Consider the following 57,671-nt stretch of genomic DNA (forward strand, 5'->3'; position numbering starts at 1 on the left):
TCTGACCCGCGCCTGACCTTCGCGATGCCCGTTTTAGGCCCGGCTTCTGGGATCCTGAGGGGAAGTTCGCCATTACCCCAGGAAGGTCCCGCGTTTTGTCCAGGCCCGAATCGGATGCAGCCCGCCAAAGACCGGCGGGGAGACACCGCAATAGCGGCTACCGGATCGAGCTCATCGTCGGTCTGGCCGTCGTCGCGGCGGGCGTCAGCCTCATCGTGATCGACGGCCGCACCTCCGACTGGGGGAACGGCGCCCAGACCACGGCGTCGACGCCGGCGTCCCCCTCCCCGTCGGCGGACACCGACGGCTCCCCCGGTGAGCGCCGGGCGGCCGTGGCCGACGACGCTGAGGACGAGGGGAAGGGCGAGGACACCCCGGTGCTGCTCCGCTCGGTGGAGGACGAGGTCAAGGACGGCAGCGGTGACCTCACGGTGGTTCCCGGCACGAGCGAGGTCGCGGGCAAAGGGCCGCTCAAGCGCTACATGGTCGAGGTCGAGACAGGCCTTCCCGGGGACCCCGAGGACTTCGCCGCCGCTGTCGACCAGGTCCTCAGCGACGACCGCAGCTGGATCGCGGACGGCGCCATGTCGATGCAGCGGGTGGACTCCGGTCCGGTCGACTTCCGTGTCACCCTCGCCGCTCCCGACACCGTCGACTCCCTGTGCGCCCCGCTGCGGACCATGGGCTACGTCTCGTGCCACCAGGGCGGACGCTCGATCATCAACCAGAACCGCTGGGTCAGCGGTGTCGAGCACTTCGACGGCGACCTGGAGACCTACCGCACCTACGTGATCAACCACGAGGTCGGGCACGCTCTCGGCAAGGGCCATGTCCCCTGCCCCGGCCGCGGAGAGACGGCCCCGGTCATGCAGCAGCAGACCTTCGGCCTGGACGGGTGCACGGCCAACGGATGGCCGAACCCCTGAGGCGGCCGATTGCCGCGGGCCGCCTGGCGAGTGCGCCGTACCCGGACATGCAATTCGTCGCGGGTGGATGAATTCGGGAATGTTGAATGTTATCCGAGTTCGATCGGCGCGGCGACGCGACGTGAATACAAATCCACGCCCCGCCGAGGGCCCAGAGCTGGTATTTTCCATTCTTTTGCGGAATCCTGAGCACCGGTCGCAGATATCACCAAAATGCGATGATCGCAAATATCAGGCGAAGGATTCGGTGGCCGCATTCGGCCACCGCAGCGCATTTTCTGATCTTGTTACTACTGCTTTACTCTACGAAGTCGAGTCGTCACCCTCCCCTCCGGAAGGGCCCGCTAGGACGGCGCCGGGAGCGGCCGGCCGCCGCCCGGGCCCCGCGCCGGCCGTGCCGTCGGGACCCGGCACGGCCGGCGCCACATTTCGTTTCGTGCGGTGCCGGGCCGGGCGCGCGGCGTCCCTCCCGATGTCACGGGGGACGCACGGTCCCGTTCCGCCGACCGGGTGCGGCCCCCGCGCTATGGCTGGGTGTAGCCCTGCCGGAGGAGGCCGTAGGTGACGGCGCTCTCCAGAGCGATCCAGGAGGCGTCGATGACGTTCTCGCCGACCCCGACCGTGGTCCACTCGCCCTTGCCGTCGCTGGAGTCGATCAGCACGCGGGTAACGGCGTGGGTTCCAGTGGCGCCTTCCAGGATGCGGACCTTGTAGTCGACGAGTTCGAGTGACGCCAAGGCGGCGTACACCCCCTCAAGGGCCGAGCGCAGAGCGCGGTCCAGGGCGTTGACCGGGCCGTTGCCCTCCCCGGTGGCGATCACCCGCTCGCCCTTGACGTGGAGTTTGACGGTGGCCTCGCTGACGCTTCCGCCGTCGGGACGCCGCTCGCTGATGGTCCGCCAGGACTCCACCTCGAAGTAGCGGACCGGGCGGCCCAGCTCCTCGCACAGGAGCAGCTCCAGGGAGGCGTCGGCTGCCTCGAAGCTGTACCCCGACCTCTCCATCGCCTTCACCCGCTCGACCACGCGTCCGAGCACGTCGCGGTCGCCGCCGAGGTCCACACCCAGTTCCCTGGCCTTGAGCTCGATGGAGGCGCGCCCGGCCATGTCGGAGACCAGCATCCGCATGTCATTGCCCACGCGGGCCGGGTCGATGTGCTGGTAGAGGTCGGGATCGACCTTGATCGCCGAGGCGTGCAGCCCAGCCTTGTGCGCGAACGCGGAGACGCCGACGTAGGGCTGGTGGGTGGCCGGGGCGATGTTGACGATCTCGGCGATGGCCTGGGAGACGCGCGTCATCTCGGACAGGCACCCCTCCGGCAGCACCGCGCGCCCGTACTTCAGCTCCAGCGCCGGGACCACGGAGAACAGGTTAGCGTTGCCCACCCGCTCTCCGTAGCCGTTGGCGGTGCACTGCACGTGCGTGGCGCCGGCGTCCACGGCTGCCAGGGTGTTGGCCACGGCGCAGCCGCTGTCGTCCTGGGCGTGGATGCCGAGCCGGGCGCCGGTGCGCTCGGCCACCTCCGTGACGATCCGGGTGATGTCGGCGGGCAGCATCCCGCCGTTGGTGTCGCAGAGCACGACCACGTCGGCCCCGGCCTCGGTGGCGGTGCGCACGACGCTGGCGGCGTAATCCGGGTCGTGGTTGTAACCGTCGAAGAAGTGTTCGCAGTCCAGGAACACCCGCTGCCCGTGCTCGCGCAGGTGCGCGACGGTGTCGGCGATCATCTCCAGGTTCTCGGCCCGTGTGGTGCGCAGGGCGCGTTCCACGTGCCGGCCGTCACTCTTGGCGACAAGGGTGACGACCGGCGCACCGGATTCGCGCAAAGCGGCGACCTGGGGGTCATCGGCCGCCCGCACACCCGGACGGCGGGTCGCGCCGAACGCGGTGAGTTGCGCGTGCTTCAGCGCCAGCTCTTGTGAAGCGCGCTGGAAGAACTCGGTGTCCTTGGGGTTCGCCCCAGGCCAGCCGCCCTCGATGAATCCCACGCCGAACTCGTCGAGCAGCTTCGCGGCGGCCAGCTTGTCGGCGACGGTGAGGTTGACGCCTTCACGCTGGGCGCCGTCGCGCAGCGTCGTGTCGAAGACGTGGAAACTGTCGTCAGGCATGGGTCGAACTCCCGCGGGTGGATGTACGTCCTGGTTGTGGTGGCCCGCCCCCGCCAACAAAAAAGACCCCTCGTGGACACGAGAGGTCAGCGCGCTGGCGGGTCCGGGTCTAGCCAGCGCGCCTCGAAATAATGATCACCTGAGACGGCACGGAACCGAGTCTGCCATATGCCCCGCGAGGAACACGAGCTCATCCAGCGTTTGTCTCATAAACTGAGACACAATTTTCTCAGTTCGGACGCTTTCCCCACGTCGAGCACCCGGTGCGCCCCGGTCGGCCCCGAGCACACACGGGCCGGTCGGGGCGCACCGACCGGCCCGGGGCTTCAGCCCGACCGCGTCAGGCCACGGTGCGGATCCACCCGTGGGTGTCCTCGCGCGTGCCGTACTGCAGCGCCACCAGTTCCTCGCGCAGGCGCATGGTGACGGGGCCGGGTGCACCGTCGCCGATCGTGAAGTCGCCCTGGTTGCTCTTGACCGCACCGACGGGGGTGATGACGGCGGCGGTACCGCAGGCGAAGACCTCGGTCAGCTCACCGCTGGCCGCGGCCTCCCGCCACTGGTCGGTGGAGATGCTGCCCTCCTCGGCGGGGATGCCCAGCTCGGGGGCGAGCTTGAGCAGCGAGTCGCGGGTGATCCCGGGCAGCAGCGTTCCGGTGAGGGCGGGCGTCATGATCCGGGCGTCGTCACCGGAGCCGAAGACGAAGAACAGGTTCATACCGCCCATCTCCTCGACCCAGCGGTGCTCGACCGCGTCGAGCCAGACGCACTGGTCGCACCCCTTCTCCACGGCCTGCGCCTGGGCCAGGAAGCTGGCGGCGTAGTTCCCGGCGAACTTGGCGAAGCCGGTGCCGCCGGGGGCGGCGCGGGTGTAGTCCTCACAGAACCAGACCGTGACCGGCTTGATGCCGCCCGAGAAGTACGGGCCCGAGGGCGAGGCGATGAGCACGAACATGTAGCTGCGCGAGGGGTTGTTCACCCCGAGCCCGACGTCGGTCGCGAACATGAACGGACGCAGGTACAGGCTGCTGTCCTCTTGGGTGGGGATCCACTCGGCGTCCTGTCCGAGGAGGGCCTCGATCGCGCCGACGAACAGGTCCTCGGGCAGCTCCGGCATGGCCATCCGGGCCGCGCTGCGGTTGAACCGCGCGGCGTTGGCCTCGGGCCGGAAACACACGGCCCTGCCGTCGGGGTGGCGGTAAGCCTTCAGCCCCTCGAAAATCTCCTGCGCGTAGTGCAACGCGGCCGTCGCCGGATCGAGGGGCAGCGGACCGTACGGCTCCAGCCGGGCGTCGTACCAGCCCTTGTCCTCGGTGTAGCGGATGGTGACCATGTGGTCGGTGAACACGTTGCCGAACCCGGGACTTTCTAGAAGTGCCGCTCGCTCCTGCGGGGTCTTCCGCTGGGTCGAGGGCTGAATCTCGAACGTCAACCCGCTTGTGGTGGTGCTGCTGTTCATGGGTGGTGTGGTCCTCTCGGGTACGTCGAACCGGCAGCGCTGCCGGTCCAAGATCTAGTGTGACGGAAACGACGCGCCTGGGGCCATAACCTCGCGTACCCGGGTCAGTCGCTCACGCGGGGTCGACCCGGGCACCCCTCGCGAAGCAGCGGGCGCGCCGACTGGCGCGCCCGCTGCTCAACACCGGTAGAGGGTTCGAGGTCCCGGCCGCGCCGATCAGGTATCAGCAGGGCCGAGACCGCTGGGCTCAGCCCTGCTCGGCTACTCGCCGGGCGAGGTCGTCGCCGATCCGGGCGGTCGACCGCTCCCCGCCGTCCTTGGCCCGCGCCTGGAGGTCGCCGGCGACAGCGTTCTCGACCTGGCGCGCCGCGGCGCCGAGCCCGAGGTGGTCGAGCATGATCGCGGCCGAGAGCACGGTGGCGGTGGGGTCGGCTTTGGACTGGCCCGCGATGTCCGGGGCGGAACCGTGCACCGGCTCGAACATGCTCGGGAAGGCGTTCTCCGGGTTGATGTTGCCGCTGGCCGCCAAACCGATGCCGCCGGCGACGGCCGCGCCGAGGTCGGTGATGATGTCGCCGAAGAGATTGTCGGTGACGACGACGTCGAAGCGCCGCGGCTGGGTCACGAAGAACATGGTGGCGGCGTCCACGTGGCAGTAGTCCACGGAGACCTGCGGGTAATCCGCGCCGACCTCGCGCACGACGCGCTGCCACAGCTCACCGGCGAAGGTGAGGACGTTATCCTTGTGCACGAGGGTCAGCTTCCTGCGGGGGCGCACGGCGGCCTTCTCGAAGGCGTAGCGCACCACGCGCTCCACCCCGAAGCGGGTGTTGACACTGTCCTGTGTGGCGATCTCGCCGGGCGTGCCCTGACGCAGCACCCCGCCCATTCCGGCATAGGGGCCCTCGGTGCCCTCGCGGACGACGAGCATGTCGACGTCCTCGGGCGCGGCATCGGCCAGCGGGCAGGTGACCCCCGGGTAGAGCCGCACCGGGCGCAGGTTGACGTAGTGGGAGAAGTCGAACCGCAGCCGCAGCAGCAGGCCGCGTTCCAGGACACCGCTGGGCACCGACGGGTCGCCGACCGCTCCGAGGAAGATCGCGTCGTGGCCGCGGAGCTCCTCCTCCACCGTGTCGGGCAGGGTCTCGCCCGTGGCGTGCCATCGCTTGGCGCCGAGCTCGTAGGTGGTGGTGTCGAAGGCGAGATCGTGCTGGGGGGCGACAGCGGAGAGGACCTTCAGCCCTTCGGCGACGACCTCGGGACCGATCCCGTCACCGGGAATGACGGCGAGCTTGACGGTGCGAGCAGCCATGGGAGAGCCAGCTTCTTCTTCGGCGGTGGTTGTTGTCTCACGGGGGTGGCGGATGCCGGCGGGCACCCGCCACCCACTCCACTCGTCTCACATCATGGGACGAATGCAATCAGGTTTTGAGACAAGGGTAGCGAGCACGGAGAGCGCGTGCGCCCACTCCCCCCACTCCGCGACCAGCCCGTGGGCCTCCCGACCGGATCAATGCCCCGCGGGGCCGCCGTTGTCGCGGCGGTCCAGAGCGGTCTGGACGGCCTCGGTCGCCTCGTCCTGGGCCGGAACTTCGGTGGTGTCGTACATGGCGGCGATCCTCTCGCTGGGAACGACAGGGAAACTGCTCGACAACGTCGGAGACAGGAATGCAGGAGTGCCGCGCGCGGCTCGGCAGAGGTAAACGCCGACGGATGCGGCACCCGGCTCGGCCGCGATGGTTCACCCCCGGGTAGGCCGGGGCGGCCGTGAGCTCGGGAAAAGTTCGCGCGCTCCGGTGGGATCGCCATACCGGATCGGCCGCCGCCCGAAGTGGTGACTGCGTGTGCGGAAGCCTGGTGCGCCGGGCCGCTGCGGCGTCGTCGCCGTGCGGCCGGTAACTCCTAGGACGACAGACTATCGGATGTCCAATTAATCGGCCAGAGGATCCGCACACTCAGGGGTCCCGTCCGTCACTCTCCGCATCCCCACACCCCGCCGCGTCGACCCGCCTCACCGCCAAGGCCACCACCCGAACCCGGGATTTCGGCTAACCCCATCCGGGCGGTTCCGTCTTTCTTTCCGCTGGTCGGCGGCCCGGTACGGCCGTTTTCTCCCCACTTGGCGTCAGGGCGTTCCGGCGAATCCGCACGGCGTGCGTACACGCGTTTTCCGCGCTCAGCGCCCCGGGAATCCCGAGGGGCGGAACCGGGCCCGGGTTCTTCCCCCAGCGACGCACACGAGGAGTGACAGTGACCCCGACCCCGCACCGCGGATTGGCGAGAAGACCAGGGTGGAGGGCCGCCGCGATCACGGCGGCCGCCGCGGTCCTCGCCGCCGGACTCGCCGCCGCCCCCGCCCACGCGCGGGACATCAGCCACCTCGACGCGGACGCCCCGCCCGAGGCCGCCCTCGGCCCGCGGGACCCCCGGGCCCGCGCCGCCTTCAGCCCCGCCGGCTGCGTCGGCAGGACCCACAACCCGCACAGGGCCTCCCATGCCCGGGGGACCATCAGCGTTGTCGCCAACACCCGCTGCCGACGGACCGTCCCCACTCTCGGGGTCGCGACCGTGCTCTACCGCTCGCGCTGGTACGGCTGGGAGAAACGCGGGTCGAGCGGCATGAAAGAGCGACGCTCCCGCCAGTCCGTCAGGGCCAGCGCGGGCTCCCCGACCTGCGTCGGCGACACCCGCGACTGGCTGGGCTCCTCCTACCACGAGAGCGTCGAGGACGGGACGAGCTATGTGGGCCGGACCTCCCGGCGCCGCAACGACATCACCTGTTGAGCCCGCACCCACCGGTACAGATTGATCCGCCGCCGTCGATCGGGAAAGAAGACGCCATGAGCCTGCTCCGCCCGATCGCGGCGGTGGCCACCGCGGTCGCCCTCCTCGCCGCCTGCGACCCGCGGCCGACGGCATCACCCGCTTCGTCACCGTCGCGGGGACCCGATGCCGCGGACACCGGCGCGCGCGTCGAGGCCGTCCCACCGCCGGAGGACGTTCCCCGCGCCTGGTGGGAGAGCGGCTCCGGAGCAGAGCGTGTGCCCGGCGAGCGCGTCTACTCCTCCTGGTTCGTCGACGGCGAACTGAAGGAGGCCACCGCCGAGGGCGTGGCAGACGACGTCCGGGCTCCCGCCACCGACAGGGTCACGATCGAACTGGCCACCGGCGTGTCACCGGTCCGGGTCGACCTCCTCCTGTACGACACGCTCAGCGCGTCCGGCACCCCCACGGGGATGATCGACGAGTACGAATGCGCGCTGACCGACGCGGACCCCCGCGCTGCCGACGCTGCCGATCCCGACTCCGGTGACGCCGCGCGGGCCGACGCTGGCCCCGGCACCGAGTGCGTCTACCGCACCGGAGACCCCGTCGAGGTCTCCGCCCAGCTCCCGCCCGAGGTCCGCGTGGTCATCGTCAACGCCGGGTGGTACGTCCCCAGCGAGGAGCGGGAGGCGAACGAGGAAGCGCCGCCCGAGGTGTCAGCGTCATGGGCGTTCGTCGTGGAGGAGGCCTCCTGACCCCCGCCCGCCGAAGAACGGGGCATCGCCGCCGCCCTCGACTTTCGGCGTCGAGCACGGCCTCGGGGTCTTCTTTCTCTCCCCGCGGGGCCGGCCATTGGCGCCTCGGGGGCACACCACACGCGGGGCCGCCCGCGTCCAGGGACGGCCCCCGCAGCGCTCTCCGCCCCGTTGCCGCAGCGCCGCAGCGCCTCACGAGCGGCCGGGGCACGGCCGCTAGTCGAGCTCCACCTGGCGGGTGGTCTCGGCCTGGATCTCGGTGGAGATCGCGTCCAGGGTGGCGTCGGGGATCGCGGAGTCGACGGTGAGCGTAATGAGCGCCGTGCCGCCCTGCTCGTCCCGACTGACCTGCATGCCCGCGATGTTCACCTGGGCGTCGCCCAGCAGCGCGCCGACCGTGCCGACGATGCCGGGGCGGTCGTCGTACAGGAAGAACGCCATGTGCGCGCTGAGCGGGATCTCCATGCTGTAGTTGTTGATCTCGACCAGCTTCTCGGTCTGCCGGGGACCGGTCAGCGTGCCCGACACCGAGACCCGCTGGCCGTCGGGCATGATCCCGCACACGCGGATCAGGTTCCGCCAGTCGGAGTGGTCGCTGCTGGTCACGAGGTTGACCTCGACCCCGCGCTCCTTGGCCAAGAGCGGGGCGTTGACGAAGGTGACCGCGTCCTCCACGACGTCGCCGAAGGCGCCCTTGAGGGCGGCGAGTTCGACGACCTTGACGTCGTGCGCCGCGATCTCGCCGTGCACCTCCACGTCGATGCGCTCGGGGATGCCGCCGGCCACGGCGGTGAAGATGCGGCCGAGCTTCTCGGTCAGCGGCAGGCCCGGCTTGACCTCCTCGGCCACGGTCCCACCCTGCACGTTGACGGCATCGGGCACGAAGTCACCGGAGAGCGCGAGCTTGACCGAGCGCGCCACCTGGGTTCCGGCCTTCTCCTGGGCCTCCTCTGTGCTGGCGCCCAGGTGCGGCGCGACGACCACGCTCTCGAACTCGAACAGCGGGCTGTCGGTGCACGGCTCGCTGGTCCACACGTCGATACCGGCCCCGGCGACCCGCCCCTCCTGCAGAGCGCGGTACAGGGCGGCCTCGTCGAGGATGCCGCCGCGTGCGGCGTTGATGATCCGCACGCTCGGCTTGACCTTGTGCAGCGCCTCGTCACCGATCAGCCCGATGGTGTCCTTGTTCTTCGGCAGGTGGATGGTGATGAAGTCGCTCCGCTCCAGCACCTCGTCCAAGCTCAGCATCTCCACGCCGATCTGGGCGGCGCGGGCCGGCTGCACGAAGGGGTCGTAGGCGACCAGCTTCATCCCGAACGCCGAGAGCCGCTGGGCCACCAGGGTGCCGATACGCCCGAGGCCGATAATGCCCAGCGTCTTGTCGTAGAGCTCGACACCCTTGTACTTGGATCGCTTCCACTCGCCCTTGACCAGCGCGGTGTGCGCCGGGGCGGTGTTCCGTGAGCAGGCGAGCAGCAGGTTAACGGCCTGCTCGGCCGCGCTCACGATGTTGGAAGTAGGCGCGTTGACGACGAGCACACCAGCCTTGGTGGCGGCGTCGACGTCGACGTTGTCCAGACCGACACCGGCGCGTGCCACCACCTTGAGGTTGGGGGCGGCTGCCAGTGCCTCGGCGTCGACCTGGGTCGCGCTACGCACGATCAGGGCGTCGACGTCGGCGAGGGCGGGCAGGAGCTCGGATCGGTCGGCGCCATTGGTGTGGCGGACCTCGAAGTCCCCCTCCAACAGAGCGATTCCAGCGGGCGAGAGTTCTTCCGCGACGAGAACGGAGGGTTTGGGCACAGCTTGATCCTTTTGTGGGTTGCGACGGGGCCGCACGGGTGCGGCCTTGGGCAAACTCCGCGCCTTGGCAAGGCGGGCCGCATGGCCGTCAAAAGTCTAGTCCGCAGGTCGGGAAACCGATATGCATGGGTGGCGGTACGGCCCGGACCGGCCCCGGCGAACGCGTCCGACACTGCTCCAGCCTGCCAAAAGCCCCGGGAGCGACGGATCGCTCCCGGGGCCCGCCGCTCGGGGAACTAGCCCTTGAGCCAGCTCATCAGCGGGCGCAGCTCGGCGCCCACCTGCTCGATCTGCTCGTTCTGCTCGACCTCGCGGCGCTTCTTGAAGGTCGGCTGCCCAGCGTCGAACTCGGCCATGAGCTCCTTGGCGTAGCTGCCGTCCTGGACCTCGCGGAGGATCTTGCGCATCTCCTCGCGGGTCTGCTCGGTGATGACGCGCGGGCCGCGGGTGTAGCCGCCGTACTCGGCGTTGTCCGACACCGACCAGTTCATCTTGGAGATGCCGCCCTCGTACATGAGGTCCACGATGAGCTTCAGCTCGTGGAGGCACTCGAAGTAGGCGATCTCCGGCTGGTAACCGGCCTCGACGAGCGTGGCGAAACCGGCCTTGATCAGCTCCTCGGTGCCGCCGCACAGCACGGCCTGCTCACCGAAGAGGTCGGTCTCAGTCTCCTCCTTGAAAGTGGTCTTCAGCGCGCCCGCGCGGGTGCCGCCGATGCCCTTGGCCCACGACAGGGCGAGGTCCCAGGCCTGGCCGCTGGCGTCCTTCTCCACCGCGACGAGGCACGGCACACCGCGCCCCGCCTCGAACTGGCGGCGGACCAGGTGGCCGGGGCCCTTGGGGGCGACCATGGCGACGTCCACGCCCTCGGGCGGCTGGATCAGACCGTAGCGGATGCTGAAGCCGTGCCCGAAGAAGAGCGCGTCGCCCTGCTGCAGGTTGGGGGCGATCTCGTTGGCGTAGAGGTCGCGGTGGATGTGGTCCGGGACCAGGATCATGATCACGTTGGCCTCGCGCGCGGCCTCGGCCGGAGTGACGACGCGCAGGCCCTGCTCCTCGGCCTTGGCCCGGCTTTTGGACCCCTCGGGAAGGCCGATGCGGACGTCCGCGCCGGAGTCCCGCAGCGACAGGGCGTGCGCGTGCCCCTGGCTGCCGTAACCGATCACGGCGACCTTGCGCCCCTGGATGACGCTCAGATCGGCGCTGTCGTCGTAGTACATCTCTGCTGCCACTTCGGCGTGCTCCTTGTTTCAGTGCTTCGTCGTCGGCCCGTGGCGGCCGGCGTGAACGGTGATGTGCGGCTCGCGGGGTGGTCCAGCCCGTCAGGCGCTGCGCTCCACCGGCCGCAGGGACCGGTCGGTGATCGACCGCGGCCCGCGGCCGAGCGCGACCAGCCCGGATTTCACCAGTTCCTTGATGCCGAACGGCTCTAGATTGCGGATCAGCGCTTCGAGCTTTTCCGGCTTTCCGGTGGCCTCGATGACGACCACGTCCGGGCTCACATCGACGATGTCGGCGCGGAACAGTTCGGCCGTCTGGATGACCTGCGCACGGCTGGCGGCGTCGGCCTTGACCTTCGCCATCAGGAGTTCCCTGCGCACCGAGGCGTCGTTGTCCATCTCGACGATCTTGATGACGTTGACCAGCTTGTTGAGCTGCTTGGTCACCTGCTCCAAGGGGTGGCGGTCGCAGTTGACCACGATCGTCATCCGGGACAGTCCCTCGTATTCAGTGGTACTGACGCTGAGGGAGTGGATGTTGAACCCGCGGCGGGAGAACAGCGCCGAGGCGCGAGTGAGAATGCCCGGCGTGTCTTCCACGAGGACGGAGAGCGTGTGCTGGCTCATGGGAGGTGTCCTTGTAGCCCTTTCCTATTCCTCGTCGTCATCCCAGTTCGGCGCGAGGTCGCGCGCGTACTGGATCTGGTCGTTGCTGACACCCGGGCCGACCATCGGCCAGACCATCGCGTCGTGGTTGACGATGAAGTCGACGACGACCGGTGCGTCGTCGACGGCCATGGCCTTCTCGATGGTGGCGTCGATATCCTCGGCGCGCTCGCAGCGGAGTCCGACACAACCGTACGCCTCGGCGAGCTTGACGAAGTCCGGGACCCGGACCTTTTCCCGCTCCTTGGGCGCGGTATGCAGGTTGGTGTTGGAGTACCGGCCGTCGTAGAACAGGGTCTGCCACTGGCGGACCATGCCGAGGTTGCCGTTGTTGATGACCGCGACCTTGATCGGGATGCCCTCGATGGCGCAGGTCGCCAGCTCCTGGTTGGTCATCTGGAAGCAGCCGTCGCCGTCGATCGCCCACACGGTCTGGTCCGGGTTTCCGGCCTTGGCGCCCAGTGCGGCCGGGACGCAGAAGCCCATGGTGCCCAGGCCGCCGGAGTTCACGAACGAGCCCGACTGCTCGTAGTTGATGAACTGCGCGGCCCACATCTGGTGCTGGCCGACGCCGGCGATGTAGGCGGCTTCCGGGCCGGCGATCTCGCCGAGGCGCTTGATGACGCGCTGGGGCGCGAGGCAGCCGTCGTCGGGCTCGTCGAAGCCCAGGGGGTAGTTATCGCGCAGCCGCCCGAGCTGGTCCCACCAGGCCGAGTAGTCGCCGTGGCGGCCGTTGGCCTGGTTGTTGCGGACGGAGACGACCAGATCGGCGAGGACCTCGCGGCAGTCGCCGACGATCGGGACGTCGGCGTGCCGGTTCTTGGAGATCTCCGCCGGGTCGATGTCGGCGTGCACGATCTTGGCGTCCGGAGCGAAGGTGTCCAATTTGCCGGTGACGCGGTCGTCGAACCGAGCGCCCAGCGCGATGATCAGGTCGGCCTTCTGCAGCGCGCCGACGGCGGCGACCGTGCCGTGCATGCCGGGCATGCCCACGTGCTGCGGGTGGGAGTCGGGGAAGACTCCGCGCGCCATAAGCGTGGTGACGACCGGCAGGCCGGTCAGTTCGGCCAGCACCCGCAGCTCCTGGGAGGCTCCGGCGCGGACCACGCCGCCGCCGACGTAGAGGACGGGGCGGCGGGCCTCGGCGATCATTCGCGCGGCCTCGCGGACCTGTTTGCCGTGCGGCTTGGTGACGGGACGGTAGCCCGGCAGGTCGAGGCGCTGCGGCCAGTTGAAGGCGGTCGAGGACTGCAGGGCGTCCTTGGCGATGTCCACCAGGACCGGTCCGGGGCGGCCGGTACCGGCGATGTGGAACGCCTCGGCGATCGTCCGGGGGATGTCGGCGGCGTCGCGGACGAGGAAGTTGTGCTTGGTGATCGGCATGGTGATGCCGCAGATGTCCGCTTCCTGGAACGCGTCGGTGCCGATCGCCTGGCTCGCGACCTGGCCGGTGATGGCGACCATCGGAACCGAGTCCATGTGGGCGTCGGTGAGGGGGGTGACGAGGTTGGTCGCACCGGGGCCGCTGGTCGCCATGCAGACGCCGGGGCGCCCGGTGGCGTAGGCGTATCCCTCGGCCGCGTGACCGGCGCCCTGCTCATGCCGCATGAGGACGTGCCGGACCTTGGTGGAGTCGTAGAGGGGGTCGTAGGCGGGAAGGATCGCTCCACCGGGAATCCCGAAAACCACGTCCACGCCGGCGTGCTCCAGCGACCTGATGAGCGATTGGGCTCCGGTCATCTGCTCGGTCATCACAAGATCCTTTGGAGAGGGCGGGTGGTCGGTCGATTGTGCCTGGCAACAAAAAACCCCTCACCGCCGACGTGCGGTTGAGGGGAGCGCGCAGCGAATGACCTGGTCAGCTGGCTGCGCGCCGACCAAGTACGAGAATGAGGAAGTTGCTCTGCACGGTGTTAACAATGGCCGAGCGCACACCAGCCCGTCAACCGAAACACGTTTTTGTCTCACGATGTGACATGTGATGCTCACCATACGGTTGCACGGTGGAGCGGGCGGAACGGCGGTGCCCCGACGGATTCCCGCCGGGGCACCGGAGTGGGGTGAGGGAGGTCAGGCGCCGAGCTTCGCCACAAGGCGTGCTGACAGGTCGCGCAGCTCGACGAGGTTGGCATCCATCGCATCCAACCGCTTGTTAGTCTTCCGCTGCTCCTTCTCCACAGAGCTCAAGCGGCTGTCCATGGAGTCCATTCGTCCCTCCATAGAATCCAGACGCTTGTTGGTGCGCTTCTGCCCCTTATCCAAGGTGTCCAGACGCTCACCAACCTTTTCGAATTGCTCCTGCGCCTTCTGGTCCCGACGCTCAGCCGCCTCCTCACGGTTGGAGGCAACCTGCTCGATCAGCCTCAGACGATCATCAACGATGCCCTGCCAGAGACGAGTCTGGTCAGCGACAACCTTCCGAGCGGTCTCCATCTCTTCGAGTCGGCCGACCCGCTGTTCAATGCTGTTGGACATGCTGTATCTTTCGCAGTGGTAGGGGCGCCCCCGCAGGCAATGCCTGCGGGGGCGTTCTGTTGCGTGGATCAGCTTAGCCAGCGCGCCCCGGCCGCGCCGGGGTTATTCACAACGCGACTTCGGCCCCGCCACCTACCAGGGCCTCCACTCCCTCCGCCACCATCGGCCGGGCCACCAGGAAGCCCTGGCCGTGCCCGCAGCCCATGGAGCGCAGCTGTTCCAACTGGTCGGAGCGCTCGATACCCTCGGCGACGACGTCCATGCCCAGGTCCTGACCCAGGCGGATGATCGTGTGGGTGAGCAGCGTGACCGTGCCGTCCTGTCCCAGGTCGCGGATGAACGAGGGGTCGATCTTGATGGCGTCGACCCGCAGCTCGCGCAGGTGCGCGAGGGACGCGTAGCCCATGCCGAAGTCGTCGATGGCCAGCCGGACCCCGAGGCGGCGCAGTTCCGCCAGGCGTTCCACCGCCTCGCCCGGGTTCTCCAGCAGGACCTCCTCGTCGACCTCCATCGTCAGCACACGCCCCGGGAGACCGGTCTCCTCCAGCGCACCGGCCACCGTCTCCACGAATCGCGGCGAGAGGATCTGCTTCACCGACAGGTTCACCGACAGCCCGATATCCCAGTCGGAGGCGCGCCACATCGCGACCCGCTCGCACGCCTCGCGCAGGATCCACTCCCCCAGCGGGGTGATCAGCCCGGACTCCTCGGCCGGGCCGATGAACTCCTCCGGCTGCACCAGCTCGTCTCCGCGCCGCCAGCGCACCAGCGCCTCTACAGCGGTGACCTGGGACGTCTCCAGATCCACAACCGGCTGGTACTCCAGGGTGAACGCGTTGTCGGCCAGCGCCTGGCGCAGCTCGGTCTGCAGCTCCAGGCGGTTGACCACCTTGGCGTGCATGTGCGCGGCGTAGATCTCCAGGCGTCCCCCGCCGCCCTGCTCCTTGGCGCGGGCCATGGCCATGTCGGCGTTGCGCAGCAGCTCCCCGCTGTCCATCCCGCGCTCGGCGAAGGCCACACCGGCGCTCGCGGTCAGCACGACCTCCTGGTCGGCGACCTGGAACGGCTCGGCACTGATAGCCCGTACCAGGCGCTCGGCCAGGTCGACCACCTGCTGGGCGTGGGCGCCCTCCTCGATCAGGACGGAAAACTCGTCACCGCCCCAGCGCGCCAGGGTCACCCCGGCGCGGGTCGTGGTGCGCAGCCGCCGCGCCGCCTGGGCGAGCAGGTAGTCGCCGAAGGTGTGGCCGGCCGAGTCGTTCACGGCTGTGAACCCGTCGAGGTCGAGGAAGATCGCCGCGACCTCCTCCGTCGGCCCGAAGGCGAGCTCGCGCCGGGTCAGCACCTCGCGGGCGCGCTCCTCCAGGTAGGCGCGGTTGGGCAGGCCGGTGATGCCGTCGTGGAAGGTCAGGTGGTTGACCTGGTCCTCCAGCGCGACCTGCGCGCTGATGTCGCGCGTGGTCACCAGCAGCCGGTCGGGCTCGCCGGGCTGCTCGTACAGGGAGGCTGTCGATTCGGTGTGCCGCCAGGTGCCGTCGCCCGCCAGCACCCGCGCCCGCAGGTGGATGCCCTCGCTGGCGCCGCGCTTGAACGCCGACATCGCCGCACCGATCCGGGGCAGGTCCTCGGGGTGGATGAGTGTCGTCACGGGTTCGGCGAGGATGTCGTCGAGCCGGTAGCCGAACGCTTCGGCGGCTCCCGGGCTCACGTAGAAGACCCGTGCGTCGAACTCAAGGATCAGGATGACGTCGCCGCTGTTGCGGGCCAGTTCGTGGAAGTGCCGCTCCCGCGTGTGGACGATGCGGGTGAGCGTGACGTTCTCCTCCAGGAGGCCGCTCGCCCGCACCAGCAGCACCAGGACGGCCGAACCGGCCGCCAGGGGCAGCACGGGAGCCACGCCCTCCAGCCGCAGCGCGCCCCACGTGAGCACGATGGTGGACACGAACACCGCGACCGCAGCCGCGATCTCCGGCGCGAACCGGTAGAGGCCGCGGCCGGTGATCTTCCGCGGGGTGGTGCCCGCCCGCTCCCTGATCAGCCACGGAAGGCTGCCGAGCAGGGCGAAGCCCAGCAGCCGTACCGGGTGCTCGATGCCCCCGGCCAGCGGCTCACCCGTGAGCCGGGTGATGGCGCCGATGAGGTCGGCGCCGCAGATGATGACGAACGCGCCGATGGCGATGAGCACGGCGCGGCGCGTGCTGTGCGGCGAGGTGAACACCAGCGGCGCCAGCAGGCACAGCACCGCGATATCGGCGATCGGATAGACCAGCGCGAACGCGAGGAAGCCGGTGCCTTGGCCTAGCTCGTGGTAGAGCGGAGCGAACAGCAGCAGCCACACCGCGGAGAACAGCGCGGCCGCGCACACGTAGCTGTCGGTGAAGTGCCGCATCGACGGACGGACACCGCGTGGGAGCGGGGCGAAGCGCGTGAACCCGATGACGAACAGCGGCAGCGCGAACAGCGCGAAGAGGTCGCCGAAGGTCAGCGAGAAGGCGACGCTGGGGGTGATCAGCCCGGTCACGGCGTAGGTGACGGCCCCGGCACACCACGCCAGCGCGGAGAACCCCAGGAAGCGCAGGGCCCCCACCGCGTCGGCGCCGTCGACGTTGGCCTCGACGTCGTCCGTCCCCCGCGCACGACGGCGCGCCTCGTACAGCAGGGAGGCGGCCGCCAGGCCCGCGGTGACCGCGGTTGGCCAGCTGCCGAGCAACGTGGTCAGCGACAGGCCGTCGCCGACCTCGACGAGCGCGCCGAGAGCGTAGAGAACCGACAGCGCCAGGATGCCCCCGAGCAAGAGGCGCGTGGTGCCGTTCATCGCGGCGCCCACGCGAACGCGAACACCATGCGGTCGGAGAGGGCGGCGCGTCCCACCGCGACGGCCGTGTTCATGGGCACCTTCCGATCATGGGAGTCGAAGAGGGCAGACCCTCTGGGAATCTTCCGCGTCGAAGAGGGCACGCCCTCTTCGACTCCCAAGGTCCGTGCGGCGAAGAGCGCCGGGCTCACGGCTGTCCGGCGGACCCCGAGGCGCTGCTCAGGGGAGGACTGTCCCCTTCGGCGTTTGCTTTTCCGAGAGCGCTCGTCCCCGTGAACGCATCGGCCGAGGACCCGCTCCGCTGGATCATCCGTTCAATCCGTCTGTGCTGCTGCCGTGACCAGGCTAATCAGCCAATGTCACGCGGAGATAGAGGATGAGCCACAGACGCGGCGACAAGACGCTCACACTGTGTGACATGAGCGACGTCCGCCGCGTCGGAGGATCACGCGGCCCCGAGCTTCTCCAGGATCAGCTCGCGGGCACGGCCGGCGTCGGCTTGCCCGCGCGTCGCCTTCATGACGGCACCGACCAGCGCACCGGCCGCCGCCACCTTGCCGCCGCGGATCTTCTCGGCGGCGTCGGGGTTGTCGGCGATCGCCTGGTCGACGGCGGCGCCCAGCGCGGAGTCGTCACTGACGACCTTGAGTCCGCGCGCCTCGACCACGGCGTCGGGCTCACCCTCACCGTTGAGGACACCCTCGATGACCTGGCGCGCCAGCTTGTTGGTGAGTGTGCCCTCCGCGACCAGCTCGACGACCCGGGCGACCTGTGCCGGAGTGATCGGCAGCGCGGACAGCTCGGTCTCGTTCTCGGTGGCGCGGCGGGAGAGCTCGTTCAGCCACCACTTGCGGGCGTCCGCGGACGGCGCTCCGGCGTCGACGGTGGCCGAGACGAGGTCGATGGCGTCGGCGTTGATGAGGTCGCGCAGCTCCTCGTCGGACAGATTCCACTCGGCCTTGATGCGGGCGCGCTTGGCCGCGGGCAGCTCGGGCAGGGTGGCGCGCAGCTCCTCGATCCACTCGGCGCTCGGGGCGACCGGCACCAGGTCGGGGTCGGGGAAGTAGCGGTAGTCCTGGGCCTCTTCCTTGCTGCGGCCGGGGACGGTGGTGCCGCTGTTCTCCTGGAAGTGGCGCGTCTCCTGCACCACGCGCATCCCGGCGTCGAGGACACCGGCCTGCCGCTCGATCTCGTAGCGCACGGCGCGCTCGACGGAGCGGAGCGAGTTCACGTTCTTGGTTTCACTGCGGGTGCCCCACTCGGTGCCGCCGCGCGGCATCAGCGAGACGTTGACGTCGCAGCGCAGCGACCCCTCTTCCATGCGGACGTCGGAGATCCCCAGAGAGCGGGCGAGGTCGCGCAGCTCGCTGACATAGGCGCGGGCGACCAGCGGGGCCAGCTCGCCGGTGTGCTCGATCGGCTTGGTGACGATCTCCAGCAGCGGGATGCCGGCGCGGTTGTAGTCGACGATGGAGTAGTCAGCGCCGTGGATGCGGCCGGTGGCACCACCGACGTGGGACGTCTTGCCGGTGTCCTCCTCCATGTGCACGCGCTCGATCTCGACCCGGATCTCCTTGGGACCGTCGGGGGTGTCGACCGTGATGTCGAGGTGCCCGTCGACGCAGATCGGCTCGTCGTACTGGGAGATCTGGTAGTTCTTCGGCATGTCCGGATAGAAGTAGTTCTTCCGGGCGAAGCGGCCCCAGGGGGCGATCGAGCAGTTCAGCGCCAGGCCGAGGCGGATCGCGCTCTCCACGGCCTTGCCGTTGACCACCGGCAGGGAGCCGGGCAGGGCCAGGCAGACCGGGCAGACCTGGGTGTTGGGCTCGGCCCCGAAGGTGGTGGAGCACGAGCAGAACATCTTCGAGGCGGTGCCCAGCTCGATGTGCGTCTCCAGGCCGAGCACCGGCTCATAGGACCGCATGGCGTCGTCGTACGCCACCGGCGCAGGGCCGCCGTTGGTGCCAGGGCCGCTCGTTACCGCGCCAACCATCGCCGCACTATCCGTTTCCGTCTTCCCAAGCGCCCCGCTGCGCGCCGTCCCGCCGGTGGGGACTTTTCCGACATGTGCTGTGGGACCGGTGGCCCCGTCCCCGCTATACCGGCCGCCTACGGGGACACCAAGAAGCCTACCGATCCTCTGAGCCGCGCCACGCACGAACGCGGCCCGAACCGCGCCGTGAGCTGCGCCATGCCTGCATATGAGCGGTCTTGTCATCGGGTCACAGCCCGCGCACGATTCGGCGACTCCTCCGTGCTTTCCCCGAACCGGGAGGAGTCCGGCGGCTATCTTTGGGACCGCAACGATCTCCCTATCCTCCTGCCCGCCTCGTTCCTGCTGTCATCGGTTCCAGGAGCCCGCCTGTCAGGGAGCCACCCACGCATGCGACACATCTTGCGGCGCTGTGGCGCGGTGCTGACCACCGTGGCCGCTCTGTGCCTGGGCGCCGCGCCCACGGACGCCGCTGACGGCATCGCCCGGGTCGACCGCGACCCCGTATCGGGAGAGACGATCCGGTTGTCCGACGGCACCGACGTCGAGACCTCCCTCTACCACCTGCGCGTGGACGGCACCACGTCGCTGCCCGCCTACTGCGCCGACATCAGCACCAGCGTGGACCGCACGGCGGCCTACACGGAGGCGTCCTGGGAGACGGACCCGGCCGGCCGCGGCATCGACCCCGGGCCGGTCAGCTGGATCGTGCGCAACTCCTATCCCAAGGTCGACCTCGACCAATTGGGCGCGGACAGCGGAGTCGCGGGGCTGGGCAAGCGCCAGGCGATCGCGGGGACGCAGGCCGCTATCTGGCACTTCACCAACGACATCGAGCTCGAAGGCGCGCTGAACCTCGGCGACCGGCGGTCGGCGGCGGTGAGCGCGCTGTACGACTACCTGGTCGGTGGGGCCGCCGAAAGCGCGACCGCTCCACCCGTGCCGTCCGTGGCCGTGACGCCGGACCGGATCGCGGGGGCCGACCCCGCCGAGCCACTCGGCCCGTTGACCGTGCGGACGACGGACGACGCACCAGTCGCGGTCGCGGTGAAGGGCGCGCGTTCGGCGCGGCTCATCGATGGTGAGGGAGCCCCGATCACCGAGGTGCCCAACGGCGAAACGTTCTATGTGGAGGTGGATCCCGCGGTTCCGGAGGGCATCGCGACCGTCTACGCCCGGGCTGAGAACGCCGTCCTGGCGGCTGGCGGGCTCTTCACCGGCAAGGACGGAGTGCGGACCCAGCCCCTGGTCACCGCGGGAGCCGGAACATCCTCCCGCACGGCGTCGGCCAAGGTGGACTGGAGCGGCGATAGAAGCGTCGAGGAGACGGCCGAGGCCCCGTCCCCGCCGCCCACGCCGACGTCCGCCCCCTCCGGGCCAGCTGCCCCGACGGCTTCCGTGCCATCGCCGCCACCTCCCGCGCCCGCCGACTCGCCCGGCGGTGTCGTCGTCGCGGATGACCGCCGCCCCGAGAACGAACTGGGCCTGACCGGCACCTGGGCGGGGTCCCTCATCCTCGGCGGGGCCGCTCTGCTCGTTGTCGGGGCGAGTGTGATCTATCTGTCCCAGCGCAACCACCGAAAGTAGTCGCACCGCATGGCCGCGGAAAGGTTTCCGCAGGTCATTACGGACATCGAGAAGCCAATAAGGTACCGACCGATTCTGCGCCCCCCGAGAAGGGCCGCGCCCGAAAAGAGAACTCTGCGCCTATCTGACCTTGGCGATCTCCAAAAGGCGCCTCGCAAGGTGCTACAAATAGGGCAGACCGCAGCAGATTGCCGTCTTTTTTGCCAGGCCTGTTGGAAGCCCGGAAACGGGTCGCTAGTATCAGGCGGTGCGGTCTGGAAAGCTCGCCGCCGCGGTCCCGTGACCCTCACCGCGAAAACGGCGAACGACAAACACGCCCCCAGGGCGTTCGATCTACATCCAAGCCTGTGGCCGGACTACCGCACATGACGCACCGGACCCGCCTCGCCGCATGGCGGCGCATGCGGCCCGGACCTTGCGGCCACACCTGTCATCCGCGTTAGACAGCACCGGATGGCACCATCCGGTTCCCCTAGTTCTCACCGGGACACAACTTGATCGACACGATGAACCCCCACAGCCCCCAGCGCCGCGGTCGTGCCCTGACCACGGTCGCCGCGACCGCCACCGCCGCGCTGCTCGCGTTCGGCGCCGCCGCCTCGCCCGCGCTCGCCGACGACGCCGCCGCCCGCGGCACCTACGTGGGCAACGCCGTCAACGGCCCCGCGGTCGTCATGAAGGAGAAGGACGGCGACCGCAAGACCATCTACGCCAACCTCTTCAACCTGAAGCTGGAGGGCGGCCAGACGCTGCAGACCTACTGCATCGACTACGAGACCTCCATCGTCGACGACGCGGAGTACGTCGAAGGCGACTGGGCCAACTACCCGGGTAAGGGCGACTTCGCCGCCGACTCCGCCAAGGTCCACTGGATCCTGCAGAACTCCTACCCCACGGTCGGCGACCCGGCCGTCCTGGCGAGCAAGAGCGGCGCCACCGGGCTCAGCGCGGGTCAGGCGGTCGCCGGTACGCAGGCCGCCATCTGGCACTTCAGCAACGGCGTCGAGCTCGACCGCAAGAGCTTCGAGAACGACAAGAACGTCATCAAGCTCTACGAGTACCTGGTCGAGAAGGCCGCCCCCATCGAGGAGCCCGAGCCGTCGCTCACCATCACCCCGGAGTCCGCCGAGGGCAAGGCCGGGGAGACCGTCGGCGAGTTCAAGGTCGAGACCAGTGGCGACTCCGTGCCGCTGGACCTCAGCGCGCCGGAGGGTGTGGAGCTGGTCGACCTTGAGACCGGCAAGCCGGTGGAGAAGGTCGCCAGCGGCGGCTCCTTCGGCGTCAAGGTCCCCAAGGACGCCGAGCCGGGCGAGGCCACGGTCTCCGCGTCCACCTCGGCCGAGGTCAAGGTCGGGCGCCTGTTCAAGGGCGTCGAGGGCCAGAAGGACACCCAGACGCTGATCACCGCCAAGACGAGCAAGCACACCGTCACCAGCGAGGTCACCGTGAAGTGGGCCGAGGCCGAAAAGCCCAAGCCGACTCCCACCCCGACCGACAAGCCGAGCGAGACCCCGTCGCCGGCGCCGACGCCGGACGACAAGGAGTCGCCGACGCCGGCGCCGGATGACAAGGAGACCCCCGCGCCCAAGCCGGATGACAGCAAGCCGTCGCTTCCGGTGACCGGTGCCGCGCTGACCGGTCTGGTCGCCGCTGGTGTGGCCGCCGTCGGTGCCGGTGGCGGCGCGATCTACCTGAGCCGCAAGCGCCGCAGCGCGACTGACAGCGCCGGAGAGTAAGAAAGAAGAGCGGATCGCACCGCTCCGCGGCTCCCTGAGGGGCGCCTGACGCCCGCCGCCGTAGGACTACGGCGGCGGGCGTTCGGCGTCTTCTCCCCAGCTGCCGTCCGCCCCCTGGCACCGGTCCGCCGGAACCCGGAAAGCCATCTCACGCGCCACGCCCGGGAAAGCAGGAAAGGCCGGGGGTCCGCATCGGACCCCCGGCCTCGCCCTATCGCGCGTGGCCGCCAGCGGCGACGCGTCCGCGCCCGGTGGTGCCTTACACCGCGTAGGGGCTGGTGCTGAGCAGGTCGGCGCCGCTCTTGCTCTTCAGGGCGGCTTCGAACGCCGCCCCCACCCGGTAGGTGCGGTCGTCGGCCAGGGCCGGGGCCATGATCTGCAGGCCGACCGGCAGGCCGTCCTCCGGGGCGAGCCCGCAGGGGACCGACAGTGCGGCGTTCCCGGCCAGGTTGGTCGGGATCGTGCACAGGTCGGCCAGGTACATCGCCATCGGGTCGTCCGCGCGCTCGCCGATCGGGAAGGCGGTGGTCGGCGCGGTGGGCGACACCAGCACGTCGACGTCCTTGAAGGCCGCCTCGAAGTCTCGCTTGATGAGCGTGCGCACCTGCTGCGCCGAACCGTAGTAGGCGTCGTAGTAGCCGCTGGACAGCGCGTAGGTGCCGAGCATGATGCGGCGCTTGACCTCCGGGCCGAAGCCCTTGGCGCGGGTCAGCGACATGACCTCCTCCGCGCTGCGGGTGCCGTCGTCGTCGACGCGCAGGCCGTAGCGCATCGCGTCGAAGCGCGCCAGGTTGGAGGAGCACTCGCTGGGCGCGATGAGGTAGTAGGCGGCCAGGGCGGTGTCGAAGCTCGGGCAGGAGACCTCGACGACCTTGGCGCCCAGGGACTCCAGCAGTTCGACGGCCTCGTGGAAGCGCTGCAGCACACCGGGCTGGTAGCCCTCGCCCCCGAACTCCTTGACGACGCCGATGCGCATGCCCTCGACGTCCGCCCGCTTGGCGGCGTCGACCACCGGCGGGACCGGGGCGTCGACGGACGTGGAGTCGTGCGGGTCGTGCCCGGAGAACGCCTCGTGCAGCAGGGCGGCGTCGAGGACGTTGCGGGCGAACGGGCCCGGGGTGTCGAGCGACGAGGCGAACGCGATCAGGCCGTAGCGGGAGGAGCCGCCGTAGGTCGGCTTGGCGCCGACCAGACCGCAGACCGCGGCCGGCTGGCGGATCGAGCCGCCCGTGTCGGTGCCGGTGGCCAGCGGCGCCTCGAATGCGGCGACGGCCGCCGAGGAGCCACCGGAGGAGCCGCCCGGGATGCGGGCGAGGTCCCACGGGTTGCGCGTCACACCGTAGGCGGAGTTCTCCGTGGAGGACCCCATGGCGAACTCGTCCATGTTGGTCTTGCCGAGGATGACCAGGCCGGCCTCGCGGAGGCGGGCCGTCACGGTGGCGTCGTAAGGCGGACGCCAGCCTTCGAGGATCTTGGAAGCGGCCGTCGTCGGCATGTCGACCGTGGTGAACACGTCCTTGTGCGCGACGGGGACACCGGCCAGCGGGCCGAGCCCCGCCCCCGACGCCAGGCGCGTGTCGACCGAGCGGGCCTGGGCCAGCGCGGTCTCCCGGTCGATGTGCAGGAAGGCGTGGACGTCTCCGTCGACCTCGGCGGCGCGGTCCAGGAAGGCCTCGGTGACCTGGACGGCGGAGTAGGTGCCCGCCTTGACGGCGGCCCCGATCTCGGCCGCGCTCAGCCGGATGATCTCGGCGCGTTCCTCTGCGCTGGTCACTCTTCCTCCCCCAGGATCTGCGGAACGCGGAAGCGCTGGTCCTCCACCGCGGGCGCACCCGCGAGCGCCTCCTCGGGGCTGAGCCCCTGGTGGACCTCGTCGGGGCGGTACACGTTGGTCAGCGGCAGGGCGTGGGAGGTCGGCGGGATGTCGCCGGTGGCGACCTCCTGCACCTTGGCCACAGCCGAGATGATGACATCCAGCTGGGCGGCGAGCTGGTCCAGCTCGTCCTCCTGCAACGCGAGCCGCGACAACCGGGCGAGGTGAGCGACCTCATCGCGGGTGATGGCGGACATGAATTCTCAAACCGTTTCTTCGGCGGATCGGGACAGGTCAATCCTATGACCGTCGCGGAGGGGCGGGCGTCGGAGCGGGCCGGGATACCGCGTGACGCCCGGAACTCCCCCCGGCGTCACCGCTCAATCCAGGCCGCTCGATCTAGGCCGAGCGGGTGGGCTCTTCGGCGGGGCGGTCCCGGCCACTGTCGCGCAGCAGCCACTCGGTGGCCTCCCCGGCCTCCATGGGTGGGGCGAAGTACCGGCCCTGGGCGGCATAGCATCCCATGGCCGCGGCGGCCTTGGCGATGGCCTCGCTCTCCACACCTTCGGCCACCGCGCGCATGCCCAGCGAGCCGACGAGGTCGACGGCGGAGCTCACGATGACGTGGCCGTCGGGGTCGTCGACGATCCGGCGGATGAAGGACTCGTCGATCTTGATCTCCTCCACCGGTAGACCGTTGAGGCGGGCCAGGGTGAAGTAGCCGGTGCCGAAGTCGTCCAGGGAGAGGGACACGCCCAGGTCGGCCAGCGCCAGGATGGTCGGGGTGACCGCCTCCGCCTCGGCCACCATGACCCGCTCGCTGATCTCCAGGCGCAGCGCTTCGGGCCGCACACCGTGGCGGCGCAGCCCGGCGGCGACGATGTCGGGCAGGGTGGGGTCGAGCAGTTCGCGGGCGGAGAGGTTGACGGCCACCGGCAGCCGGACGCCTTCAGCCTGCCAGCGGGCCACCTGCGGCAGGGTCTTCTCCAGTACCTCGTGGGTGAAGCTGCGCATGAGGTAGGACTGCTCCACCAGCGGAACGAACTCCTCGGGCGGGAGCACGCCCCGCTGGGGGTGGCGCCAGCGAACGAGTGCCTCCAGGCCCACCGCCCGGTGCTCCCCGCCCAGGGTCACCTTGGGCTGGTAGAACATCTCCAGCTCGTCCTCGACCAGGGCGCGGCGCAGCTCGCCGAACAGGCTGAGCCGGGCGGTGGAGTTGCGGTCCTTATAGGGGGCGTAGAGCTCGACGCCGGTGCGGTGCTCCTTGGCGACGTACATCGCGACGTCGGCCCGCTGCATGATCAGCTCGAAGTCGGGGGCATGGTTGGGGTAGAGGGCGATGCCGACGCTGGCCTCCAGGTCGAACTCGACGCCGTCGAGGCGCATCGGCTCGGCCAGCGACACCCGGAGCCGCGCCGCCACCTCGCGGGCCGACGCGGCGTCGCGCACCTGCGGGAGCAGGACCGCGAACTCGTCGCCGCCCAGGCGGGCCACCAGGTCGCCGGGGCGCACACTGTGCGTGAGCCGCCGCGCGACGGTCTGGAGCAGGCGGTCGCCGGTGGGGTGGCCCAGGGTGTCGTTGACCTCCTTGAACCGGTCCAGGTCGAGGAGGAGCAGACCGACGCGGTGATCGCGCTGCTGGGCCTCGCTCAGCGCCTCCTGGGTGCGCAGGATCAGCAGCTTGCGGTTGGCCAGGCCGGTCAGTTCGTCGTGGTTGGCCTGGTGCTCGCGCTTCACCGACAGGGTGGCGCTGGTGTAGAGGGCGACCAGCGGCAGGGAGAAGAGCGGGACCAGCCAGATCTCGTGGGTCATGGCCACGACCACGAGCGGCGCGAGGCTGAGCAGAACGCCGTTGACGAACAGGCGCTGCCCCAGGTCGCGGGTGAGGGTGCCGTGCAGAGGAGCGCGCTCGTGCATCGCCACCGCACACTCCACCAGCACGAGGTTGGTGACGAAGTAGCAGACCCCGGCGAGGGCCACCACGAGGAGTTCGGCGCCGTCCGGAACCCAGGGGATCCGCTGCGCGTGGGGGACGATCATCCGGATAACGGCGTCGGCCACGCCGAAGCTGAGGACGTACTGGGCCACGTTGAACGCGGTGCGGTGCGGGGCGTGGCCGCGGGCGATGCCCGCGATCACCGACGCGATGGCCTGCACCAGTCCGGCCACGGCCAGGCCGTAGAAGATGAGCAGCGCGAACGAGAAGGGCAGGGAGGTCGGCGCCCCATTGTCGGCCGGGGTACGCGGCGTGGCGATGGGGCGCAGCTCGCCCAGGACCACCATGCACAGCATCACCCAGATGAGCGGCTGCCCCGCGAGCAGCTGCAACCGGTCCAGGCCGAGCCAGTACAGCGACAGGCCGAGGAGAGCACAACCGGACACCGTGGTGCCGGCGAGGTAGAGCCACAGCGGCGTCCCGACCCGGGGGCCGACATCCCGGGTGTTGTTGGGATCCAACATAGACATCCTCGGGGTGCTTCATGGAGTGCCGCGCCGAGTCGGCGGATCCATCGCGGCGCGGGTACTCCTCACGAAATCTGTCTCAACCGTTCCGGTCACCCCCATGACCGTTACAGCCATCGTTTGCAATCTGCGGGTAAACCCGGTCACCGCCTCACCCTACGATGATCTGTAACCAGGTGTCGCCACATGAGGACTTTCAGTAAGGCGGGCCGGGCCTGGCGAAATTACCCGATTCACTCCACAATACTGCGACAGGTAGCCTAGTGGTCGCCCATAGTAGAGGGCCAGTGGCATAATCCGGCCGCGCGCCGCCGCCCGGGGGCTTCGACGCAGGTCAGCGCGCAGGCATAGGGGTCATTCCGTGGGCAGCCGGCGTTCCATGGCCGCTTCCGGCCCCTTTTCCAGAAGGACGGTGAATCCGTCTTCGTCCAGGATCGGGACGCCCAGTTTCACGGCCTTGTCGTACTTGCTTCCGGGGCTGTCGCCGACCACCACGAACCCGGTCTTCTTCGAGACCGACGACGTGGCCTTGCCCCCCTGTTCGGCCACGGCCTCCTTGGCGCCGTCGCGGGTGAAGCCCTCCAGCGAGCCGGTGACGACGACCGTGACGCCGTCCAGCGGGCGCGGCCCGGTGCCCGCGCCCTCCTCCTCCATTCTGACCCCGGCAGCGCGCCATTTCCGGACGATTTCACGGTGCCAGTCGACCGTGAACCACTCCACGATGGACTGCGCAATGGTGGGGCCGATGCCGTCGACCGACGCCAGCTCCTCCTCGGAGGCATCGGCGATCGCGTCCATGGACCGGAAGTGCCGGGCCAGGTCCTCGGCGGCGCGCGGACCGACGTGCCGGATCGACAGCGCCACCAGCACCCGCCACAGGGGGCGGCTCTTGGCCTGCTCCAGCTGCTCGAACAGCTTCTCGACCGTCTTCTTCGGCTCCCCCTTCTGGTTGGCGAAGAAGGTCACCACCTTGGGTTCGCCGGTTTTGGGGTCGAGCTTGGGCTCCGTGGTGTCGGGGTCCAGGACCAGGGTGCGGATCGGCAGCAGCTGCTCCACGGTCAGGTCGAACAGATCGCCCTCGTCCTTGAGCGGCGGTTCCTCCGGCTCCAGCGGCTGGGTGAGAGCGGTGGCGGCGACGTAGCCCAGCGCCTCGATGTCCAGGGCCTTGCGGCTGGCGATGTAGAACACGCGCTCGCGCAGCTGCCCCGGGCAGGCGCGCGCGTTGGGGCAGCGCAGGTCGACGTCGCCCTCCTTCTGCTGGCCCAGCGGCGAGCCGCACTCCGGGCAGGTCTCCGGCATCACGAAGGCGCGCTCGGTGCCGTCGCGCAGGTCGACGACCGGGCCGAGGATCTCCGGGATGACGTCCCCGGCCTTGCGCAGCATGACGGTGTCGCCGATGAGTACGCCCTTGCGCTCGACCTCCTGGGCGTTGTGCAGCGTCGCGAACTCCACCTCGGACCCGGCGACGGTGACCGGCTCCATGACGCCGTACGGCGTGACGCGCCCAGTGCGGCCCACGCCGACCTTGATATCGATCAGCTTGGTGGTGACCTCTTCGGGCGGGTACTTGTAGGCGATGGCCCAGCGCGGGGCGCGGCTCGTGGAACCCAGGCGGCGCTGCAGGGCGACATCGTCCACCTTGACCACGATGCCGTCGATCTCGTACTCGGGGTCATGGCGGTGCTCGCCGTAGTAGTCGACGTACGCGCGCACCTCCGCGGTGGTGGTGACCACGCGGTACCGGTCGCTGACCGGCAGGCCCCAGTCGCGCAGCAGGTCATAGGCCTGCGACTGGCGGGTGATCTCCACGCCCCGGTGCTCTCCCACGCCGTGCACCAGCATGCTCAGCGGGCGGGTGGCGGTGACGCGGGGGTCCTTCTGCCGCAGCGAACCGGCGGCGGCGTTGCGCGGGTTGGCGAACGGCGGCTTTCCCTCGGCCGTCAGCCGGGCGTTGAGCTCCTTGAAGTCCTCCTCCGGGAGGAAGACCTCGCCGCGCACCTCCAGCAGCTCGGGGGCGGGGCGGACGCTTTCGTCGAGCCGGTCGGGGACGACGCCGATGGTGCGTACGTTGAGCGTGATGTCCTCGCCGACGCGGCCGTCGCCGCGGGTGGCGGCGGTGACCAGCCGGCCGTTCTCATAGACCAGGTCCACGGCCAGGCCGTCGATCTTGAGCTCGCACAGGTAGGCGTCGACGGGGACCTCGCCGCCGGCGCGCTGCGTCCAGGCCAGGAGTTCCTCGGCGCTGAAGGCGTTGTCGAGGCTCTCCATGCGCCGCAGGTGCTCGACCGCCGCGAAGTCGACGCTGATCGGCGCGCCGACCTTCTGCGTGGGCGAGTCCTGGGTGATCAGCTCGGGGTGGGCGTCCTCGATGGCGCGCAGCTCGGCCATGAGTTCGTCGTACTCGGCGTCCGAGATGATCGGGTTCTGCATGTAGTACCGGTAGCTGTGGTCGTCGATCTCCTGGCACAGCTCGGCGTGGCGCTCGCGCACCTCCGCGGGGATACCGTCAGCGGCCGCCGGATTTTCCGCGCTCACCCGGGTACGTCCTTTCCTTGCCGTCTATCGCCGTGGTTCGTCGCGCAGCACGCGGGCGGCCGTCCGGCACGCCGTGAGCGCCGCGCGCGCGTGGGTCGGGGAAGTCCCGGCCAGCCCGCACGTCGGGGTGGTGACCACCGTCGCCGCGAGTCCCTCGGGGGCGAAGCCGACGCGATTCCACAGCTCACGTACAGGATCGACGGTATCGGCAGCGTCCGACAAAACCGAGTCCGTACTCGCCACGACACCCAGAAAAAGCCCAGCTCCCGCCTCTACGGCCACGCCGATGTGCTCGTCGTGGGCGCGCGTCAGCAGGGTCGCGTCCAGGCTCAGCGCCCGCGCTCCGGAGCGGCGCAGAAGGTCGATCGGAGGGGAAGCGGCGCAGCAGTGGGCGAGGGGGAAGGCCGCGGCGTCGGCGATCGCGCCGAAGAGCCCGCGCAGCCGGTCCTCCACGGTGGCACGGTCGATCGCGGGCAGCCGGCCGTACCCGCTGGCGGTCGGGACGGCGCCGGCCAGCGCGGACGGCAGGGACGGCTCGTCGACCTGGACCAGCAGGTCAGCACCGGGGACCCGGGTACGCACGTCGGAGATGTGCGCGCGGACCCCTTCGATCAGCGACTCCGTGAGGTCGGCGACGGCACCGTGATCGGCGAGCAGCTTCTCCCCGGAGCGCAGCTCGATCCCGGCGGCGAGCGTCCACGGGCCGGCGACCTGGATCTTGAGCGGGCCGCGGTAGGCGTTGGCGTGCTCTTCCAGGGCGTCGACGTCGTAGCGGAGGAAGTCGGTGGCGCGGGTGAGATCGCGGCCGGGGCGCTGCACTACCCGCCATGCGGTGGGCTGCACCTCGACGGGGAGGTCGACCAGGAGGCCGGCGGTGCGGCCGATCATGTCGGCCCCGGCGCCGCGCGCGGGGAGCTCGGGGAGGTGGGGCAGGTCGGGCAGCTCGCCCAGAATCGTGCGGACGGCTTCGTCGGGGTCATCGCCGGGGTAGGAGCCGACGCCGGTGGAACTCGCCTCGGGCCAGGGAAATCTCGCTTGCGTCACGACGCCCAAGGTTAGAGCACTGCGGGTGGGGTTCCCACCGGTCAGGACACGGAGCGCTCGGTGGGCTCGGCGGGGCCGTCAGGGCCGGCGGACGCGGCCGCCGCCGCGGCCCTGCGGCGACGCCGCACCCGGCCCAGGGCGACGACCAGCGCGATCAGCACGGCGGCGGCGCCCACGGCGAGGAGCGGGGAGCGGATGAAGAGGTTCCACCACACCGCGATGACGGCGATACCGCCCAGGCTGTAGACACCGGCCCAGGCCATGCAGCCGACGAGCATCGCGACGAGGTAGCGCGGGAAGCTCATCCGCATGGCGCCGGCGGTGAAGTTGACGGCGGTCTGGATGCCGACGGTCAGGAACGACAGGGTGACGGCGGGGGGACCGTAGCGGTCGATGAGGTCGTGCGCGCGGGTGAGCTTGGTGCCCAAGCGCTCGGCCATGCCGGTGCGGTGCAGCCCGGCCCACACGCCGCGCCCCAGCCAGTAGGTGGCCTGGGCGCGGACGAGCACGATGGCGAAGAGCGTGAAGTACACGACCCAGAAGGGCTGGCCTTCCAGGAACCCGTACGGCATGCCGCCTCCTCCACACCCGTGCGACCGACAACAACGATAAGGCTAACCTAACCCCAATGAAAGGACACTGTCGGCCGTGTCACCCCGACTCCTCCCCCGACGGCTGGGCATCCACCCCCAAGCGACGTTGGTCTCGGAGATATCGACCACATCTCGGCGGATATTCGGTCGATTATTCGGTCAATATCTCCGAGACCAGCGACAGATCCAGGAGGTCGAACATCCCGGGAGTCAGCCCGCCGGGGCCGTCTCCTCGCGGCGGGCGGTCGCCGTGATGGTCGCCGACCCCAGCACGGTGTCGCCGTCATACAGGACGGCCGCCTGCCCGGCCGCCACGCCGGTCGCGGGCTCGTCCAGGTGGATCACCAGTTCGCCGTCGCGCTGCCAGGCCGTGCAGCCATACACCTCGCCGTGCGCGCGCAGCTGCACGGTACAGGCGGTCGGCTCGGTGATCGGGTCGCAGCCGCTCCACACCGGGCGCTGCCCGACGATCTCGTCCACGCGCAGCGACGAGCGCGGCCCCACCGTGACCGTGTTGTTCACCGGCTCGATGGACAGCACATAGCGGCGGTCGGGCGCCCCACCCAGGTTCAGGCCCTTGCGCTGGCCGACCGTGAAGGTGTGCGCCCCGTTGTGCGTCCCCAGGACCTCGCCGGACTCGTCCTTGATCGGGCCGGGCTCCCCGCCCAGCCGGTTGTTCAGAAACCCCGCGGTGTCGCCGTCGGCGATGAAGCAGATGTCGTGGCTGTCCGGCTTGTCGGCCACGGACAGGCCGCGCCGGTCCGCCTCGGCCCGCACCTCGTCCTTGGTGCAGTCGCCCAGCGGGAACATGGCGTGCGCCACCTGCTCGCGCGTGAGCACACCGAGCACGTAGGACTGGTCCTTGTCGGCGTCGACGCTGCGCACAAGGCGGCCGTCGACCTTGCGGACGTGGTGGCCGGTGGCCACGGCGTCGAACCCGAGCGCGATGGCGCGGTCCAGCACCGCTTCGAACTTGATCTTCTCGTTGCAGCGCAGGCACGGGTTGGGGGTGCGCCCCGCCGAGTATTCGGCGACAAAGTCCTGGACGACCTCGCGGTCGAACTCCTCGGCCATGTCCCACACGTAGAAGGGGATGCCGATGACGTCCGCGGCGCGCCGGGCGTCGCGGGAGTCCTCGACGGTGCAGCAGCCCCGCGCGCCCGTGCGGTAGGACTGCGGATTCTTGGAAAGGGCCAGGTGCACACCGGTGACGTCGTGCCCGGCCTCGGCCGCGCGGGCGGCCGCGACCGCGGAGTCGACGCCGCCCGACATGGCGGCGAGTACGCGCAAAGTCATAACGCCTTCCAGACTAATGCCACCGCGGCCACCGAGGACGACGTCCGACACCGCTTTTCCCACGCGGCGGCGCACCGCTGTGACCGGCGCAGGGGCTGTGGTGCCGCTCCCCCGTGCCCGGTGGGACGCCGACCGGTCGTCGCCCACATCACACGGCAGCGTTCGCCACCGTCTTCTCTCCTCGACCAATCTCCTCGACCAACGTGCCCGATTTGAGCAAAGACCGGACGGCGAACGTCCGCTGGTGCCGCAGCAGCCGCTCAGCTCTGCGAAAATCGTGGCCATGGCTCTGTTCCGTCGCCGCAATGCCGCAGCATCCGACTCCGCCGTCGCCGTTGACGAGTTCTGGTCCCAGTGGGCCGACGTCCGTGACGAGCTGGCGGCCTCGATCGATGCCGGGTCGGCGGTTTCCGCCGAGGTCGCACAACGTCTGACCGACCGCGTCACGCGCATCCATCCCGCGTTGGCGTGGCAGGTGTCCCCCGCTCCCAGCTCCGACCCGGGCGGCCTGGGCGGCTTGGGGGACCTCGGGCTGCCCGCCGACGCGGCCCCCGAGGAACTGCTGGCGCGGCTGACGGAAGCGGACGAGGCGGCCGCGGAGGGCGCGCCCTCCTACGCGCTGACGCTGGTGGCGGGCGCCGACGACGAGGCACGGGTGCTGGCCGAGCGGTGGATGCGCGCCGCCCCCGAGGACCCCGACTGGCACTTCTTCCCGGCCATCCCCGCCGACCACGCCAAGCTCGGCGAGACCTACACGGCCGACGACCACGAGCTCGACCTCTCCCACTGCAGCGTCTCGCTCCGGGTGGACCAGCAGCGGAGCATGATGGAGGCCGGGGTCTACCACCCGGACAACATGTTCCTCCCCGAGGAGGCGCAGCAGGCGGTGGCCGAGCACGTGGTACTGCTCGCGCTCGGCGAGGACGACTACGTGCGCTGGATCTCCCAGGTCACGCCGCTGTCGGAGAAGCCCCTGGACCCGCTTCCGCCGACGTCGATGCCATCGGTCGTGCGGCAGCTGGCCGGGGCGTTCGGCAGCGGCGGATGGGTCACCGTGCAGGGGCGCATCCCGCTGCGCGGCATCATCGAGATCGCGGTTAGGCACCCGCTGCACCGCCGCGACTTCCCGGCGATGAGCCTGTCGGTGACCGTCGCCCTGCCGTACGCCAACAGCGACGCCGACAAGCTGCCCGCCGAACCGTCGGCCTCCGCCCTGGAGGCGTTCACGGCGCGCCTGGACGACCTGCTCGGGGACAACGGAGCGCTGCTCGCCCGGCAGACCGTGGGCGGCCAGCGGCTGCTCCACTACTACGTGGACCCGGAATCGGGCGTCCTGCCGGAGCTGGAGGCCACCGTCCGGGAGTGGTCGGAAGGGCGCGCCCTGGTGCGCAGCCGCCTGGACCCGACCTGGGACAGCGTCAATCAGCTGCTGAAGCCGATCAAGCGCCAGCTGGGCCAGTAACGCCCGCCTTTCCCCACGCGCTGACCACGACGCTCTGCAGCCAGCGTGCTTCCGAAGGTCTCGGGGACGCGCGGCTGTCAGCGGCGCTTGCTCCGGGCGGCCCGGGCCCGCTCCACGGCGGGGCCGATGGCCGCGCCGAGCGCGGTGATGTCGTCGGTCGATGAGCCGTGCCCCAGCGAGAAGCGCAGGGAGCTGAGCGCGGTCTCCGCGTCGGCGCCCATGGCCAGCACCACGTGGCTGGGCTGGGCCACACCGGCGGAGCACGCCGAACCGGTCGAGCACGCGATGCCGTGCGCGTCGAGCAGCATGAGGAGCGCGTCGCCCTCGCAGCCGGGGAACGAGATGTGGGCGTTTCCGGCCAGCCGCTCGACGGGGTGGCCGTTGACGACGATGTCGGGGACGGCCTTGCGGACCGTGGCGATGAGCTCGTCGCGCAGCGCGACAAGATGTGCGGCGTGGTCCACGCGCTCTTCGACCGCCAGTCGCGTGGCCGTGGCGAACCCGCGCAGCAGCGGCGTCATCAGGGTGCCCGAGCGGACCTCGCGTTCCTGACCGCCGCCGTGCAGCACGGGGACGGGGTCGACCCCGCGGGCCAGGACCAGCGCACCGGCGCCCACCGGGCCGCCGATCTTGTGGCCGGTCAGGGTGAGCGCCGATACCCCGGAGGCGGCGAAGTCGACCGGCTCGGAGCCAACGGCCTGAACAGCGTCGGTGTGGAACGGGATGGCGTACTCGCGCGCGATCGCGGCGAGTTCGTGGATCGGCTGCACGGTGCCGACCTCGTTGTTGGCCCACATCACCGAGACCAGCGCGACGTCGCCGGGGTCGCGTTCGATCGCCTCGCGCAGCGTCTCGGGACGGACCCGGCCGAACCCGTCGACCGGCAGCTCCTCGTACACCGCGCCCTGGTGGTCGGCCATCCACCGCGCCGGGTCCAGCACAGCGTGGTGCTCCACCGCGCTGACGAGGATCCTGCGCCGCGCGGCGTCGGCCTGGTTGCGGGCCCAGTACAGCCCCTTGACGGCGAGGTTGTCGGCCTCGGTCCCGCCCGCGGTGAACACCACCTCGTTGGGCGCGGCCCCGGTCGCGTCGGCGATGACCTCCCGTGCCTCCTCCACCGCCCGGCGGGCCCGGCGTCCCGCGCCATGCAGTGACGACGCGTTCCCGAGGTGGCCGAACTCCTCCGTCATGTCCGCGATGACCTCGGGACGGACGGATGTCGTGGCTGCGTGATCCAGATACACCATGGCCTTCTCAGGATACGGCGGTGAATTGCGACGAATCGCCCCGGCCGGTCCGGAGTGGCCAGAGGTGGCCGGGCCCACCTTCCGTACCCGAGGCGACCGCCCGCCGGGAGAAGGCCAGCAAAAGCGGTGGCCCCGGGCGCGCTGCCCGGGGCCACCGCCGTCGCTGCCGCGGCGTGGCGCTGCGCGCTCGTCGCGCTACTTGCGCTTGTTGATCTCCTCGGTCAGCTGCGGCGCGACCTTGTGCAGGTCGCCCACGACGCCGAAGTCGGCGAGCTCGAAGATCGGTGCCTCGGGGTCCTTGTTGACCGCGACGATGTTCTTCGAGGTCTGCATACCGGCGCGGTGCTGGATGGCACCGGAGATGCCCAGCGCGATGTACAGGTTCGGGCTGACCGTCTTACCGGTCTGGCCGACCTGGAACTGGTTGGGGTACCAGCCGGAGTCGACGGCGGCGCGGGAAGCGCCGACGGCGGCACCGAGCGAGTCCGCCAGCTGCTCGACGACCGAGAAGTCGTCCGAGCCGACACCGCGGCCGCCGGAGACCACGATCGCGGCCTCGGTGAGCTCCGGACGCGCGCCGCGCTCCTGCTCGACGCGCTCCACGACCTTCGCGCCCTTGGCCGCGTCGGAGATCTCTACGGTGACCTGCTCCTGAGCGGCGGCGCCCTGGGCCGCCTCCGCCGGCACGGAGTTCGGACGCACCGCGATGACCGGCACACCGGACCTCACCTTGGCGTGGGTGATGGTGGCGCCACCGAAGATGCTGTGCTCGGCGACCAGCTCGGCGTTGACGTCGACGACGTCGGTGAGCACGCCGGAGCCCAGCTTGACGGCGGTCCGGCCGGCGACCTCCTTGTTCTCGGCGGTGGCCGAGACGAGGATGGCGGCGGCGGACTTCTCACCGGCCAGCTTGGCCAGCAGCTCCGCCTTCGGGGCGACGACGTAGTCGTTCAGTTCGGCCGACGCGACGTAGACCTTCTCGGCGCCGAACTCGGCCAGCTTGGCCTTGCCCGACTCGGCACCCTCACCGATCCACACGGCCGCGGGCTCGCCGATGCGGCGGGCCGCGGTGAGCAGCTCGGTGGTGACCTTCTTGACCTCTCCGTCGACGTGGTCGACGAGGACGAGGACCTCAGCCATATCCCTAATCCTTCTTTCGTCTCCGCCGGACCTACACGAACTTCTTCTCGGTGAGGAAGTCGGCGACCTTCACACCGCCGTCACCCTCGTCCTTGACGATGGTGCCCGCGGCACGCGGCGGGGCCGCGGCGAAGTCCAGCGTCTCGGTCCCGGCGTTGGCGAGGCCGACCTTGGCGGGGTCGATCTCGGCGTCGGCGATCGTCAGCTTCTCCACCGGCTTCTTCTTCGCCTGCATGATGAGCTTGAACGACGGGTAGCGCGGCTCGTTGATCTTCTCGACGACGGAGACCACGGCCGGGAGCTGCGCCTCGACGACGTCGTAGCCGTAGTCGGTCTGGCGCTGGACCTTGATGGCGGAGCCGTCGACGTCGACCTTGCCCGCGAGGGTGAGCTGCGGCGCGCCGAGGTACTCGGCCAGGGCCGCGCCCACGACGCCGGTCCGGGCGTCGGTCGACTCCGAGCCCAGGACCACCAGGTCGAAGCCGACCTTGCGAAGCGCCTGGGACAGCGCGTAGGCCGTCTGCAGGGCGTCGGAGCCGTGCAGCTCGTCGTCCACGAGGTGGACGGCCTTGTCGGCGCCCATGGAGAGGGCCTTGCGGATCGAGTCCGTCGCCTGGTCCGGGCCCATCGTCAGGATGGTGACCTCGCCGCCGTGCTTCTCCTTGAGAAGCAGTGCCTCCTCGATCGCGTACTCGTCGAGTTCGTTGATGACACCGTCCGACGCCGCGCGGTCCAGCGTGTTGTCATCCGACGAGAGTTTCCGCTCGGTCGCCGTGTCCGGGACCTGCTTGACCAAAACGACAATATTCATGGCCGGTGGCCGACCTCCCTGCGCTCTTGTGCGCCGCCCGCTCGGGCGGCGCGGACGCCTGCTGCGTCTTTGCTGCGTATGGTCCCTAAGGGTGCCAAATGCTCCGGTGTCATCCGGCAGCGGGGCGACGTTCACGTCACGCCATCCCGCCTGATGACTCAGGTGATACCCCCGATGTTACTGACTAGTAGCCAGAGGGCAAACGCCGACCCCGGCGCGGTTTCAATAAAGGCAAGCCTAACCTAATTACTTGTCGGGGCCGAAGCGAACCAGTCCGCCGGGCCGGCCCCGCCCCAGTAGGCCGCCGCGGTCAGCCCGAAGGAGTAGACCAGCATCGTGAACAGGACGAGAGCGGCGATCACTCCCCAGTACACATAGACGTTGCGGATGTTGATCCTGTCGACGAGCCGCACCGCTTCAACGCGCGCGCCGCGCCCGTTGGGGCCGAGGAAGCTGCCGAGCACCACGATCACGATGGCATAGGAGCTCACGGTGTTGGCGTCGTTCTGCCCGGTGGTGAACGCGATGATCAGCCCGATGACCAGGCCGCCGAGGAGGTACCCCGCGCCGTACAGCAGCGTCGTGCCGAGGTTGCGTATCAGCGCCCACGGCATACTCAGTGCGATCACCACGCTGTCGGAACTGCGCGGGCCCCGGGTCTGGAGCCGACGGGCGTGCTCGGCCTTGACCAGGTTCAGCGCGCCCAGCACCGAGGCGACGAGAACGCCGAGGGCGAGCCCCACCCAGGGCACCAGCAGCCCCAACCCGGCCAGCAGGAGCAGAACCGGGATGAGGATGAGCGACGGCAGCCGACGCGGCTCCGCGTCGTCGTAGTCGTCGTGGTATCCGTCGCCGCGGGTGCCCAGGTAGTCGCTGAGCCGGTCACTGCCAGAGCCCTTGATCCGGTCGAACAGGCCGCGCCGCGGCTCGTCCTCATAGTCGTCACCCTGGAACGTGGCCGTATGGTCGGCACGGCGCGCGGGCCCGTTCTGATCGACGGGCGTGAGGATGTCTCGGAACTCCTCCGGCCGCAGGGTGGAGTCGTAGTACATCGTGTGCGGGCCGGCGCGGTCGTTGTCCGGCTCATCGGGCGGCAGGTAGCCGGTGGCCTGCGGCTCGTCCACCGGAACGGCCCGCGTCGCCTGGTCGAAGGCGCCGCTCCCCGCGACCATCGTGCGGTCGGGCCGACCGGTCTCGTCGGTCGGAGCCATCCCGGTGGCCGTTCCCGCGTCGTCGGACGGCGGCGCCTGCCGCGTCGTCCGCGCGTCGGGATCGGCCGGGGTCCGCGGGGCCGCGGGATCGCCGTCGCCCGGCCCCATGGCGGCGCCGGCCATCGCGCCGGCCGCAGCGCCTGCCGCCGCTCCTCCGGCCGCCGCGCCGGGACCGGACGCCGAGGCGGTGCCGCGCTGCTGATCGGGCATGGGTGCGTGCACGGTGTGGCTCCCGGTAAGCCCGGTGCTCGCGTGCGCCGCGTCCTCGGTCCAGGGCAGGTCGAGGTTGAGCTGCCGGGCCTCGGCGACCAGCTGCGCGGCCGTCGGCCGCGACGCCATGTCGCGGGAGACCGCCCGCATGATCATCGGCCGCAGCGCCTCGGGGACGCCGTCGATGTTGATCTCGCCGTTGAGGATGCGGAAGAAGATGACCTCGAACGAGCCCGCGCCGTAGGGCGCCTCGCCGGTGGCGGCGAAGGCGACGGTGGCGCCCCAGGCGTGCACGTCCGTGGCGGGACCGAGGTCGGTGCCCTCGATGACCTCGGGCGAGAGGTAGCTCGGGGTACCGACGAAGGTGCCGGTCTGGGTCAGCTTGGCGCCGTCGACCGCGTGGGCGATGCCGAAGTCGATGACGATCGGCTCGCCGTTGGAGATGATGACGTTGCCCGGCTTGAGGTCCCGGTGGATGACGTCAGCGGCGTGGATGTCGTCGATCGCCTGGGCGAGTCCGGTCACGAAGCGTGTGAGCGCGCGACCGCGCAGGGGGCCGTGGTTGGTGACCGTGGAGTCGAGCGTGGGGCCGGGGACGTATTCGGTGACGACCCATGGCAGCCGGGCGGAGGTGTCGGCGTCGATCACCTCGGCGACGTTGCGGCTGTGCACCAGGCGCATCGTCGCGACCTCACGGTCCAGCCGGGCGCGCGCGATCTGGTCGCCCGCCACCTCCGGACGGAGCACCTTGATCGCGACCAGCCGATCCGTGCGGGGGTCTTCGGCCTGATACACAACGCCCATTCCGCCCTGCCCGATACGGCGGCGGATCACGTACGGGCCAATACGCTCCGGCAGCTCCTCGCCCTCGGGGAAACCTGCCGTCATTGCCATAGCGATTTCATCCCCTCAATGCCCGCATATCACCACGTCCAGCCTAGCTGGCGGAAACATCCGGGTTTCGTGACGGCCACGCGGCCCCGGGGGGGCGGCCGTCACGTCTCGTGAATCTCCACCCGCATCCACTCGTCCGGTGCCCGCGGGGGCAACCGCCACCGTGGCGCGGGCGCATGGTGTCGACACCACCCGGATCCCCCGATTGCTCGGGGGAAGAAACGACCCCAGCGCCATGCCACGCATGACGCTATTCGGGTGACCCCACGAGTATGACGGAAAAATTTTGTCCCCGGTTCCGGAAAAGCGCCCGCGAATCACGGATTTCGGACACGGAGACGACCGCGGCCCCTCCCCCGCGGCACGGTGCGGGAAGGCGGGGCTCCGCAGCGGGGCGCGGGGATTCGGACGGGCGGGCGGGCGGCCACGCCCCAGGCTGCTCCCCCTGCCACACGGGAGGCGGAGGGACCGCGGCTCGACCTACCGGCCGGAGAACGTCGCCTTCCCAGGCCCCTGCTCCACGAAGCTGCGCATACCGGTCTTCTGGTCCTCGGTGGCGAACAGGCCGGAAAAGTGGAGCCGCTCGATCTCCAGCCCCGTGTCGAGGTCGGTCTCCAGTCCGTTGTCGATCGCCTGCTTGGCGGCCCGCAGCGCGATCGCCGGACCCTTGGCGTAGCGCGCCGCCATAGCGGCGGCCGTGGAGTACACCTCGGCCGCCGGGGCGATCTCGTCGACCAGGCCGATCCGCTGCGCCTCATCGGCCGCGACCATGCGGCCGGTGTAGATGAGGTCCTTGGCCCTGGCCGGTCCGACCAGCCGGGAAAGACGCTGCGTGCCCCCGGCGCCCGGGATGACGCCGAGGAGGATCTCGGGCTGGCCGAGCTTCGCGTCGTCGGCGGCCACGCGGAAGTCGGCACACAGCGCGAGCTCGCAGCCGCCGCCCAGGGCGTAGCCGGTGATGGCGGCGATGACCGGTTTGGGGATGCGGGCGACAGCGGTGAAGGAATCCTGCAGCGCCCGAGAGTGCGCGGACATGTCGGCGTAGCTCATGTCCGCCATCTCCTTGATGTCGGCCCCGGCGGCGAAGACCTTCTCGCCGCCGTAGATGACGACCGCGCGCACCGCGTCGTCGGCGCCCACCTGCTCTGCCGCGGCACCGATCTCCCGCTGCACCTGCGCGTTGAGCGCGTTCATCTTGGGACGGTCCAAGCGGATCACGGCTACGGCGGGGTTGGCCGGGTCGGCCTCGACACGAACGAACTCGCCCACGGTCGCCTACCTTTCACTAACACATCTCGGCACTGAGGTCTGGCTCACCCTTGCCTACCATGAACGGCTCTCGCGTTCCTCCCAGGGGCCGACCGTGCCGGCCCGCTGTGCCGTCAGGGTCCCCGCTCCTAGGCGGAGACGTCGAGGACCCGGTCCAGGAACTGCTCAAGGTTGCGGACGGTATCGGCGATCTGGTCCTCTACCGGCACGCCCTCCAGGTGCCGCTCCGCCGCGGCGTTCTTCTTCTTTTCCCGGACATAGAGCGAACAGGCGAGGTCACCGCAGATGTAGGCGCCCACGGTATTGCCCTGCCGACCGGCCGCCCCCACCCGGCGCGCGGCGTAGAGCACCACCCCGGTCCCGGCGTGCGCGGTGGAGCACAGCGAGCAGATGTTGCTCTTGGTCAGGCTCCGCCGCACCCCACTGGACGCCCGAAGCGTCACCCCGACCAGTCCGCTCTCCCGCTCGGCGACGATGTAACCGCGGTCCAGCGCCCCCGGGTCGCGCCACCCCAGGAAGTCGAGGTCGTCCCAGGGCATCTCGTTCAGCCCCTTGGGGAGATTGGCCCTCTTGGCCTCGCCCTTGGAGCAGTTCGCGAAGGACGAGCGGATCTCTGCATCGGTTACGGGGTTCATGGAGCCGGACGCTAGCAGCGCACATGATGGGACGTCTCCTGGTTTTCCAGCTCAGCGATCCGCTCCGCAGGACGCCCCCCATCAGCTCACACTGTTCGAGCACGGGCCCGTGCCCACACCCTCGCTGATCTCGAACACGCCGTCGTCGAGCAGCCGCGAGCGGTCGCGGATCTCCCGCTCGTGCTCCGGGGGCCAGAGCGTCCCCTGCCCCCACCGCACGCCGCCGAGGTCGATTCCCCGCAGATCGACCTCCCGCAGATCGGTGGCGAAGAACTCACCGCACTCCCGCCTCACCTCGGCGAAGCACTCCTGCGCGCGCTGGATGTCCGGGCGCGCGTAGTTCTCCCGCACATCGGGGTCGAGCAGGCGCAGGAGCATGGCGCAGCAATGCAGCCGGTAGGCCCTGCGGAACAGCACACCCAGGTCCTCCTCCACCACGGTGCCGGTCGGGGCATCTTCGGCCCCGATCAGGTCCTCGACCCGCGCGCGGACCTCCGTATGGGACTGGACGAGCCGCTGGGCGCGGTCCCGGATGAAGTCGAACTCGGCGAAAACGATGCTGACCCGCGTCGGTTCCACATCGATGACGCGCGTCAGGACACGTTCCAGGGCGTCGCCCAGCTCGCCGACGACCTGCCGCGCAGCCGGGAGAGGCGTGGAGATCCCCGCCTCCCACGCGACATCCGACGCCAGGTCCAGGACGCGCGCGATGTCGCGAACACACAGCGACACGCGGCTGAGCGTATCCCTCAACCCCCTCGACAGGTAGTCCGCCAGTACGGGGTCGCGCACCACGTCGAGGTCGAGCCCTGGGGTCAGCAGGCGCGCACGGGCGTCATCGATCTCGCGCGCGAGATACTGCAGCCAGGAGGACGTGTAGTGGCCGAGGTCGACCTGGCGGGTCGGCGGTCTTCGGAGCTGCGCCCTCAGCCGCATCCTCGCGGGACCATCCGCGTGCCGCACCCCGGTCAGGAGGTCGGCCAGAGCGGTATCGACCAGCCGCGGGAGGCCGGCCGGGGCGACGCGGCTACGCGCGGGGGCCGCCCCGCGCGCGGGCGGCATGCCTGTTCCCAGGACCGCGGCCATGGTCCGCGTCCCCAGGCCCACTACGCCGCGGCCGCCCTCGGACGCCGGGACCAACAGCACCCGGTCGGTCCCTGCGATGGCGGCCAGTGTGCGGTTCCAGAACGAGCATTCCGTCATACTCACTCCCCCTTGCTCCCAGCGTCGCCCTCCGAGGGGTCGGGCGCTGTGTCGGGAGGCGCCGGGTTCCGGGGCGGGGGCAGCACGCCGTAGTCCGACCCCTCGCCACTCTGTACTCCGAACGTCTGCGTGTGCACCACCCGGCCCTTGACCGTGGCCATCTGCTGTAGCACCGCCGGAGCCGCGACACCCGCCATCAGCGCCATGAACGCCGACTCGACCTGCCCCGCCAGGGTCAGCACGAGGCCCACGAACGCGCCGAGCACCACGTGAAACAGACCGGCCAACAGGTCGGGGCCGAGGTCGACTCTGCTCCGGAACCGCGGGCGTTCGGCGGTGTCGCCGTTGCGCTCAAGGTGGTCGCGGCAGGCCGACTGCCACGTGATCACCGCGGTGTACAGGTCGAGCAGGCCTCGAACCGAACCGCCCGCGGCGGCGAGCAGTGTCAGCGTTACCGTCGGCTCCATTGTCCCGTTCGTCTCCGAGGGCGGGAAGGCCCAGACTTCCAGATGTGGAGAGTCGATTCGGGTTTTCCCGGAAGATCCCCTGGCCCGCGCTGTGGTTTCTCACCAGCAGGTAAGGAACTTCTGGCTGTTCGGACCATCGGACGGCTGGGCCACGGGCTTACCCGGTCGACCGCCGGTAGTGGTACCTGTGCGACTCCTCGAACCCGTGCGCCTCGTACAGCTTGCGAGCGGCGGTGTTGCCCTCCTCGACCTGCAACCACGCCGAACGGGCTCCCTTGTCCCGCCCCCATGTGAGCAGCGACCGCAGGAGCGCGGTCGCCGTTCCGCGGCGCCGGTACTCCGGCCGGGTTCCCATGCAGAAGACGCCGAGCCATCCCCCATCGACGACCCCGGCCCCAACGCTTGCGACCGTCGCACCGTCCATGACGCGCGCGAAGACCGTACGCCCCGGGATTCGGTCCATGACCAGTTCACCGGCGGCGTCGCTGCGCCCGTCGACCCACTGGAGCGTTCGGGTCCACGCCTCGTCCCGATGGCCGAGACGGACCGGCCACCGCTCGCCGCCCACTCCGGTGCGGCGGCCCCGCCCGACCTTTAGCCCTGGTTCCTCGGCCAGCGACGCGCGCATAACCAGCGTCGGTGACAGGCGCTGGAATCCGCGGTCGGCCAAGTGGTCATCGAGCATGGAATGCCGGTGGGCGGGCGAGACCTGGATCAGGATCGGCTGGTCCCGTCGCGCGTAGAACTCCTGGACAGCGGACAGGCCGTCGACCGCGTCGCGCTGGGGTGGAAGAGCACTGTTCGACCTGCTGCGCGCGACACCGGGCGAGGAGCGCAGCACCCACCCGCGCGCGTACTCCACCACCATCGCGGGCCACGCCCGCGCCGCCTGCCGGTCGATCACGATGTCGTCAGCGTCGTCCATCGCACCAGGATGGCAGCCGGGTCATCACGAGACCTCGGTCGGCTTCCCGGTGGGAGTGGGCTTGCCCGTCACACGAAGAGTGGCGTCCAGGTGCCCAAGGCGAGGGAGATGCCGTGGGCTGCGGCGACAAGAAGCACCGTGCCGATGAGGAGGCCGGTGTCCGAGCGGCGCCAGGTGCTTTCACGGGCGTGGGTGCGGGGGCCGGTGCCGAAGGCGCGGGCGTCCATGGCGGTGGCGAGCAGGGTTCCGGTGCGGATGGAGCGCACCAGGAGCGCGAAGGCCTTGCCGGTGAAGATCGTGGCGGCGGTCAACGGGTTGCAGCCCGCTTCCAGCCCGCGGGCGCGGCGGGCCAGGGTGAGGGTGCGCCACTGGTCGGCGAGCAGCGGGATCAGCCGGAGCGCCGCCAGCACGCCCATCGCGGGGCGTTCGGGGACCTTGAGCCGCTGGACCAGCGCGTCGGTCAGCTCGGTGGGGTTGCTGGTGGCGGCCACCAGCACGCCGGGCAGAGCGATGGCCAGCAGGCGCACGGCCAGGCCGAAGGCGGTGAGCGGGCCGCTCTCACCGAAAACGAGGTTGACGGCTCCGACCGACAGCGCTGCCAGGAGCAGCGGCCCGCCGAGGGTGGCGGCGGTGCGCCGGGCGATGCCCGCGAACGGCAGGAGAACCACGACGGCGGCCAGCACGACGCCGGGCGTGACCGGGTCGACCGTCGGGACCAGAGCGGCGGTCACCAGCAGCGCCGCCACCACCTTCGCGGCCGGGTTAGCACGCCGGAGCCACGCCTCACGGGCGGAGGACGCCGCGGAGGCGCCGGAAGCGCGAGCCTTCGGCTTGCCGGGAACGCGCGAGAGCCGCGGAGCCGCCGCTCGACCCTCGGGGGTGGGCGACGCCTCGGGGATGGATTCCCGGGTGTCGGCCGCGGTGTGCGGATCCGTGGGGTGGGTGGTCATCCGGTTGCCTCCCCAGCTGCCGATGGGGCGGAGGCGACGCTGGTGACGGCGCCCCCGCCCACGCGCAGTTCGACGTCGGTGAACCGGTCGAGCAGCAGGGTGTCGTGGGTGGCCATGACGATCGCCCGCCCCTCGCTTCGCAGGTCGGCGAGGAGGGTCACCAGCTCGGACCAGGTGCGGGCGTCCTGGCCGAAGGTCGGCTCGTCCAGCAGCAGCACGTCGGGGGCGTGGGCCGGGCCCGAGCTGAGGGCCGTCGCGACCGAAAGCCGCCGTTTCTCGCCGCCGGAGAGCGTGGCGGGGTGCACGTCGGCGAGGTGGGTGAGGCGCAGCCTGGCCAGCAGTTCCTCCACCCACGCCGCTGCCTCGCGCTCGCCCAGTCCCGTGCGGCGGGGGGCGAAGGCGAGTTCGTCGCGGACGCCGCCCGTGACGAACTGGTCCTCGGCGTGCTGGAAGACCGTGCCCAGGTGCCGGGCGAGACGGTGCGCGGGCCAGCGGATCAGGGGGCGCCTATCGACCCCGGCCAAGACGCCGCGCGGCTCGACGGCCCCGCCGTGCGGCGCGGTGAGCCCGGCCAGCAGCATGAGCAGGGTGGACTTGCCCGCCCCGTTGGGGCCGGTCAGGGCTGTGGCCGTCGCGGACGTCACCATCGCGTCCACGCTGTCCAGGATCGTCGCGGGCACGCCGGTGCGCGGCCCGGGACCACCGGGTTCGCGGGCCACCAGATCGACCGCCTCGATGAGCGAGGAAGCGGGAGCGGGGGTGTCGGCGGCCCGGAGATCCGGACGCGGTTCATGGCCCGGCACCCACACGCCCCGCTCGGCGAGGTGGGCGCCGTGGGTAGCGAAGACGGTGTCCGGGGTGCCATCGGCGATGACGCCGCCGCCCGGTTCGAGCACGACGACCCGGTCTACCAGTCCGACCACGTCGGCCACGCGATGCTCGACCAGCACCAGCGTGGCCTCGGTGGTGGCGACCAGGTCCGCCACGACCTCGCGCACGAGCCGCGCCCCGGCCGGGTCGAGGTTGGCGGTGGGCTCGTCGAGCAGCAGCAGGCGCGGGTTCATCGCCAGGGTCCCGGCGATGACCAGCCGCTGCTTCTCGCCGCCGGACAGCGCGGAGGTCGGCCGCTCCACGTCGTAGGGGAACCCCACCTGGTCCATCGCCGCGCGCACGCGCGGCCAGATGTCCGCGCGGGGCACGGCGCGGTTCTCCAGGCCGAAGGCGACGTCGTCGCCGCTCCGCGCCATCACGAGCTGGGTCTCCGGGTCCTGGCTGACCAGTCCGATGTCGCCCCGGCGGCGGTCGGCGGGCTCGCCGTCGACGAGGAGTATCCCCTCCTGCTCACCGGTGATGGCGGCGTCGGGCCCGGTGAGTCCGGCGATGGCGTGCAGCAGCGTGCTCTTGCCCGCCCCGGAGGCGCCGAGGAGCAGGACCCGCTCGCCCGGCTCGACCACCAGGTCGACGCCGCGCAGCGCCCACGCGTCGCGGGCGCCGTGCCGCCACCCCCACCCGGCGAGCCGCACCCCGGCACCACCCCGGGCGGCGCCCCCGCTCATCCGCGTGCCGAGGGGAAGGGCGTGAGCGCGCCCGCGCGGGCCAGGGCGGTGGTCAGCAGGCGGCCGCCGACCCCGGCGATGACCGCGGCGCTGAGCACGACGATGCCCCCGTAGGCGGCCATGTACGCGAACGGCCAGTCGGCGTAGTAGAGGGTCAGGTCCATGGCCGTCGGCGCCAGACCGGCGGCGGCACCGGCGAGCACGGAGATCCCCATCCCCCAGAAGCGGTAGCGGCCGAGCGCGAAGACCACCTCGGGCATCAGGCCCTGCAGCAGCCCCGCGAGGACCACCACCAGCCCCCAGTGGGTGCCGAGCAGCATCGACACTGTGGCCGCCGCGACCGAGGTGAGCACACCGGCACCCGGCTTCCGGATGATGAGCATGCCGAGCACGCCGGGCACCAGCCACATGCCGTAGATCACCGCCTGGGCGGGCGGGAAGAAGAGGAAGAGGGGGGCGGTGGACTCCCACAGCATCCCCCAGAACCAGAAGATGACGCCGATGGCGACACCCAGGACGGCGGCGACCACGATGTCGACGGTGCGCCACCGGAAGCCGGTGGCCGATGCTCCAATCCCGGAGGATGTGGTGGACGTGGTTCTGGGGGTTTCTCCCGGCGTGAATGGGGTTCCCACGTGAATGTCCCTTCCGTGTCGGCACACGAGAGGGCGCGAAGTGCCAAGAGGGCCGGGATCGGGGCACGTGTCAACGCGCCGATCGACTCCACGGCCGACGGATCCTACGACTTCCTTCGCCGGCATGACCCGGATCAGGTGTGTAAGGGTCTGCGGTACGGTCCCGCACTCTCAGCGCCGAAGCGCTCCCCTGTCGGTTCCCTGCCGTTCGAGCAGTTGACTCCATTATGGGTGACTCCGCGAGCGGATAGGCAACGTGGGTCGTCTCCAACCGCTGGGGCGCGGAGTTGTCGGCGAGGACCCCTTGACAGCCCCAAGGGGCCGGTCGGGTCACCGATGACCGACCGGCCCGACACGCGCGGCGCCGCCGACGCCGTGACCGCTACCGCAGCACGATCCCGTCGTCCATGTTCTCGGGCGGGTGCGGGACCACGACCAGGCCCATCTCGGCAGGATCGGCCAGCATGGGGTGGGCGGGCAGGACGCGCACGGTGTAGCCGCACGTTCCGGCGCGCTGCAGGGGCACGGAACCCGCGTAGCGCACCAGCGGCCCCTCGCTCCCGTCGGGCTCGCCGACGGCCTCCAGTTCGGCCACGACCGGATCCACCAGCCGCTCGCCGCCGGTGACCCGGCCGATGGCGACCTCCACCTGGATGTCCTCGGGTGTCAGTCCGGCCAGGCCGAGGGTGGTGTGCACCTGCATATCGCCGCCGACCTGGGGCGGGTCTTCCATGCCCACCACCTCGACGTGTTCGATGCGCACTCCTGGCCAGGCCTTTCGGACCCGGCGCTTCCACTCGGCGAGTTCGCGCGCACCGTTCATGTCCTCGCGCAGCAACCGCCGCGAGGAGTCGGCCGCCCCCTGGTAGAGGTGGGTGACGTACTCCTGCACCATGCGGGTGGCCAGCACCTTGGGGCCCAGCGACACGAGGGTGTGCTTGACCATCTCCAGCCAGCGGTTGGGCAGCCCCTCCTCGTCGCGGTCGTAGAAGAGCGGGGCGACCTCGCCCTCGATCAGGTCGTACAGCGCCGCCGCTTCCAGCTGGTCGCGGCGGTCGGGGTCGCGCACGCCGTCGGCCGTGGGGATGGCCCACCCGTTGGAGCCGTCGAACCACTCCGCCCACCAGCCGTCGCGGATGGAGAGGTTGAGCCCGCCGTTGAGCGCCGCCTTCATGCCCGAGGTGCCGCAGGCCTCCAGCGGACGCAGCGGGTTGTTCAGCCACACGTCGCAACCCTGCACCAGCGAACGCGCCAGATCCATGTCGTAGTCGGGCAGGAAGACGATGCGGTGGCGCACCCGCGGGTCGTCGGTGAAGCGCACGATCTCCTGGATGAGGCGTTTGCCGCCCTCGTCGGCCGGGTGGGCCTTGCCCGCGATGACGATCTGCACGGGGCGGTCCGGGTCGAGCAGCATCGACTTGAGCCGGTCGCGGTCGCGCAGCATGAGGGTGAGCCGCTTGTAGGAGGGCACCCGCCGCGCGAAGCCGATAGTCAGCACGTCGGGGTCGAGCACGTCGTCGACCCAGCCCAGCTCGGCCGAGCTGGCCCCCCGCTGCCGCCAGGAGGCGCGCAGCCGTTCCCGCGTGTCGGCGACCAGGCGGCAGCGGAGCGTGCGGCGCATCTCCCACAGGTCCGCCTCGTCGGCGTCGGTGATCTTGCGCCAGCCCTCGGAGCGGGTGAACTCGGTGGAGTCCCGCACCATGCGCCCCGCCAGCCGCTGGGCCTCCTCCGCCACCCACGTGCGCGCGTGCACGCCGTTGGTGATGGACGTGATGGGGACCTCGGCGGCGTCGAACCCCGACCACAGCCCCTGGAACATGTCCCGGGCGACGGCCCCGTGCAGCTGGCTGACACCGTTGACGCGCTGTGCCAGCCGCATGCCCATCACGGCCATGTTGAACACCGCGGGGTTGCCGCCCGCGTAGTCCTCGGCGCCCAGCTCCATGACGCGGTCGAGCGGCACGCCCGGTGTCGCGGAGACATCGGCGGTGAAGTGCCGCTCGACGAGGTCGCGCGGCAGGCGGTCGATCCCGGCGGGGACCGGCGTGTGGGTGGTGAAGACCGTCCCCGCGCGGGTGGCCTCGACCGCCTCGTCGAAGGTCAGTCCGGCCTCGTCGATGTACTCGCGGACGCGTTCCAGGCCGAGGAACCCGGCGTGTCCCTCGTTCATGTGGAAGACCTCGGGGCAGGGGTCGCCGGTCAGCTCGCAGTAGACGCGGACCGCCCGCACCCCGCCGATTCCGAGCAGCAGCTCCTGGCGCAGCCGGTGCTCGCTTCCGCCCCCGTAGAGGCGGTCGGTGATACCCCGCAGCTCCGGGTCGTTGCCCTCGTGGCACGCGTCCAGGAGCAGCAGCGGCACGCGACCGACGCGGACCACCCACACGTGCGCGGTGAGGCGGCGGCCCTCGGCCATGTCGACGCCGACGCACACGGGGTCCCCCGCGGCGTCGCACAGGCGGCTCATGGGCAGTCCGCGCGGGTCGATCTCCGGGTAGTCCTCCAGCTGCCAGCCCTCGGGGGAGAGGGCCTGCGTGAAGTAGCCGTGCCGGTAGAGCAGACCGACGCCGATGAGCGGCAGGCCCAGGTCACTGGCGCTCTTGAGATGGTCCCCGGCGAGGATGCCCAGTCCGCCGGAGTACTGGGGCAGGGCGGCGGTGAGTCCGTATTCGGCCGAGAAGTAGGCGATGCCCGAAGGCGGCCGGGACAGGCCCTGATACCAGCGTGGGCCGGTGAGATAGGTGTCGAGGTCGGCGGCGGCCTCGCGCAGACGAGCGCGGAACTCCTCATCGCGTGCGAGCGCGGCGAACCGCTCCCCACCGACCTCGCCGAGCATGCGGAACGGATTCTGGCCGACGCTCTCCCACACCTCGGGATCGATCGCGGCGAAGACCTCGCGGGTCGCCGGGTGCCACGCCCAGCGGAGGTTCGCGGCGAGTCGGCCCAGCGGGGCGAGCTCGTCGGGGAGGACGGTACGGACGGTAAATCTGCGAATGGCCTTCACGGAGCGTGAGGCTAGTCAATCCGGCGCGGTTACGCGACCCCCTTACGCCTTTATTCAACGAACACGTCAAAATCTTAACTTCCAGGTTTCTGGGACGCTTTTCACCGAATACCACAAACCGGAATATTAGGGACAGAGCACCCTTCTGGTTCGCCACTCCATGATCAGCCCACACACACGACACACCCATTTAACCGGTTATTGCCAGCTGCTGATCCAATGTGACGATTGCTCCCTCTGGAGAAACACGCCCGGTTTGTCGCTGTGCACCGCGTGAAGCAGGTGAAGATACATCCCACAAAGGATCATTGCCAGTGTGACGACAATCACAAAAAATACACACGGCAAACCATCGGATGCGGGCCATTCCGGGCTGACGATAGACAGTGAGAGCGTGCCGCGCCGGAAGCGCCCGGAGGCCACCTATGCCGCCTTTCGGGCCCTCTGAGCTGCACGCTCTCAAATGCCTTTCACGCCACAAACGCCACGAACTGCCCACAATCGCCGGAATCGCGACATTAATGGTGCACTTGTGATCGGACGCATTCCCATTTTGAACGTCTCTCCCGTACCCGACCTCGGCACGGCCAAGGCCGTCGCCGGTGAGACCTTCACCGTCAGCGCGACCGTGATCCGGGAGGGGCACGGCGCCCTCGGCGCGGGAGTGGTGCTGTATGACCCTCGGGGACGGCGCCAGAAGCTGGTGCCCATGAGCGAGGTGGCTCCCGGGACCGACCGCTACGCGGCCGATGTGCGCGCGTCCTGCGAGGGGGCGTGGCGATTCGCCGTCGAGGCGTGGGACGACCCATTCGCCACCTGGCGGCACGACGCCCAGATCAAGATCCCGCTGGGGCAGGACGTCGAGCTGATGCTGGCGGAGGGCGCGCGGCTGCTCGAACGCGCGTCCCGCCGCGTACCGCGCCGCCCCGAGCTGGCCAAGATCGCCGAGCGGCTCCGCGACACCACCCGATCGGCGACCGAGCGCCTGGAGCTGGCCACCGGCGAGGACGTCATCGCGGAGCTCAGCGCCGCCCCGCTGCGCGACCTGGTGACGCGGTCGAAGAAGTATCCGCTGGTCGTGCACCGCAAGCGCGCGCTCTTCGGCGCCTGGTACGAGTTCTTCCCCCGCTCCGAGGGCGCGGAGCCCGTCGGCCCCGATGGCCAGTGGCGCCCGGGCACCCTGCGCACCGCCGCCAAGCGCCTGCGGGCCATCGCCGACATGGGGTTCGACGTCGTCTACCTGCCACCGATCCACCCCGTGGGCCACTCCTTCCGCAAGGGCCGCAACAACGCGCTGCACGCGGAGCCGGGCGACCCCGGGTCGGTGTGGGCGATCGGTTCGGCCGACGGCGGCCACGACGCCGTCCATCCCGACCTCGGCGACATCGACGACTTCGACGCGTTCGCCGCCAGCTCGCGCGAGCTCGGGATGGAGGTCGCCCTCGACCTGGCCCTGCAGTGCTCCCCCGATCACCCGTGGGTGACCGAGCACCCCGAATGGTTCACGACCCGCGCCGACGGCTCCATCGCGTACGCGGAGAACCCGCCCAAGAAGTACCAGGACATCTATCCGCTCAACTTCGACGCCGACCCCGAGGGGCTGTACGCCGAGGTGGTGCGCATCGTCCGGCACTGGATGGCGCACGGTGTGCGCATCTTCCGGGTGGACAACCCGCACACCAAGCCGGTGGCGTTCTGGGAGCGCCTGCTCGCCGACATCGCGCGCACCGACCCCGATGTGCTCTTCCTCGCCGAGGCCTTCACGCGGCCCGCGATGATGCACACCCTCGCCAAGATCGGCTTTCACCAGTCCTACACCTACTTCACCTGGCGCAACGGCAAGGAGGAGCTGGAGGAGTACCTGCGCGAGCTGAGCGGGGACGCCGCCGCCTACATGCGCCCGAACTTCTTCACCAACACCCCCGACATCCTCCACGCCTATCTGCAGCACGGGGGGCGCCCGGCGTTCGAGGTCCGCGCGGTCCTGGCCGCCCTGCTCTCCCCGACCTGGGGTATCTACTCGGGCTACGAACTGTGTGAGAACACGGCGGTGCGGCCGGGGAGCGAGGAGTACCTCAACTCCGAGAAGTACGAGTACCGGCCGCGTGACTGGGCCGCCGCCGAGGCGGCCGGGACGACCATCTCGCCGCTGCTGACACGCCTGAACCAGCTGCGGCGCGACCACCCCGCCCTGCAGGAACTGCGCAACCTGCGCTTCCACCACATCGACCGGCATCAGCTGATCTGCTTCTCGAAACGGACCGCCGCTGATGGCATCGCCCCGCGGCGGGACGGCCGTCAGCGCGACCCTGCCGTTCCGGATGATGTCGTCCTGGTCGTGGTCAATCTCGACCCGCACCAGCCCTGCGAAGGAACGGTGTGGCTCGATATGCCCGCGCTGGGGTTCACCTCCCAGGACACGATCCTCGTCACGGATCAATTATCGGGCGAAACCTACGAATGGGGCGGGGTGAATTATGTCCGCCTCGACCCGAATATCCGACCAGCCCACGTATTCACTGTCGCACCCTCCGGAAAGCCCCGATAGCACCCGCGAACGGGCACATCCGGCGGAACACACTGGAACGACAACCGGTGGAGTAGTTTCGTGACACATCCGATGCCTGAGCCCGGAGACACGCCCCACGGGGTAGTGCCCGACACGTTTTCCCACGAGAACCCTCGCGACCCGTACTGGTACAAACGCGCGGTCTTCTACGAGGTGCTCGCCAGAGGCTTCTACGACTCCAACGGCGACGGCACCGGGGATCTCCGCGGACTCGTCGAAAAACTCGACTACCTCGAATGGCTCGGCATCGACTGCATCTGGCTGCTCCCCCTGTACGAGTCACCGCTGCGCGACGGTGGATACGATATTTCCGACTACATGAAGATCCTTCCCGAATTCGGGAAGATCGCCGATTTCGTGGAGCTCGTGGAGCAGGCCCACCGGCGCGGCATCCGGGTCATCACCGACCTCGTCATGAACCACACCAGCGACCAGCACCCGTGGTTCCAGGCCTCGCGCAACGACCCCGACGGACCCTACGGCGACTTCTACGTCTGGTCCGACCACACCGACCGCTACACCGACGCCCGGATCATCTTCGTCGACACCGAGTCGTCCAACTGGACCTACGACGAGGTCCGCGGCCAGTACTACTGGCACCGCTTCTTCTCCCACCAACCCGACCTCAACTTCGAGAACCCCGCCGTCCAGGAGGCCATCCTGGAGGTCCTGCGGTTCTGGCTGGACCTGGGCATCGACGGCTTCCGCCTGGACGCCGTGCCCTACCTCTACGAACGCGAAGGGACCAACTGCGAGAACCTCAAGGAGACGCACGAGTTCCTCAAGCGCGTCCGCGCCGAGGTCGACCGCCTCTACCCCGACCGGGTCCTGCTCAGCGAGGCCAACCAGTGGCCGGCCGACGTCGTCGACTACTTCGGCGACTTCGAGTCGGGCGGCGACGAGTGCCACATGAACTTCCACTTCCCGCTGATGCCGCGGATGTTCATGGCCGTCCGCCGCGAGCAGCGCTACCCCATCTCCGAGATCCTCGCGCAGACACCGCCCATCCCCCGCAACTGCCAATGGGCCATCTTCCTGCGCAACCACGACGAACTCACCCTGGAGATGGTCACCGACGAAGAGCGCGACTACATGTACGCCGAATACGCCAAGGACCCGCGCATGCGGGCCAACGTGGGCATCCGGCGCCGCCTCGCGCCCCTCCTCGACAACGACCGCGACCAGATCGAGCTGTTCACCGCGCTCCTGCTCTCCCTGCCCGGCTCACCCGTCCTCTACTACGGCGACGAGATCGGCATGGGCGACAACATCTGGCTCGGCGACCGCGACGCCGTGCGCACCCCCATGCAGTGGACCTCCGACCGCAACGCCGGATTCTCCCGCTGCGACCCCGCACGCCTCTACCTCCCGCTGATCCTCGACCCCATCCACGGCTATCAGGCCCTCAACGTCGAGGCCCAGCGGGACGACCCGGGCTCGCTGCTGAACTGGACCCGCCGGATGATCCAGATCCGCAAGCGGCACCCGGTGTTCGGCACCGGCGACTTCGCTGAGCTGCACGCCAGCAACCCCAGCGTGTTCGCCTTCGTCCGGGAGTACGGAGAGGACCGCATGCTCTGCGTCAACAACCTCTCCCGCTTCCCGCAACCGGTCGAACTCGACCTGCGCCGCTACGGGGGCGTCACCCCCGTCGAGTGCATGGGGGGTGTCCGCTTCCCCGCCATCGGTGAGCTGCCGTACCTGCTGACGCTGCCCGGCCACGGCTTCTACTGGTTCCAGCTCCCGCCGGTCGACGAAACGGACGGCCCCACGGCCGAGGACCTGACCGCCAACTCCGCAACCGACCACGACGCCGCCGTCCACCGAGCCACCCATCGGACCGTGCGGGAAGGGAACAAGGCCTTTCAAAGATGAGCCAGCTTGAGGAGCTCCTTGCCGGCTGGATTCCGCGGCAGCGCTGGTTCGCCGGCAAGGGGACACCGATCGAGAAGGTCATGGTCGAGGCGGAGCACCCCGTCGTCACCGGCGAGCCCGGGCTGCGACTGCTGGTCGTGGAGGTCGGCCAGCAGGGGTCGACCTCCCGGTACCAGGTACTCCTCGGCATGCGCAGGGCCGGGCACCTGCGCGACGAGCTCGCCCACGCCACTATCGGCGTGTGCGAGCTCCCCGGCGACAGCAGTACGTGGGCCGTCTACGACGCGGCCCACGACCCCGAGCTGACCACGTCGCTGCTGGAGGGGATCGCCGAGGAGCGGGGAACGGACGGCATCCGCTTCCGCCGCCTGCCCGACGCGCCGATCCGCACCGGCCAGCGCAGCCTTGTCCTGACTGGAGAGCAGTCCAACACCTCGCTGGTCTACGGCGAGGATTATGTGCTCAAGACGTTCCGGCGGCTGTGGCCGGGGCGCAACCCCGACCTGGAGCTGACCGCAGCTCTGGCCGGGTCGCCCTTCGTGGCCCGGCCGCACGGGTGGATCGAGACCGATCTCCCCAGCGGCCTGCCGGGCGACGGCAGCCGCGTGCCCACCACACTCGCACTGCTCCAGGACTACCTGCGCAGCGCCACCGACGGGTGGGTGCTGGCCGCCACCAGCGTCCGCGACCTCTACGACACCCCCGACCTCCCGCCCGGCGACGCAGGCGGGGACTTCGCCGGGGAGGCCGAGCGCCTGGGCAGCGCCACGGCGGCCGTGCACCGCGCCCTGGCCCGGCAGCTGCCCACCGACGTGCTCACGCCCGACATGCTCGGCGACCTGGCCGCGGGCATGCGGAACCGACTGGAGTCCGCCACCGCCGAAATCCCCGAACTCGCCCGCTACGCGCCCGCCCTGCGCGCCGCCTACGACGTGTTCGCCGCGGTGGCGGAGCCGCTGCCGGTCCAGCGGATCCACGGCGACTACCACCTCGGCCAGGTGGTGCGCACCGACGCCGGGTGGGTGCTGCTCGACTTCGAGGGCGAGCCCGCCGTCCCCGTGTGCGACCGCCGCCGCCCGTCCAGCCCGCTGCGCGACGTCGCCGCGATGCTGCGCTCCTTTGACTACGCCGCCCAGTACCAGCTCATCGGCAGCGCGTCCGAGGGGGCCCTGGCCCCGGCGGCGCGCGCGTGGGCACGGCACAACCGGGACGCCTTCTGCGCCGGGTACGCCGCCGCCGGGGGCGTGGACCCGGAGAAGCACCAGGCGGTGCTGCGCGCCTTCGAGTACGACAAAGCGGTCTACGAGGTCATGTACGAGGCCCGCAACCGCCCCTCGTGGCTGCGCATCCCGCTGGACTCGATCGCGGAGCTGACGCGATGACCCGCCACCCGCACCGCACGCACCACCCACCTCACCCCCACCGCCCGCGCCATCGCGGGCACCACCCCACCCCCACCACCCACAGATCCACCATCGACCGACGGGGAACGGCATGAGCCAGATCGACCGCGCTGAACTCGACCACGCAGAGATCGACCGCCTCGTCGGCGGCGCACACTACGATCCGCACAGCGTGCTCGGCGCGCACCCCGGCCCCGACGGGGTCACCGTCCGGGCGCTGCGCCCCCTGGCGGAGTCCGTGCGCGCCGTGCTCGCCGACGGCACCACCGTCGAGCTGGACCACCTCCACCGCGGGGTCTTCGCCGCGACGCTCCCCAGCGGCGCGCGTCCCGCGGCGGACCGCGACGGGACGCCCGACTACCGGCTGCTCGTGCGCTACCCCGGAGAGGCGGAGGGGCACCTGGTCGACGACCCCTACCGGCACCTGCCCACCCTGGGCGACCTCGACCTCCACCTCATCGGGGAAGGCCGGCACGAGGAGCTGTGGCGGGCGCTGGGCGCGCACACCCGCCGCTTCCCGTCGGCCATGGGCGATTCTCACGGCACCGCCTTCGCCGTCTGGGCGCCGGGCGCCCAGGGGGTCCGCGTCATCGGCGACTTCAACCACTGGGACGGAACCGCCCACCCGATGCGCTCGCTCGGCGGGACGGGGGTCTGGGAGCTGTTCGTGCCGGAGGTCGGCGACGGCTCGACGTACAAGTTCCACGTGCTCGGCCGGGACGGCGTCTGGCGGGACAAGGCCGACCCGATGGCGTTCGCCACCCAGCGGCCGCCGGAGACGGCGTCGGTGGTGCACACTTCCACCTACGAGTGGAGTGACGACGCCTGGCTGTCGGGGCGCAAGAACGAGGAGTGGGTCGCCCGCCCGATGAGCGTCTACGAGGTGCACCTCGGCTCGTGGCGGCCGGGGCTGGGCTACCGGGAGCTGGCCGAGGAACTCGTGGACTACGTACGGAAGATGGGGTTCACCCACGTGGAGTTCCTCCCGGTGGCCGAACACCCCTTCGGCGGCTCGTGGGGCTACCAGATCACCTCGTTCTACGCGCCCACATCGCGGTTCGGCTCACCCGACGAGTTCCGCGTGCTGGTCGACGCCCTGCACCGGGCGGGGATCGGCGTGCTCCTCGACTGGGTCCCGGCGCACTTCCCCAAGGACGCGTGGGCGCTGGCGCGCTTCGACGGCTCCGCGCAGTACGAGCACCCGGACCCGCGCCGCGGCGAGCACCCGGACTGGGGCTCGCTGATCTTCGACTACGGCCGGACCGAGGTGCGCAACTTCCTGATCGCCAACGCGCTGTTCTGGCTGGAGGAGTTCCACATCGACGGGCTGCGGGTGGACGCGGTCGCCTCGATGATCTACCTCGACTACTCGCGTGAGTCCGGGGAGTGGGCGCCCAACGCCTTCGGCGGCCGGGAGAACCTGGAGGCGCTGGAGTTCCTGCGGGAACTCAACGCCTGCGCCTACCGGCGCAACCCGGGCATCATCATGGTCGCCGAGGAGTCCACCGCCTGGCCCGGAGTGACCCGGCCGACCGACCACGGAGGACTCGGGTTCGGCTTCAAATGGAACATGGGGTGGATGCACGACACCCTCGAATACCTCAAGCGCGACCCGGTGCACCGGCAGTACCACCACAACGAGATCACCTTCGCGATGGTGTACGCCTACAGCGAGAACTACATCCTGCCGCTCTCCCACGACGAGGTGGTGCACGGCAAGGGCTCGCTGCTGAACAAGATGCCGGGCGACGAGTGGCGGCGCTTCGCGGGGCTGCGGGCACTCTACGGCTACATGTGGGCGCACCCGGGCAAGCAGCTGCTGTTCATGGGCGACGAGATCGGGCACGGCGACGAGTGGTCCCACGAGCACGGGGTCCAGTGGTGGCTGCTCGACCACGGCTACCACCAGGGTGTGCAGCGCCTGGTGGGCGACCTGAACCGGGTGTACGCCGACACCCCCGCGCTGTGGTCGCTGGACACCGACCCCGCCGGGTTCACCTGGCTGGACGGGGGCGACGCCCAGGGCAACACCCTGTCGTTCCTGCGGCACGGCGATGACGGCTCGGTGCTGGCCTGCCTGGTGAACTTCTCGCCCGAGGTGTACACCGGCCGCCGCGTGGGCCTGACCCGCCCCGGCCGCTGGCGGGAGGTGCTG

At 70.2% G+C, this 57,671-nt stretch carries 39 protein-coding genes, 1 pseudogene and 1 riboswitch (1 of these 41 only partly in view); of the genes and pseudogenes, 10 read left to right on the forward strand and 30 right to left on the reverse strand.

Annotated features, from left to right (window positions below):
* Nucleotides 1-95 precede the first annotated feature (95 nt).
* A complete protein-coding gene (locus ABD259_RS17955) occupies nucleotides 96-926 on the forward strand; it encodes a DUF3152 domain-containing protein (protein WP_344164063.1) in 831 nt (276 codons plus the stop codon).
* A gap of 524 nt (nucleotides 927-1,450) precedes the next feature.
* Here the strand turns inward: ABD259_RS17955 and cimA are convergent.
* From cimA to ABD259_RS17970, 3 genes are all read right to left on the reverse strand, one after another.
* Entirely contained in the window at nucleotides 1,451-3,034 is a 1,584-nt protein-coding gene (gene cimA / locus ABD259_RS17960; RefSeq protein ID WP_344106519.1) for a citramalate synthase, read from the reverse strand.
* 340 nt (nucleotides 3,035-3,374) lie between these two features.
* Nucleotides 3,375-4,493 (reverse strand): branched-chain amino acid aminotransferase, encoded by a 1,119-nt coding sequence (locus ABD259_RS17965; RefSeq protein ID WP_344164066.1) that lies wholly within the window; start codon nucleotides 4,491-4,493, stop codon nucleotides 3,375-3,377.
* Between the two features lie 247 nt (nucleotides 4,494-4,740).
* The gene (locus ABD259_RS17970) at nucleotides 4,741-5,805 is read right to left on the reverse strand and encodes a 3-isopropylmalate dehydrogenase (protein ID WP_344164069.1); all 1,065 of its coding nucleotides are present in this window, start codon (nucleotides 5,803-5,805) and stop codon (nucleotides 4,741-4,743) included.
* Nucleotides 5,806-6,743: 938 nt separating this feature from the next.
* On the opposite strand from ABD259_RS17970, the gene ABD259_RS17975 reads away from it, so the two are divergent.
* Complete coding sequence (locus ABD259_RS17975) at nucleotides 6,744-7,277, forward strand: hypothetical protein (RefSeq protein ID WP_344106513.1); 534 nt, start codon at nucleotides 6,744-6,746, stop codon at nucleotides 7,275-7,277.
* A 56-nt stretch (nucleotides 7,278-7,333) separates the two neighbouring features.
* Complete coding sequence (locus ABD259_RS17980) at nucleotides 7,334-8,014, forward strand: hypothetical protein (RefSeq protein WP_344164072.1); 681 nt, start codon at nucleotides 7,334-7,336, stop codon at nucleotides 8,012-8,014.
* 216 nt (nucleotides 8,015-8,230) lie between these two features.
* On the opposite strand, the gene serA is transcribed toward ABD259_RS17980, so the two are convergent.
* The 7 genes and pseudogenes from serA to gatB form a co-directional block, all read right to left on the reverse strand.
* Entirely contained in the window at nucleotides 8,231-9,817 is a 1,587-nt protein-coding gene (serA, locus tag ABD259_RS17985) for a phosphoglycerate dehydrogenase (RefSeq protein WP_344106508.1), read from the reverse strand.
* A gap of 236 nt (nucleotides 9,818-10,053) precedes the next feature.
* A complete protein-coding gene (ilvC, locus tag ABD259_RS17990) occupies nucleotides 10,054-11,049 on the reverse strand; it encodes a ketol-acid reductoisomerase (RefSeq protein ID WP_344106505.1) in 996 nt (331 codons plus the stop codon).
* A 90-nt stretch (nucleotides 11,050-11,139) separates the two neighbouring features.
* Nucleotides 11,140-11,664 carry an acetolactate synthase small subunit gene (gene ilvN / locus ABD259_RS17995; protein WP_344106502.1) on the reverse strand — a complete coding sequence of 175 codons (525 nt, stop codon included), beginning with the start codon at nucleotides 11,662-11,664 and terminating at the stop codon, nucleotides 11,140-11,142.
* Nucleotides 11,665-11,688: 24 nt separating this feature from the next.
* A pseudogene (locus ABD259_RS18000) lies at nucleotides 11,689-13,479 on the reverse strand (acetolactate synthase large subunit); the annotation flags it as partial.
* A 294-nt stretch (nucleotides 13,480-13,773) separates the two neighbouring features.
* Nucleotides 13,774-14,178, reverse strand: a complete 405-nt coding sequence (locus ABD259_RS18005; protein WP_344106500.1) for a hypothetical protein — start codon at nucleotides 14,176-14,178, stop codon at nucleotides 13,774-13,776.
* Between the two features lie 106 nt (nucleotides 14,179-14,284).
* Nucleotides 14,285-16,993 (reverse strand): putative bifunctional diguanylate cyclase/phosphodiesterase, encoded by a 2,709-nt coding sequence (locus ABD259_RS18010; protein WP_344106497.1) that lies wholly within the window; start codon nucleotides 16,991-16,993, stop codon nucleotides 14,285-14,287.
* 445 nt (nucleotides 16,994-17,438) lie between these two features.
* Nucleotides 17,439-18,986: an Asp-tRNA(Asn)/Glu-tRNA(Gln) amidotransferase subunit GatB gene (gene gatB / locus ABD259_RS18015; RefSeq protein ID WP_425573543.1), complete on the reverse strand. Its 1,548-nt coding sequence runs from the start codon at nucleotides 18,984-18,986 to the stop codon at nucleotides 17,439-17,441.
* A 390-nt stretch (nucleotides 18,987-19,376) separates the two neighbouring features.
* On the opposite strand from gatB, the gene ABD259_RS18020 reads away from it, so the two are divergent.
* Nucleotides 19,377-20,573, forward strand: a complete 1,197-nt coding sequence (locus tag ABD259_RS18020) for a thioester domain-containing protein (protein ID WP_344106495.1) — start codon at nucleotides 19,377-19,379, stop codon at nucleotides 20,571-20,573.
* 494 nt (nucleotides 20,574-21,067) lie between these two features.
* Nucleotides 21,068-22,309 carry a Cys-Gln thioester bond-forming surface protein gene (locus tag ABD259_RS18025; protein ID WP_344164075.1) on the forward strand — a complete coding sequence of 414 codons (1,242 nt, stop codon included), beginning with the start codon at nucleotides 21,068-21,070 and terminating at the stop codon, nucleotides 22,307-22,309.
* Between the two features lie 259 nt (nucleotides 22,310-22,568).
* On the opposite strand, the gene gatA is transcribed toward ABD259_RS18025, so the two are convergent.
* The 7 genes from gatA to mnmA form a co-directional block, all read right to left on the reverse strand.
* Nucleotides 22,569-24,083 (reverse strand): Asp-tRNA(Asn)/Glu-tRNA(Gln) amidotransferase subunit GatA, encoded by a 1,515-nt coding sequence (gatA, locus tag ABD259_RS18030; protein ID WP_344106491.1) that lies wholly within the window; start codon nucleotides 24,081-24,083, stop codon nucleotides 22,569-22,571.
* On the reverse strand, nucleotides 24,080-24,379 hold the full coding sequence (gatC, locus tag ABD259_RS18035) for an Asp-tRNA(Asn)/Glu-tRNA(Gln) amidotransferase subunit GatC (RefSeq protein WP_184073044.1): 300 nt from the start codon (nucleotides 24,377-24,379) through the stop codon (nucleotides 24,080-24,082). The genes gatA and gatC overlap by 4 nt, the downstream gene beginning before the upstream one ends.
* 142 nt (nucleotides 24,380-24,521) lie before the next feature.
* Complete coding sequence (locus ABD259_RS18040; RefSeq protein ID WP_344106486.1) at nucleotides 24,522-26,582, reverse strand: putative bifunctional diguanylate cyclase/phosphodiesterase; 2,061 nt, start codon at nucleotides 26,580-26,582, stop codon at nucleotides 24,522-24,524.
* 357 nt (nucleotides 26,583-26,939) lie between these two features.
* The gene (ligA, locus tag ABD259_RS18045; RefSeq protein WP_344164078.1) at nucleotides 26,940-29,120 is read right to left on the reverse strand and encodes an NAD-dependent DNA ligase LigA; all 2,181 of its coding nucleotides are present in this window, start codon (nucleotides 29,118-29,120) and stop codon (nucleotides 26,940-26,942) included.
* Nucleotides 29,121-29,144: 24 nt separating this feature from the next.
* A complete protein-coding gene (locus ABD259_RS18050; protein WP_344164081.1) occupies nucleotides 29,145-30,173 on the reverse strand; it encodes a methionine synthase in 1,029 nt (342 codons plus the stop codon).
* A gap of 32 nt (nucleotides 30,174-30,205) precedes the next feature.
* A complete protein-coding gene (locus ABD259_RS18055; protein WP_344106478.1) occupies nucleotides 30,206-30,736 on the reverse strand; it encodes a DedA family protein in 531 nt (176 codons plus the stop codon).
* A 231-nt stretch (nucleotides 30,737-30,967) separates the two neighbouring features.
* Nucleotides 30,968-32,053, reverse strand: coding sequence for a tRNA 2-thiouridine(34) synthase MnmA (gene mnmA, locus ABD259_RS18060; protein WP_344106476.1), 1,086 nt, complete (start codon nucleotides 32,051-32,053; stop codon nucleotides 30,968-30,970).
* A gap of 283 nt (nucleotides 32,054-32,336) precedes the next feature.
* Here mnmA and ABD259_RS18065 point away from each other — a divergent pair, with 283 nt between their 5' ends.
* Nucleotides 32,337-33,515 (forward strand): DUF695 domain-containing protein, encoded by a 1,179-nt coding sequence (locus ABD259_RS18065; RefSeq protein WP_344106475.1) that lies wholly within the window; start codon nucleotides 32,337-32,339, stop codon nucleotides 33,513-33,515.
* Between the two features lie 77 nt (nucleotides 33,516-33,592).
* Here ABD259_RS18065 and ABD259_RS18070 read toward each other — a convergent pair whose 3' ends face one another.
* The 13 genes from ABD259_RS18070 to glgP all read right to left on the reverse strand — a co-directional run bounded on the left by ABD259_RS18070 (nucleotide 33,593) and on the right by glgP (nucleotide 49,669).
* The gene (locus tag ABD259_RS18070; RefSeq protein WP_344106472.1) at nucleotides 33,593-34,762 is read right to left on the reverse strand and encodes a cysteine desulfurase family protein; all 1,170 of its coding nucleotides are present in this window, start codon (nucleotides 34,760-34,762) and stop codon (nucleotides 33,593-33,595) included.
* A 195-nt stretch (nucleotides 34,763-34,957) separates the two neighbouring features.
* The gene (locus ABD259_RS18075; protein WP_344106470.1) at nucleotides 34,958-35,902 is read right to left on the reverse strand and encodes an electron transfer flavoprotein subunit alpha/FixB family protein; all 945 of its coding nucleotides are present in this window, start codon (nucleotides 35,900-35,902) and stop codon (nucleotides 34,958-34,960) included.
* A 31-nt stretch (nucleotides 35,903-35,933) separates the two neighbouring features.
* A complete protein-coding gene (locus ABD259_RS18080; RefSeq protein ID WP_344106468.1) occupies nucleotides 35,934-36,713 on the reverse strand; it encodes an electron transfer flavoprotein subunit beta/FixA family protein in 780 nt (259 codons plus the stop codon).
* Between the two features lie 242 nt (nucleotides 36,714-36,955).
* Nucleotides 36,956-39,028, reverse strand: a complete 2,073-nt coding sequence (locus ABD259_RS18085; RefSeq protein ID WP_344106466.1) for a serine/threonine-protein kinase — start codon at nucleotides 39,026-39,028, stop codon at nucleotides 36,956-36,958.
* 480 nt (nucleotides 39,029-39,508) lie between these two features.
* Nucleotides 39,509-40,297, reverse strand: coding sequence for an enoyl-CoA hydratase/isomerase family protein (locus ABD259_RS18090; protein WP_344164084.1), 789 nt, complete (start codon nucleotides 40,295-40,297; stop codon nucleotides 39,509-39,511).
* A 128-nt stretch (nucleotides 40,298-40,425) separates the two neighbouring features.
* Nucleotides 40,426-40,932 (reverse strand): FBP domain-containing protein, encoded by a 507-nt coding sequence (locus tag ABD259_RS18095; RefSeq protein ID WP_344164087.1) that lies wholly within the window; start codon nucleotides 40,930-40,932, stop codon nucleotides 40,426-40,428.
* An 81-nt stretch (nucleotides 40,933-41,013) separates the two neighbouring features.
* Complete coding sequence (locus ABD259_RS18100) at nucleotides 41,014-42,141, reverse strand: hypothetical protein (protein WP_344164091.1); 1,128 nt, start codon at nucleotides 42,139-42,141, stop codon at nucleotides 41,014-41,016.
* Nucleotides 42,138-42,602 (reverse strand): hypothetical protein, encoded by a 465-nt coding sequence (locus ABD259_RS18105; RefSeq protein WP_344106457.1) that lies wholly within the window; start codon nucleotides 42,600-42,602, stop codon nucleotides 42,138-42,140. Before ABD259_RS18105 ends, ABD259_RS18100 begins: the two co-directional genes overlap by 4 nt.
* Before the next feature lie 157 nt (nucleotides 42,603-42,759).
* Entirely contained in the window at nucleotides 42,760-43,527 is a 768-nt protein-coding gene (locus tag ABD259_RS18110; protein WP_344106455.1) for a GNAT family N-acetyltransferase, read from the reverse strand.
* 68 nt (nucleotides 43,528-43,595) lie between these two features.
* Nucleotides 43,596-44,477: an energy-coupling factor transporter transmembrane component T family protein gene (locus tag ABD259_RS18115; RefSeq protein ID WP_344164094.1), complete on the reverse strand. Its 882-nt coding sequence runs from the start codon at nucleotides 44,475-44,477 to the stop codon at nucleotides 43,596-43,598.
* Nucleotides 44,474-46,033, reverse strand: a complete 1,560-nt coding sequence (locus tag ABD259_RS18120) for an ABC transporter ATP-binding protein (RefSeq protein WP_344164097.1) — start codon at nucleotides 46,031-46,033, stop codon at nucleotides 44,474-44,476. The genes ABD259_RS18115 and ABD259_RS18120 overlap by 4 nt, the downstream gene beginning before the upstream one ends.
* Nucleotides 46,030-46,608 (reverse strand): ECF transporter S component, encoded by a 579-nt coding sequence (locus ABD259_RS18125; protein ID WP_344164148.1) that lies wholly within the window; start codon nucleotides 46,606-46,608, stop codon nucleotides 46,030-46,032. Before ABD259_RS18125 ends, ABD259_RS18120 begins: the two co-directional genes overlap by 4 nt.
* Nucleotides 46,609-46,762: 154 nt before the next feature.
* Nucleotides 46,763-46,870: riboswitch (TPP riboswitch) on the reverse strand.
* Between the two features lie 180 nt (nucleotides 46,871-47,050).
* On the reverse strand, nucleotides 47,051-49,669 hold the full coding sequence (glgP, locus tag ABD259_RS18130; RefSeq protein ID WP_344106448.1) for an alpha-glucan family phosphorylase: 2,619 nt from the start codon (nucleotides 49,667-49,669) through the stop codon (nucleotides 47,051-47,053).
* 532 nt (nucleotides 49,670-50,201) lie between these two features.
* On the opposite strand from glgP, the gene ABD259_RS18135 reads away from it, so the two are divergent.
* The 4 genes from ABD259_RS18135 to glgB all read left to right on the forward strand — a co-directional run.
* Nucleotides 50,202-52,217 (forward strand): alpha-1,4-glucan--maltose-1-phosphate maltosyltransferase, encoded by a 2,016-nt coding sequence (locus tag ABD259_RS18135; protein WP_344164100.1) that lies wholly within the window; start codon nucleotides 50,202-50,204, stop codon nucleotides 52,215-52,217.
* Between the two features lie 72 nt (nucleotides 52,218-52,289).
* Complete coding sequence (gene treS / locus ABD259_RS18140; RefSeq protein WP_344106444.1) at nucleotides 52,290-54,113, forward strand: maltose alpha-D-glucosyltransferase; 1,824 nt, start codon at nucleotides 52,290-52,292, stop codon at nucleotides 54,111-54,113.
* Nucleotides 54,110-55,495, forward strand: a complete 1,386-nt coding sequence (locus tag ABD259_RS18145; protein WP_344106442.1) for a maltokinase N-terminal cap-like domain-containing protein — start codon at nucleotides 54,110-54,112, stop codon at nucleotides 55,493-55,495. The genes treS and ABD259_RS18145 overlap by 4 nt, the downstream gene beginning before the upstream one ends.
* Before the next feature lie 112 nt (nucleotides 55,496-55,607).
* A protein-coding gene (gene glgB / locus ABD259_RS18150; protein WP_344106440.1) for a 1,4-alpha-glucan branching protein GlgB crosses the window boundary here: on the forward strand, nucleotides 55,608-57,671 show its 5' portion. It continues 153 nt past the right edge of the window; the window shows 2,064 of its 2,217 coding nt (coding positions 1-2,064); the start codon lies at nucleotides 55,608-55,610; the stop codon falls past the right edge of the window.

Source organism: Nocardiopsis rhodophaea, from assembly GCF_039530945.1.
GTDB lineage: Bacteria > Actinomycetota > Actinomycetes > Streptosporangiales > Streptosporangiaceae > Nocardiopsis_C > Nocardiopsis_C rhodophaea.

Excerpts from the sequence above, each read along its gene's own strand:
- ABD259_RS18120 (WP_344164097.1), bottom strand. The coding sequence starts at position 46,033 with ATGAGCGGGGGCGCCGCCCGGGGTGGTGCCGGGGTGCGGCTCGCCGGG.
- ABD259_RS18065 (WP_344106475.1), top strand. The coding sequence starts at position 32,337 with ATGGCTCTGTTCCGTCGCCGCAATGCCGCAGCATCCGACTCCGCCGTC.
- mnmA (WP_344106476.1), bottom strand. The coding sequence starts at position 32,053 with ATGACTTTGCGCGTACTCGCCGCCATGTCGGGCGGCGTCGACTCCGCG.
- ABD259_RS18095 (WP_344164087.1), bottom strand. The coding sequence starts at position 40,932 with ATGAACCCCGTAACCGATGCAGAGATCCGCTCGTCCTTCGCGAACTGC.
- ABD259_RS18085 (WP_344106466.1), bottom strand. The coding sequence starts at position 39,028 with ATGGCAATGACGGCAGGTTTCCCCGAGGGCGAGGAGCTGCCGGAGCGT.
- ABD259_RS18040 (WP_344106486.1), bottom strand. The coding sequence starts at position 26,582 with ATGTTGGATCCCAACAACACCCGGGATGTCGGCCCCCGGGTCGGGACG.
- ABD259_RS18020 (WP_344106495.1), top strand. The coding sequence starts at position 19,377 with ATGCGACACATCTTGCGGCGCTGTGGCGCGGTGCTGACCACCGTGGCC.
- ilvN (WP_344106502.1), bottom strand. The coding sequence starts at position 11,664 with ATGAGCCAGCACACGCTCTCCGTCCTCGTGGAAGACACGCCGGGCATT.
- ABD259_RS18070 (WP_344106472.1), bottom strand. The coding sequence starts at position 34,762 with ATGGTGTATCTGGATCACGCAGCCACGACATCCGTCCGTCCCGAGGTC.
- ABD259_RS18145 (WP_344106442.1), top strand. The coding sequence starts at position 54,110 with ATGAGCCAGCTTGAGGAGCTCCTTGCCGGCTGGATTCCGCGGCAGCGC.
- ABD259_RS18080 (WP_344106468.1), bottom strand. The coding sequence starts at position 36,713 with ATGAATATTGTCGTTTTGGTCAAGCAGGTCCCGGACACGGCGACCGAG.
- ABD259_RS17965 (WP_344164066.1), bottom strand. The coding sequence starts at position 4,493 with ATGAACAGCAGCACCACCACAAGCGGGTTGACGTTCGAGATTCAGCCC.
- ABD259_RS18110 (WP_344106455.1), bottom strand. The coding sequence starts at position 43,527 with ATGGACGACGCTGACGACATCGTGATCGACCGGCAGGCGGCGCGGGCG.
- ABD259_RS18115 (WP_344164094.1), bottom strand. The coding sequence starts at position 44,477 with ATGACCACCCACCCCACGGATCCGCACACCGCGGCCGACACCCGGGAA.
- gatB (WP_425573543.1), bottom strand. The coding sequence starts at position 18,986 with ATGGTTGGCGCGGTAACGAGCGGCCCTGGCACCAACGGCGGCCCTGCG.
- ABD259_RS18105 (WP_344106457.1), bottom strand. The coding sequence starts at position 42,602 with ATGGAGCCGACGGTAACGCTGACACTGCTCGCCGCCGCGGGCGGTTCG.
- treS (WP_344106444.1), top strand. The coding sequence starts at position 52,290 with ATGCCTGAGCCCGGAGACACGCCCCACGGGGTAGTGCCCGACACGTTT.
- ABD259_RS18005 (WP_344106500.1), bottom strand. The coding sequence starts at position 14,178 with ATGTCCAACAGCATTGAACAGCGGGTCGGCCGACTCGAAGAGATGGAG.
- ABD259_RS17970 (WP_344164069.1), bottom strand. The coding sequence starts at position 5,805 with ATGGCTGCTCGCACCGTCAAGCTCGCCGTCATTCCCGGTGACGGGATC.
- ABD259_RS18075 (WP_344106470.1), bottom strand. The coding sequence starts at position 35,902 with ATGGCTGAGGTCCTCGTCCTCGTCGACCACGTCGACGGAGAGGTCAAG.
- ABD259_RS18010 (WP_344106497.1), bottom strand. The coding sequence starts at position 16,993 with ATGAACGGCACCACGCGCCTCTTGCTCGGGGGCATCCTGGCGCTGTCG.
- ABD259_RS18055 (WP_344106478.1), bottom strand. The coding sequence starts at position 30,736 with ATGCCGTACGGGTTCCTGGAAGGCCAGCCCTTCTGGGTCGTGTACTTC.
- ABD259_RS17980 (WP_344164072.1), top strand. The coding sequence starts at position 7,334 with ATGAGCCTGCTCCGCCCGATCGCGGCGGTGGCCACCGCGGTCGCCCTC.
- cimA (WP_344106519.1), bottom strand. The coding sequence starts at position 3,034 with ATGCCTGACGACAGTTTCCACGTCTTCGACACGACGCTGCGCGACGGC.
- gatC (WP_184073044.1), bottom strand. The coding sequence starts at position 24,379 with ATGTCCGCCATCACCCGCGATGAGGTCGCTCACCTCGCCCGGTTGTCG.